This window comes from Streptomyces sp. AM6-12 (genome assembly GCF_044327085.1).
Taxonomy (GTDB): Bacteria; Actinomycetota; Actinomycetes; order Streptomycetales; family Streptomycetaceae; genus Streptomyces.
On the sequence record NZ_JBIQWN010000001.1, the window covers coordinates 224619 to 282289 of the forward strand.

44 protein-coding genes and 2 pseudogenes (2 of these 46 cut by a window edge) are annotated in these 57671 nt (G+C 71.7%); 23 read left to right on the forward strand and 23 right to left on the reverse strand.

What is annotated here, in order from left to right:
- From ACE4Q9_RS01115 to ACE4Q9_RS01135, 5 genes are all read right to left on the reverse strand, one after another.
- A protein-coding gene (locus ACE4Q9_RS01115) for a serine hydrolase (protein WP_397982285.1) crosses the window boundary here: on the reverse strand, window positions 1-769 show its 5' portion. 158 nt of this gene lie to the left of the window's left edge; 769 of the gene's 927 nt are visible here — the first part of the coding sequence; its start codon is at window positions 767-769; the stop codon falls past the left edge of the window.
- Window positions 770-901: 132 nt separating this feature from the next.
- Entirely contained in the window at window positions 902-2731 is a 1830-nt protein-coding gene (locus ACE4Q9_RS01120) for a protein-arginine deiminase family protein (protein WP_397982286.1), read from the reverse strand.
- A 342-nt stretch (window positions 2732-3073) separates the two neighbouring features.
- Window positions 3074-3565: a hypothetical protein gene (locus ACE4Q9_RS01125; RefSeq protein ID WP_397982287.1), complete on the reverse strand. Its 492-nt coding sequence runs from the start codon at window positions 3563-3565 to the stop codon at window positions 3074-3076.
- Between the two features lie 173 nt (window positions 3566-3738).
- The gene (locus tag ACE4Q9_RS01130) at window positions 3739-4014 is read right to left on the reverse strand and encodes a hypothetical protein (protein ID WP_397982288.1); all 276 of its coding nucleotides are present in this window, start codon (window positions 4012-4014) and stop codon (window positions 3739-3741) included.
- Window positions 4015-4407: 393 nt separating this feature from the next.
- The gene (locus tag ACE4Q9_RS01135) at window positions 4408-5331 is read right to left on the reverse strand and encodes an NADP-dependent oxidoreductase (protein WP_397982289.1); all 924 of its coding nucleotides are present in this window, start codon (window positions 5329-5331) and stop codon (window positions 4408-4410) included.
- A 136-nt stretch (window positions 5332-5467) separates the two neighbouring features.
- On the opposite strand from ACE4Q9_RS01135, the gene ACE4Q9_RS01140 reads away from it, so the two are divergent.
- On the forward strand, window positions 5468-6604 hold the full coding sequence (locus tag ACE4Q9_RS01140) for a GlxA family transcriptional regulator (protein ID WP_397982290.1): 1137 nt from the start codon (window positions 5468-5470) through the stop codon (window positions 6602-6604).
- A 361-nt stretch (window positions 6605-6965) separates the two neighbouring features.
- On the opposite strand, the gene ACE4Q9_RS01145 is transcribed toward ACE4Q9_RS01140, so the two are convergent.
- On the reverse strand, window positions 6966-7874 hold the full coding sequence (locus tag ACE4Q9_RS01145; RefSeq protein WP_397982291.1) for a S1 family peptidase: 909 nt from the start codon (window positions 7872-7874) through the stop codon (window positions 6966-6968).
- Between the two features lie 598 nt (window positions 7875-8472).
- On the opposite strand from ACE4Q9_RS01145, the gene ACE4Q9_RS01150 reads away from it, so the two are divergent.
- Window positions 8473-9255: an alpha/beta fold hydrolase gene (locus ACE4Q9_RS01150; protein ID WP_397982292.1), complete on the forward strand. Its 783-nt coding sequence runs from the start codon at window positions 8473-8475 to the stop codon at window positions 9253-9255.
- A 142-nt stretch (window positions 9256-9397) separates the two neighbouring features.
- Here ACE4Q9_RS01150 and ACE4Q9_RS01155 read toward each other — a convergent pair whose 3' ends face one another.
- Window positions 9398-9559 (reverse strand): hypothetical protein, encoded by a 162-nt coding sequence (locus ACE4Q9_RS01155; RefSeq protein WP_397982293.1) that lies wholly within the window; start codon window positions 9557-9559, stop codon window positions 9398-9400.
- Window positions 9560-9719: 160 nt separating this feature from the next.
- On the opposite strand from ACE4Q9_RS01155, the gene ACE4Q9_RS01160 reads away from it, so the two are divergent.
- The 5 genes from ACE4Q9_RS01160 (at window position 9720) to ACE4Q9_RS01180 (ending at window position 15397) form a co-directional block, all read left to right on the forward strand.
- The gene (locus ACE4Q9_RS01160) at window positions 9720-10022 is read left to right on the forward strand and encodes a SpoIIE family protein phosphatase (protein ID WP_397982294.1); all 303 of its coding nucleotides are present in this window, start codon (window positions 9720-9722) and stop codon (window positions 10020-10022) included.
- A 221-nt stretch (window positions 10023-10243) separates the two neighbouring features.
- Complete coding sequence (locus ACE4Q9_RS01165; protein ID WP_397982295.1) at window positions 10244-11215, forward strand: thiopeptide-type bacteriocin biosynthesis protein; 972 nt, start codon at window positions 10244-10246, stop codon at window positions 11213-11215.
- The gene (locus ACE4Q9_RS01170; RefSeq protein ID WP_397982296.1) at window positions 11212-13917 is read left to right on the forward strand and encodes a lantibiotic dehydratase; all 2706 of its coding nucleotides are present in this window, start codon (window positions 11212-11214) and stop codon (window positions 13915-13917) included. Before ACE4Q9_RS01165 ends, ACE4Q9_RS01170 begins: the two co-directional genes overlap by 4 nt.
- Window positions 13878-14033, forward strand: coding sequence for a hypothetical protein (locus ACE4Q9_RS01175; RefSeq protein ID WP_397982297.1), 156 nt, complete (start codon window positions 13878-13880; stop codon window positions 14031-14033). Before ACE4Q9_RS01170 ends, ACE4Q9_RS01175 begins: the two co-directional genes overlap by 40 nt.
- Before the next feature lie 137 nt (window positions 14034-14170).
- Window positions 14171-15397: a lanthionine synthetase LanC family protein gene (locus ACE4Q9_RS01180; RefSeq protein ID WP_397982298.1), complete on the forward strand. Its 1227-nt coding sequence runs from the start codon at window positions 14171-14173 to the stop codon at window positions 15395-15397.
- A gap of 103 nt (window positions 15398-15500) precedes the next feature.
- Here the strand turns inward: ACE4Q9_RS01180 and ACE4Q9_RS01185 are convergent, their stop codons facing one another.
- The 3 genes from ACE4Q9_RS01185 to ACE4Q9_RS01195 form a co-directional block, all read right to left on the reverse strand.
- Window positions 15501-15656 carry a DUF6131 family protein gene (locus ACE4Q9_RS01185; RefSeq protein ID WP_397982299.1) on the reverse strand — a complete coding sequence of 52 codons (156 nt, stop codon included), beginning with the start codon at window positions 15654-15656 and terminating at the stop codon, window positions 15501-15503.
- Between the two features lie 107 nt (window positions 15657-15763).
- Complete coding sequence (locus ACE4Q9_RS01190) at window positions 15764-16276, reverse strand: hypothetical protein (RefSeq protein ID WP_397982300.1); 513 nt, start codon at window positions 16274-16276, stop codon at window positions 15764-15766.
- Between the two features lie 36 nt (window positions 16277-16312).
- Window positions 16313-16870, reverse strand: coding sequence for a hypothetical protein (locus ACE4Q9_RS01195; protein WP_397982301.1), 558 nt, complete (start codon window positions 16868-16870; stop codon window positions 16313-16315).
- 1062 nt (window positions 16871-17932) lie between these two features.
- Here ACE4Q9_RS01195 and ACE4Q9_RS01200 point away from each other — a divergent pair.
- The 5 genes and pseudogenes from ACE4Q9_RS01200 to ACE4Q9_RS01220 all read left to right on the forward strand — a co-directional run.
- Window positions 17933-18196 (forward strand): hypothetical protein, encoded by a 264-nt coding sequence (locus ACE4Q9_RS01200; RefSeq protein WP_397982302.1) that lies wholly within the window; start codon window positions 17933-17935, stop codon window positions 18194-18196.
- A gap of 264 nt (window positions 18197-18460) precedes the next feature.
- Window positions 18461-18913 (forward strand): SRPBCC family protein, encoded by a 453-nt coding sequence (locus ACE4Q9_RS01205; protein WP_397982303.1) that lies wholly within the window; start codon window positions 18461-18463, stop codon window positions 18911-18913.
- A 499-nt stretch (window positions 18914-19412) separates the two neighbouring features.
- Window positions 19413-20213, forward strand: a complete 801-nt coding sequence (locus ACE4Q9_RS01210) for an alpha/beta fold hydrolase (RefSeq protein WP_397982304.1) — start codon at window positions 19413-19415, stop codon at window positions 20211-20213.
- Complete coding sequence (locus ACE4Q9_RS01215) at window positions 20213-21502, forward strand: PP2C family protein-serine/threonine phosphatase (protein WP_397987082.1); 1290 nt, start codon at window positions 20213-20215, stop codon at window positions 21500-21502. Before ACE4Q9_RS01210 ends, ACE4Q9_RS01215 begins: the two co-directional genes overlap by 1 nt.
- Window positions 21499-21813: pseudogene (locus ACE4Q9_RS01220) on the forward strand (STAS domain-containing protein); the annotation flags it as partial. The gene ACE4Q9_RS01215 and the pseudogene ACE4Q9_RS01220, both read left to right, overlap by 4 nt.
- Window positions 21814-21932: 119 nt before the next feature.
- Here ACE4Q9_RS01220 and ACE4Q9_RS01225 read toward each other — a convergent pair.
- Both ACE4Q9_RS01225 and ACE4Q9_RS01230 read right to left on the reverse strand, forming a co-directional pair.
- A complete protein-coding gene (locus ACE4Q9_RS01225; RefSeq protein ID WP_397982305.1) occupies window positions 21933-24125 on the reverse strand; it encodes a hypothetical protein in 2193 nt (730 codons plus the stop codon).
- A 162-nt stretch (window positions 24126-24287) separates the two neighbouring features.
- Window positions 24288-25070 (reverse strand): type 1 glutamine amidotransferase domain-containing protein, encoded by a 783-nt coding sequence (locus ACE4Q9_RS01230; protein ID WP_397982306.1) that lies wholly within the window; start codon window positions 25068-25070, stop codon window positions 24288-24290.
- Window positions 25071-25528: 458 nt separating this feature from the next.
- Between ACE4Q9_RS01230 and ACE4Q9_RS01235 the strand changes: the two genes are divergently transcribed.
- On the forward strand, window positions 25529-26569 hold the full coding sequence (locus ACE4Q9_RS01235; RefSeq protein WP_397982307.1) for an AraC family transcriptional regulator ligand-binding domain-containing protein: 1041 nt from the start codon (window positions 25529-25531) through the stop codon (window positions 26567-26569).
- A gap of 139 nt (window positions 26570-26708) precedes the next feature.
- Here ACE4Q9_RS01235 and ACE4Q9_RS01240 read toward each other — a convergent pair whose 3' ends face one another.
- Window positions 26709-27164 carry a DUF5946 family protein gene (locus ACE4Q9_RS01240; RefSeq protein ID WP_397982308.1) on the reverse strand — a complete coding sequence of 152 codons (456 nt, stop codon included), beginning with the start codon at window positions 27162-27164 and terminating at the stop codon, window positions 26709-26711.
- Between the two features lie 309 nt (window positions 27165-27473).
- Here ACE4Q9_RS01240 and ACE4Q9_RS01245 point away from each other — a divergent pair, with 309 nt between their 5' ends.
- The 3 genes from ACE4Q9_RS01245 to ACE4Q9_RS01255 all read left to right on the forward strand — a co-directional run bounded on the left by ACE4Q9_RS01245 (window position 27474) and on the right by ACE4Q9_RS01255 (window position 34278).
- Entirely contained in the window at window positions 27474-31436 is a 3963-nt protein-coding gene (locus ACE4Q9_RS01245) for a Pls/PosA family non-ribosomal peptide synthetase (protein WP_397982309.1), read from the forward strand.
- Window positions 31433-32851, forward strand: a complete 1419-nt coding sequence (locus tag ACE4Q9_RS01250) for a M1 family metallopeptidase (RefSeq protein ID WP_397982310.1) — start codon at window positions 31433-31435, stop codon at window positions 32849-32851. Before ACE4Q9_RS01245 ends, ACE4Q9_RS01250 begins: the two co-directional genes overlap by 4 nt.
- A gap of 626 nt (window positions 32852-33477) precedes the next feature.
- On the forward strand, window positions 33478-34278 hold the full coding sequence (locus tag ACE4Q9_RS01255) for a hypothetical protein (RefSeq protein WP_397982311.1): 801 nt from the start codon (window positions 33478-33480) through the stop codon (window positions 34276-34278).
- Between the two features lie 80 nt (window positions 34279-34358).
- Here ACE4Q9_RS01255 and ACE4Q9_RS01260 read toward each other — a convergent pair whose 3' ends face one another.
- The 7 genes from ACE4Q9_RS01260 to ACE4Q9_RS01290 form a co-directional block, all read right to left on the reverse strand.
- The gene (locus ACE4Q9_RS01260; RefSeq protein ID WP_397982312.1) at window positions 34359-34670 is read right to left on the reverse strand and encodes a hypothetical protein; all 312 of its coding nucleotides are present in this window, start codon (window positions 34668-34670) and stop codon (window positions 34359-34361) included.
- Between the two features lie 12 nt (window positions 34671-34682).
- Window positions 34683-38231: an ALF repeat-containing protein gene (locus tag ACE4Q9_RS01265; RefSeq protein WP_397982313.1), complete on the reverse strand. Its 3549-nt coding sequence runs from the start codon at window positions 38229-38231 to the stop codon at window positions 34683-34685.
- A 194-nt stretch (window positions 38232-38425) separates the two neighbouring features.
- The gene (locus ACE4Q9_RS01270; RefSeq protein WP_397982314.1) at window positions 38426-39982 is read right to left on the reverse strand and encodes a trypsin-like serine protease; all 1557 of its coding nucleotides are present in this window, start codon (window positions 39980-39982) and stop codon (window positions 38426-38428) included.
- Window positions 39983-40037: 55 nt separating this feature from the next.
- A complete protein-coding gene (locus ACE4Q9_RS01275; protein WP_397982315.1) occupies window positions 40038-40562 on the reverse strand; it encodes a hypothetical protein in 525 nt (174 codons plus the stop codon).
- 259 nt (window positions 40563-40821) lie between these two features.
- Window positions 40822-42849, reverse strand: coding sequence for a HelD family protein (locus ACE4Q9_RS01280; RefSeq protein WP_397982316.1), 2028 nt, complete (start codon window positions 42847-42849; stop codon window positions 40822-40824).
- 129 nt (window positions 42850-42978) lie between these two features.
- Window positions 42979-43941 (reverse strand): hypothetical protein, encoded by a 963-nt coding sequence (locus tag ACE4Q9_RS01285; protein ID WP_397982317.1) that lies wholly within the window; start codon window positions 43939-43941, stop codon window positions 42979-42981.
- Window positions 43942-43972: 31 nt separating this feature from the next.
- Window positions 43973-44608, reverse strand: a complete 636-nt coding sequence (locus tag ACE4Q9_RS01290; protein ID WP_397982318.1) for a TetR/AcrR family transcriptional regulator — start codon at window positions 44606-44608, stop codon at window positions 43973-43975.
- Window positions 44609-44677: 69 nt separating this feature from the next.
- Here ACE4Q9_RS01290 and ACE4Q9_RS01295 point away from each other — a divergent pair, with 69 nt between their 5' ends.
- Window positions 44678-46282, forward strand: a complete 1605-nt coding sequence (locus tag ACE4Q9_RS01295; RefSeq protein ID WP_397982319.1) for an FAD-binding oxidoreductase — start codon at window positions 44678-44680, stop codon at window positions 46280-46282.
- A gap of 622 nt (window positions 46283-46904) precedes the next feature.
- Here ACE4Q9_RS01295 and ACE4Q9_RS01300 read toward each other — a convergent pair.
- Both ACE4Q9_RS01300 and ACE4Q9_RS01305 read right to left on the reverse strand, forming a co-directional pair.
- Window positions 46905-47240, reverse strand: a complete 336-nt coding sequence (locus ACE4Q9_RS01300; RefSeq protein WP_397982320.1) for a hypothetical protein — start codon at window positions 47238-47240, stop codon at window positions 46905-46907.
- A gap of 228 nt (window positions 47241-47468) precedes the next feature.
- The gene (locus ACE4Q9_RS01305; protein WP_397982321.1) at window positions 47469-49004 is read right to left on the reverse strand and encodes an AMP-binding protein; all 1536 of its coding nucleotides are present in this window, start codon (window positions 49002-49004) and stop codon (window positions 47469-47471) included.
- A gap of 596 nt (window positions 49005-49600) precedes the next feature.
- Between ACE4Q9_RS01305 and ACE4Q9_RS01310 the strand changes: the two genes are divergently transcribed.
- From ACE4Q9_RS01310 to ACE4Q9_RS01330, 5 genes and pseudogenes are all read left to right on the forward strand, one after another.
- On the forward strand, window positions 49601-50107 hold the full coding sequence (locus ACE4Q9_RS01310; protein WP_397982322.1) for an SRPBCC family protein: 507 nt from the start codon (window positions 49601-49603) through the stop codon (window positions 50105-50107).
- A gap of 662 nt (window positions 50108-50769) precedes the next feature.
- The gene (locus tag ACE4Q9_RS01315; RefSeq protein ID WP_397982323.1) at window positions 50770-52422 is read left to right on the forward strand and encodes a ricin-type beta-trefoil lectin domain protein; all 1653 of its coding nucleotides are present in this window, start codon (window positions 50770-50772) and stop codon (window positions 52420-52422) included.
- A gap of 332 nt (window positions 52423-52754) precedes the next feature.
- Window positions 52755-53609: pseudogene (locus tag ACE4Q9_RS01320) on the forward strand (IS30 family transposase); the annotation flags it as partial.
- Between the two features lie 313 nt (window positions 53610-53922).
- Window positions 53923-54180, forward strand: a complete 258-nt coding sequence (locus tag ACE4Q9_RS01325; RefSeq protein WP_397982324.1) for a hypothetical protein — start codon at window positions 53923-53925, stop codon at window positions 54178-54180.
- A gap of 218 nt (window positions 54181-54398) precedes the next feature.
- Window positions 54399-55112: a maleylpyruvate isomerase family mycothiol-dependent enzyme gene (locus ACE4Q9_RS01330; RefSeq protein ID WP_397982325.1), complete on the forward strand. Its 714-nt coding sequence runs from the start codon at window positions 54399-54401 to the stop codon at window positions 55110-55112.
- Window positions 55113-55406: 294 nt separating this feature from the next.
- Here ACE4Q9_RS01330 and ACE4Q9_RS01335 read toward each other — a convergent pair whose 3' ends face one another.
- Window positions 55407-56453, reverse strand: coding sequence for a LacI family DNA-binding transcriptional regulator (locus ACE4Q9_RS01335; protein ID WP_397982326.1), 1047 nt, complete (start codon window positions 56451-56453; stop codon window positions 55407-55409).
- Between the two features lie 218 nt (window positions 56454-56671).
- On the opposite strand from ACE4Q9_RS01335, the gene ACE4Q9_RS01340 reads away from it, so the two are divergent.
- Window positions 56672-57671, forward strand: the 5' portion of a protein-coding gene (locus tag ACE4Q9_RS01340; protein ID WP_397982327.1) for an ABC transporter substrate-binding protein. The gene runs 287 nt beyond the window's last position; the window shows 1000 of its 1287 coding nt (coding positions 1-1000); it begins with the start codon at window positions 56672-56674; its stop codon lies off the right edge, out of view.

The following is a 57671-nucleotide window of genomic DNA, read 5'->3' on the forward strand; positions in this document are numbered from 1 at the left end:
CGCCCACGTCGTTGCTGACGCCGCCCGGCACGGTGCCCGACTTGGACGCGACCAGTACGTCCGGCCCGAAGCCGGTGGCGATCTTCCGGGTGAGCCGCTGCTGTCCCAGCATCCGGCGCAGGTTCGAGCACGCTTCGGCGGGGCCGGCCTCGTCCCGCCAGACCGCGCGGACCAGGGCGGCCAGGTCGTCGGCGGTCGCACTGCTGATCCGTCCCGGCCGCATCCCCGGTGACGCCAGCACCCGCTGCCACATGGCCTCGCCCTCCTCCGGCGACGTGGCGTCCCGGATCGCGTCGGCCATCGCGGCCCAACCGGTGAATCCGGCGTCACGGGCCGCGGTGTCGAACTCCTGCTGGATCGTGCCCGGCAGGTGGAAGCCGGTGAAGCCCAGCCCGGTGAGGCGCGCTCTGACCCGTTCCATGCCGAGCCGGCGGATCAGCACGTCGGTCGCGGTGTTGTCGCTGATGGTCAGCATCAACCGGGCAAGATCCCGCAGCGAAATCTCCACCGGGTCCTCGGTGATGCAGAGCCCCTGGCCGCCCAGCGACGCCTCGGCCGGCGAGACGACCACGCGCTCGGTGGGGTCCAGCTTCCCCTCCGCCGCCTGGCAGAAGAACTCCAGGCCGATGGTGATTTTGAATGTGGAGGCCGCCACCGCGAGGTCTCCGCCCGCCACCGACAGCCGTCCTGGCCCGTCGATCTCCAGCACGCTCAGGTTCCCCCGGCAACCGCCGGCCGCGAACACCTCGTCGATCGTCTCTTCAATCATCCGCTCACGGTGGCACCCGGCGACCGCGCCGGACAGAGGTGTTCACCTTGAGCGTGTCCGCCGTCGGCTTCACGGCCCGCCGGACGGCCTCCGTCACCGGGCGGCACGGGTCCGCAGGGCGGCCCACCTCGCTCATCGTGCTGGGGTGTGGCGCTGCGGACTCCACCAGCGCTGGGTGGCGTCGCGGAGTGTGTTGGTGCCGCAGTGCACCTCGCCGCCGAGAAGGTGGTGGGTGGAGAAGTCGTCCAGGTAGCCGACCTGGATTCCGGCCGCCCGATAGGCGGCTGTCACGGCGGTGGTGAAGATGTCCCTGCCGTTGATCACTGGCCCCCACTGCGCGGGCGCCAGGTAGGAGTGGGGGCCGAGCAGGACGCCGTTGACGGGGTCCGGCGTGTAGGCGCCGAGTTTCGGGCCGGACCCGGCAGTGGGGCCGGGGTCGTTCTTGTTCTCTCCATAGCGGGCCACGTCCGGGATCCTGCCGGGCGGGCACGTCAGCGCGGGCAGGCGAACCCTGCCTGGGCCACACAGGACGCCGCTGGTATAGAGGGCCGGAACGCGGACGATCTCGGCGTCGGTGATGCCGGTCGCCCGTCGCAGCAGGCCGATGTCGGCGTCGATGTGCCGGGCGGCCCGCAGGTTGTCGGCTCGGAAGGTCTTGGAGCCGGCGGTGTCCGCGATGGTTTCCTTCGGGGGCCGCACATCCGCGTATCCGGGCCAGGAGAACATCCGTGTCGAGCCGTGGCCGCGGCGTACCGCGGTGTCCAGCACGGCCAGCCCCGCGCGGGGGTCGGCGACGCCGATCTTCCAGCCGCGCCGGGTACGGGCGGGCAGGAACTGTACGAACTCGTCGACGTGCCCGACGTGCAGCCACGAGGTGTCCAGGAGCAGGGGGGACTGCGACCGTTGCGCGAGCAGCATCGTCAGCATCGTGCGTGCCGGGCGTGTGCCGACGGATGCGCCCTGCTGCCCCATGATGATCCGTCCCGCCGGGAAGGACCGCCCGCCGTAGGTGTAGGGAGGGATCGTCTCCAGGTTCCCCAGGGAGTTCAGACTCCAGTCGGACGCGGGATCGACGGCGGTCTCCAGTACGGCCACGTCCCTGCCACGCAACGGATACAGCTCGGCCGCGCCACGACGACGGGGCGGTTCGCCGTAAAGCTGTGCGGAGCGGATCAGTACGCGCATGCTGTGGAGCCGTCCATGCGGGGCCGGCATGCTCACGTAGCCGGGCTCGACGAAGTCCTGCGTCCAGTGGTCCACGGACCACGTGGGGTTCGGGAGCCTGAGCGGCGCGGGCAGTCCCGCGGCTTTCGACGCGGCGGCGAAACCACTGACGAACCGGCGCTGCGCACGGGATTCGGGGTCCCGACCGGCGAACGTCACCACCATGGTCCGCCGGGCCGGTTGCAGGTGATGGTGCGTCAGGAGGGGTGCCGTGCCCATCGTCACCCGGTCCGAGCGCGTCCCGCCGGGGCCCGTCACGGAGAACTCGACGACCGCCTCACCGTTCCACTTCGAAAGGTCGCGCACCACGTCCTTGCCCTCCATGCCCAGCTCCACGCCCCGGCGCAGGTCCGCGGCGGTCAACCGGGTACGGGACGTCGCCACCCGCCAACCATGGGGCCGACGGAGGAAGATCCGGGTGTGTGCCGCGCCCGGCCCGACGACGCGGACCCTCCCCCACGCCGAGGAGGGCAGACGGGGTTCGGGGACCGTGCGCAGCCGTGCCAGGTCCAGGGCGTCCGCGGCGCCGTTCACGACCTCGTCCGCCGCGTCGTTGCAGACGAACGCGGCAGGTGTGTCGGTGCGCGGGCAATGCCGCGAGTCGTCGTCGATGTTCGGCAGGAAGACCGCTCCCCGATCGCGGCTCCACCGGGTCTCCCCCTGCTCGTCACCGGCGCCCGCGGCCGTGCTGACGAAGCCGTCCCGGTCGACATCGGCGCGCAGATCCGGCAGTCCCACGGGGTCCGCTGCGGCTGCGGGTACCGCAGGGCCGACAAGCGCTCCGATGCTGGCGCCGACAAGCGCTACCCGCCTCAAATGTTTCACTCAGCACCTTCAGAGGGTTACGTCCCGGTAAAGACCGATTCCGACGTAACGCACTATAGGAAGGGCGCGGAGGAGTACCTGCCGCCGACACGGAACCGCGGCGCGCGACGGGAGCGTGCGGAGCGGAGCCGGCGCGTCCTGGCGAGCGGGCGTGCGCCGGTCGCACACGGGCCTGACTCCGCGTCAGCCCCACGTGTACCTCCGTGTCGACGCGGCGCCAGGACGCCGTTTCTTCGGCGCGAGAGCGGGCGGACGTTACCTCACGTCGACGCAGTCGCCGGTGGAGTTGCTCGCGCCCCTGGTCGTGTTGCCGCTGTACGACCAGCACCCCGTGCCGTCCTTGGTGGCGGTGACGGTGATCGCCTTGCCCTTGGTGACCGGTTCCGGGGAGGCGTTCGTGCCCTGGATGCGCGAGGCACGCTGGAGTCGGACCGTCGTGGAGAGCGTGTCGGTGTCGTAACCACTGCCCTCTTTGGTGGCGGTGGCCACGGTCTTCCACGTGGTGGCGTCACTGTTGACGAGGGATCGCGGAGCGACGGTCAGCGGCTCGGAGCAGTCGTGGAAGGCGTAGCCGCCCGCGCTGGACGTGCCGACGCTCCACCGGGTCGTGAAAGCCGGCAGATCGCGCTCGCTGGTCTTGCCGTACGTACCCCGATAGGCCTTGACCCACCAGCCGTTCAGCGCACCTTCCTTCTCACCGCGTACGTCATCGGGACCTCGACCTCCGGGGGCAACGGCGGCGTCCATGTTTCGTGCGTCTGATCGATGCCGTCGCAGCACTCTGGATCATCCAGCGGAAGACGGCGGACCGGCCGAATGCGGCCCTTCCCCTTGATCGCCTTGAGTCGCACCGACGTCGCCGCGGCGTGCCGCCGGGTTGCGGGCGCCGGCGGCCGCAACCCGGCGGCAGGATTCCGCGGTTACTCCTCGGAGGCGCGTCGGCACGCCTCAAGGGCGAGCTGTGCGGGAACGTAGTCCCTCCGTAGCTCGAAGTAGCAGGCCCGTACGCCGTCCGGGCTCCCGTCGGCCGCGGCGAGGCAGGCATGCTCGACCACGGCGGGATTCGCGCCGGGGTACTGCTCCAGGACCTGATAGACGCAGCCCTGCGGAGTTGCATGGGCGGCCGGTGCGGCAGCCACGGCGCCGCTGAGCGCAAGAGCGAGGCCCCCGACTGCGGCGGCGAGACGCTTGAGCATTGCTGTTCCCTTCGGACGAGACCGCGAGTTCGTCACTCAGCGCCATTGATCGCATACGTGGTGTACCCGGTGGCGGTCTGAGTGATGCGAACAGCGCAGGTTGCTAAGGGTGAAACGCGGGGCTTACGGGGCGCACTCTCGGTGGCGCGGCGACCTGGCCCACGAAACGGGTGAGCGCCCGAGCAGACGTCCGCGGCGCTCGCAGAAGTGGTGCCGAAGTGCGTTCACGCGCACTGGTCGGCGGCCCCGGCGCCGTCCCCGGCGCAGTCAACTGACCCGGAGACGGCGGCCGAGGCGTCAGCGGCCCGCCCGGTGCCCGCGAGCGGCCCCGGCGGTCGTCGTGATGTGACCGGCCGCCCCTGGCCGGAGCAGAAGGCCGAGCACGGCCGCGGCTCAGGCGACCGTCAGCACGATCTTGCCGGTGGTGCGGCCCTGTTCACCGATCTGGTGCGCCTTCGCCGCCTCTGCCAGCGGCACGACGGTGTCGATCACCGGCCGCAGCGCGCCCCGCTCCACCAGGGCGCTGATCTCGCGCAGGCCCAAGTGGTCGGGTTCGACCAGCATCCACACCACCCGCACCCCGTCCCGGGCTGCGGGAGCGTCGTCCGGGCCGGGCAGGGTGATCAGCCGGCCGCCGGTCCGCAGGACCGTCAGGGAGCGCTCGGCCGTTTCCCCGCCGAGTCCGTCCAGCACCACGTCGATGTCGCTCACGACGTCCTCGAACCGGGCCGCGCGGTAGTCGATCACCGCGTCCGCGCCCAGGCGGCGCACCAGGTCGTGCTTGGCCGCGCTGGCCGTGCCGACGACGTACGCGCCGCGCGCCTTGGCGATCTGTACGGCGAGGTGACCGACCCCACCGGCGGCCGCGTGCACCAGCACCCGCTCGCCCGGGCGCACACCGGCGGTGTCCACGAGCGCCTGCCAGGCGGTGAGCGCGGCGAGCGGCAGGGCCGCCGCCTCCACGTGCGTCAAGGACGCCGGCTTGGGGGCGAGGTGCCGGGCCGGTGCCACCACGTACTCGGCGTAGGCGCCCGCCTGGCGGGGGAACAACGGCATCCCGAAGACCTCGTCACCAGGGCGGAACACGCCCACACCGGGGCCGACGGCCTCGATCGTGCCGGACACGTCCCATCCGACCGCCGGGACCGCGCCCCACTCGATGAGGGCCCCACTGGCACGCGTCTTCCAGTCCACCGGGTTCACCCCGGCCGCGTGCACCCGGACCAGGACCTCGTTCAGCCCCGGTTCCGGGCGCCGCACCTCCCGCTCGACCAGGTTCTCGGCCCCGCCCCACTGCTCCACGACCACCGCACGCATCGTCTTTCCTCGTCCTTCGCTGTTCTTCGTTTCCTATCGGCCCGCGCCAGGGGTCCCGGCGCGACGAAGCCCAGCATCGGTCACCACGCCTCGCCACGGTGTTGGCCGTACGGCCACTATGTGCCAGGATTTGGCCATGGACGGTGCGCAGTGGACGACGGTAAAGAGCGGGACCGACCGCGAGGACGGCATCCCGCGGCGGCACCGGATCGCCGTGCTCGCTCTGCCGGGGGTCCCGCCGTTCGAACTGGGTATCCCCTCACGCGTCTTCGGCAGCGTGCAGGACGCCGGGGGCCGCCCGCTGTACGACGTCACCGTCTGCACCGCCGACGGCGCCCCCGTGCCCAGCGACGCGGGCTTCACCGTCCAGCCCGCGGCCGGCCCGGAGGCCCTGGCCGCGGCGGACACCGTGATCGTCCCGCCCACGCACGCCATGCCCGAACTGGGCCGCGGCGGACCGCTGCCCGCCGAGGTCGCCGCGGCCATCGCGGGTATCCGGCCCGGTACCCGGCTGGTGTCCATCTGCACCGGGTCCTACGTCCTCGCGGCGGCCGGACTGCTCGATGACCGACCGGCCACCACCCACTGGAACCTCGCCCCGGAGTTCCGCCGGGCCTACCCCAAGGTCAAGCTCGACGAGGAAGTCCTCTTCGTCGACGACGGCGACATACTGACCTCCGCGGGCGTGGCCGCCGGCGTCGATCTGTGCCTGCACATGATCCGCCGCGACCACGGGGCCGCCGCCGCGAACCGGGCCGCCCGCATGTGTGTCGTACCGCCCTGGCGGGACGGCGGGCAGGCCCAGTACATCGACCGCCCGGTACCCGAACCCACCGTCGCCAGCACCACCGCGACCCGCGCGTGGGCCCTGGAGCACCTCGGCGAGCCGCTCACCCTCGCCCGGCTCGCCGAGCATGCCCGGATGAGCCTGCGCTCCTTCAGCCGCAGATTCCGCGACGAGGTCGGCATGACTCCGGTGCAGTGGCTCACGGCACAACGTCTGGAGCTCGCCAAACAGTTGCTGGAGACGACCGACCTGTCGATCGACCTGGTCGCGCACCGGGCCGGCTTCGGCACGGCGAACTCGCTGCGCGCGCACATGAGAGCGGCCTTCGGGGTGTCGCCCGCCTCCTACCGCCGTACCTTCAGCGCGAACGAGCCCCCGGCAGTTCGGCACCGGGCCGATGAGCACACCGGGGTCCGGATGCCGACCCGATCGAGCGCCCGCTTCCCAGCGCGGAGCGCCGAGGCGCAGGGCTCGCTCAGCGCCTGACTCCCCCGGCGATCCTTGGCCTCGAAGGCTACGGGCGGCAGCGACTTGACCCGCGCCGAGCCGGTGGTGCCCGCGGCACGGTGACAGCGGCGCTCGTGCTGCCGGAGCGGATGATGCCGACGGCCAGGGCGGGGTGCGGGGGCTCCGGGTCCGCGCCTGATCCGGCCGTCGCGTCGACGGGATCAGGGGCGGCCCACCGCGGCCTGCTGGTGGCCGTGGGCATCGGCGGTCGCTCGGTGCGCACATGGGCCGCCGCACGAGCAGGTGCAGCAGAGCTGCTGGTCTGAGCGGTCCCGGACACGGACGGAACTCGCGCCCCGCACCGTGGTTGCGACGGTTCGGGGTTGCCGGCGGGTCGCGTTCATGGCGCCGGACGGCCGGTGGGAGCGTCTTCCTGCTCGTCCTTGTCCCACGGCGGGTAGCTGGGCCAGGAGTCGAGCAGGGTGGCCGATCCGGTCGAGATGTAGATGCCGGGGCCGCCCTGGGCTCCGCAGCCGGCGCCGCCCTGCACGACACCGATCTGGTAGAAGACCTCGCGACCCGGCACGGTGCGGATCAGGGGGCCGCCGCTGTCCGCCCCACAAGCGTCGACGCCTTCACGGCCGGCGCAGATCTGGGTCTGCGCGTTGATGTGGTCCGAGATCCGGCATTCGTCTCGGGACAGGAGCGGCACGTCGACGCTGTGGAGCCGGTCGGGCTTGTGGTGGAGAACGTCGTCGGTGAGGCCCCAGCCGAGGACGGTTGCCTCCTGGCCGGGGCGGAGCATCGCGTCGGTGCCTCTGGTCGGCAGCCGTACGGGAGTGATGTCGCTGACTTCCTTGTCGAGCTGCACCAGTGCGATGTCGTAGTCGTCGTGGTGCGTGTAGTAGCGCGGGTGGATTTCGACCCGGACATGGTGGCGGAAGTGGCCCTTGCCGGTGTCGGAGAGCTGGGTACGCCCGACGATCAGGTCGAAGTCGCTCTGCTCCCATCCCTCGACGCAGTGCGCGGCGGTCAGTACCCATTCCCGGTGGACGAGGGTCCCGCCGCAGTACTGGTTGCGGTAGTCGCCCTGGCCGGGACGGTGATGTACGAGCGCCGTCATGAACGGGTACGCGTCATCGGCCACCTCACCGCCGCCGATGATCCGCCGGTGGGCGGCCGACGTCCCGGCCGCACTCACCGTCAGCAGACCGGCAGCCAGCGCCGCGGCGAGTCCCAGCCTGGCTCCGCGCCACCTTTGCGCCGGGACACCGGGTCTTTGGGGGAAGCCGATCGCTGAAGACGGCACGGGGGCCTCCTGCCCGCGGCGGGGGCCGGCGGCGCTCGCGGGTTTCCTGCGGCGGCGGCTCGACGGCGCCACCACCGGTCCGCCCGTCGGTGCGGAACCGTCAGTGGGAGTCACCGACCTTTGCGCGGCCTCCCCCACCGCGCATACCACCGCCCAGATCTTCTGTCTCATACCGCCTGTGTCCCTTCGTCATGAGGTCGCGGGTCACATGGATAGCGCCAGATCCCCCCTCCGCACGCCGCCCGGGCCCGGACACTCCCCCGGACGGACGACCCTGTTCACCGAAGAAACGATCAGACCGAGCAGCCAACTGGCCAAGCGTACGAAACCAGCGCACGCACCCCGCTCTCCGTCCCTGCCTCCGGCCATGCCCCGCGGGCATCAGGCGCGGACAGCCCGGTCCGGCCGAGGCACCCCATGCGCCGTGGCAGTAGCCGCCCTTCCTGCCGCGCGCCGACGCGGTGCGAAAATGCATGCGTCCCGGGAGATCCGGCCGAGCGGGTGGGGAGCCGGGACGGCGACGGCGACGCCGGCGAGTGGAGCATGAACAAGGCCCGTCGATTCCCTGGAGGCCGCGGACGTGGCATGGTCCGAACGCATGGTGGTGCGAGACGGTGTCCGGCTGGTCTGCCGGGACTGGGGCGGGTCTGGGCAGCCCATCGTGTTGCTGCACGGCCTGGCCGGTCACGCGGGTGAATGGGACGCCCTGGCAGGGAGGTTGAGTGCCGATTATCGGGTCGTCGCGGTCGACCAGCGTGGGCACGGCGCCAGCGAGCGCCGCCCGCCGGATGTGTCACGCGCCGCCTACGTCGCCGATGTCATCGCCGTTGTCGACCAGCTGGCGCTGCAACGGCCCGTCCTGGTCGGCCAGTCGCTGGGCGGCCACACGGCCATGCTCACCGCCGCCGCGCATCCCGGGCTCGTTCGCGCTCTCGTGCTCGTCGAGGCCGGTGCCGGCGGTCCGAACCCGGACGGTCCCGCGGACATCGGCGGATGGCTCGACTCGTGGCCGACACCGTTTCCGTCCCGCGAAGCGGCAGCCGCGTTCCTCGGTGGCGGACCGGTCGGTGCGGGCTGGGCAGCCGGACTGGAAGAACGCGACAGCGGATGGTGGCCTCGCTTCGACCGGGATGTGATGGTCCGCTCGTTGGCGGAGAACGCCCAGCGTTCCTTCCTGCGCGAGTGGACACAGGTGGCATGCCCCACCATGGTCGTACTGGCCCAGTCCAGCCTCATTCCCGCCCCGCTAGCCGACGACATGCTCAGGCAGCGACCCGCCACCATGGCCATGAGCATCCCCGGCACCGGCCACGACCTGCACCTGGAACAGCCGGAGATCCTGTACGCCACGCTGTCGGGCTTCCTCAGAGACCTCGCCTGAAATCGCCGCTCCAGGCCCAGGCCCAAGGCCAGGTCCAGGTCGACGTCCAGGTCCAGGTCCAGGTCCAGGTCCAGCAGGGTCGCCCGGCGCCCGGTCGGCGGATGAGTCTCCGTGGTGGTGGCGCTGCGGGCGCCGGCCGGTTTCAGGCCGCCGCGTCCTCGGTGGCGGCGATCGTCCGGCGCAGCAGGCGACGCGCGGTCGCCAGGTCGGCGGCACGCCGGTCGAGGACGTTCAGTTGTTCGCGGAGGCTGCTGAGAACGCCGGGGCAGGGGTGCAGCGTTGCCTCGTCGACGGTGCAGGGCAAGACCTGGCGGATGACCCGGGCGGGCAGGCCGGCGGCCAGCAGCGCGCTGGACGCGCCGCACCGTCTCGACCGTCTGGTCGTCGTACTCGCGATTTCCGTTGGCGCGGCGCTCTGAGGCGCGCCCGGCGTCCCTGGACGACCCCGGCAGCTGGAGCGCTTCGTGCTCATCCCCCTCGGCCCGCATTCCGCGCACGGTCCCGGCGCGCAACGCGAAGTGCACGAGACGGCCGTGGAACCCTGCGACCGTGTGCTGCTCTACACGGACGGCGTGGTCGAGGCCCGCAGGGGCGGCGACGAGTTCGGGCTCGACCGGTTCACCGGCTTCGTCATCCGCTCCGCCGCGGCCGGGCAGCGGCCCGTTGGGATCCTGCGGCTGCTCATGCACGACGTTCTCGACCACCACGCTGCCGGGCTGAACGACGCCACCACCATCCCGCTGATCGAATGGCGGTCGCCGAACTGAACGGCGCAGGGCCAGGCGGCGCGGGCTGCGCCCCGGCACCCGGCGACCGGCGCGCGGCGTACGGACAAGGGGGTGGGCGGAGGTGCGCGGCTCGTGGAGGCGGCGCGGGCAGTACTCCCGGCGTACTCCAGTCGATCATATGAAGACTCGCCCTTCATTTTTGAGATGGCGGACGGTGCGGAAATCGGAGGAGTAGGAGGCCAATCCGAGGAGGCGGCACCGTGCTCGACGTCCACCAGCTGCTGGCCGACTGTCTTCGGGACACGCGCGGCACCCCGTTCGGCACGGTGCCGGTCGACGCGGATGAGCCGGGCTACGAGGCGGCGCGGACCACCTTCCTGACGGCCGGTCTGTCCGCGCTCCGCGACGACCTGCCGGAGTCCGGCTGGGTGCAGGTCAACCTCGCACCGGCTCCGGGGACTTGGCCGCAGGCTTACCGGGTCGTCGCCGGCACGGCCCGTGAGCTGATCGCGGTCGGGGCGGTGCGTTCCTTCTTCTTCATGCACAAACCACCGGGACTGCGGGTCCGCTTCGAGGCCCCCGCACCGGCCGACACCGCACTCCTGCGCAAGGAACTGCTGGACCGGTTCCGGAAGTTGGACGGCGGGCTGCGACCGCCGCTGTGCGGGGTCTACGAGCCGGAGACGTATCTGTTCGGCGGCCCGCTGTCCATGCGGTACGTGCACGAGCTGTTCACGGTGGACTCACTCGCCTGGCTCGACCACCATCTCGGCAGCGCGGACGACGGCGCGGACCGACCGGCTGCCGACTGGCGGGTCTCCCTCGTACTGCTGGACAGTCTGCTCCAGGGACTGGCGGTCGTCGGGTGGGAGCATCGCGGGGTCTGGCAGGTGGTGCGCGAGAACGCCGGGCGCAGCCTGCCCGGCCTGGCCGTGGACGGCGATGCCCGCCGGGCCGCCGCCGGTATCGCCGACGTCTGGCGTGCCGGACGCGAGGGCCTGCTCGCGTCCGTGCCGCCGCGACGGCGCGCTGTGGTGGAGGCACACGCCGACGCCGTACGCCGGGTTGCCGAGCGGTGGCGCAGCGGTTACTTCGACTCCGGGGAGGCCGTGATCGGTCCCCGGCGCGCCGCCGCTCACCACGCCGTCTTCCACTGGAACCGGGGCCGGTTGTCTTTGGCCCGGCAGTGCCTGCTGACCCAGGCCCTCGCCGATGAAGGGACACTGCGGTGAGCGGGGTCGCGCGGCTCGGTGGCACGGCGCTGCTGCGCGTGGCCGGCATGCCGCTGGGCGCATGGGCGGCGGCGGGCAATCCGAAGCTGTGTGCCCGCGTGGCCGAGCATGCCGAGCAGGAGGAGCGGTGGGCCGGTCGCGCGCGGGCGCTGGCCGGACAGCTGGGCGTCACCGTCGTACCGCACCCGGATCTGGCAGCCGGTGACCGCCGGGCCGTGCTGGCGCTGCGGCGGCGGCTGCACCGCGGTGCGGCACCCGGCCCGGCGGACTGCCGGCTGCTGGAGGGCCTGCCCGCCGGGGAGTTCCTTGCCGCGGAGGCCCGCCGACTCTCCCATGAGGCCGAGTCGTCCGCCGCCGTTCTGCTCGAACTGGAGCGTGCGGTGGGCAAGGAGCGGGAGCGGGTGGCGGAACTGGGCTGGTCCCTGGTGCGCGAGGCGCCGGTCATGGGCGCGTTCGTGGAGGAGGCGGAACCGGGGCTCGCCGCCGACGTGGCCCGTCGGCTGGCCGCCGGCGGCTCCTGGAGCGAGAAGCCATTGCGCAAGCGCGGGGCGTACCTGTGGCGTGCGCTGGGCCGGGTGGCGGCGAAGACGACCCCGCGCGGGTGGGCTGGGCAGGTGGCCCTGCTGCCGGTCGGCCCGCTGTGCGAGGACATGGGCGGGGATCATGCGCTTCGGCTCCTCGCGGCCGGTGCGGCCCTCGGCCCGGTGGCGGCCGAGACCGTGGAGAACGTCCACCTCCTGCGCACCCGGCTCGCCGGCACCGATCTGCGGGCCGCCGGCCCCGCGACGCCGCTGGCCCTCGCCCCACTGCACTTCCTCCAGTCCCCCAGCCCCGCGGACGGACCCGGTGTGCTGCGCTGCTGGGCGATCGATCCCGGTGAGCACGGCCGGATGCGGGAGGTCGTACTGCGGCGCACCCGCCCCCTGGTGAGCGTGCTCGCACTCCTGGCCGACGGGCCGCGAACGCTCGGGGAGGTCGAGGAGGCCCTGCTCGGCACGGTCGCCGTTCAGACGGCGGCTCCCGGCCGGGACGTACTGCGCGGATTCCTCGCCCACCTGCTCGAACTCGGCGTCCTCCAGGTCTGCGCCGCCCCGCGCCGCAGCACCGGGGCCTGGACCGGCGCCGAGGAGGTCCGAGCCTGTGGCACCCTTCCGCACCCCGTGCCGGACACCCCGGCCGCCACCCCCCGCCCGTGGTTCACGGACTCCTACCGGACCTGCGCCAGCGCGGTCCCCGCGGCCGCCGCCGAACTCGTGCGGCAGGCCCTCGGCACCGCCGCACGGGTGGCCTGGATACAGGACACCGACCGGCCGGCGGCTCCGGACGGACGGCACTCGCTGCCGCCGGTCGACCGGCGTCCGCTGCCGCCGGAACTGGAGGGGCTCGGCGAACAGCCCTGCTCGCTCGGGGAGTTGCTCGTGCGGCACCTGTCCGACGGCTCCGCTCCGCGCCAGCCGGGGCCCCCGCACCGGTACACCGGCTGGCATCCCGCCAGGACGCCCGGCTCCGGGTACGCCCGGCTGCTCGCCCACCTGGCCGGGCACGCCGGCGACGAACAGGTGGACCTGGACGAGGCCCTGCTGGACGCGCTGGGAGCCCCTCCCGCCCGTACGGCGCTGCCGCCCTGGCCCCTGGACTGCCTGTTGCGCCCCCTGCGCGGCCCCGGTCCGCTGGCGGTACTGGAGACCGCCTCGCCCGCGGGTGTGCTCGACGCCCGGTTCGCCACCGCACTGGGCACCCTGCACGGCGGCTACCCGCACGCCGATGGGTACCGCGCCTTCCTCGCGGCCGTGGAGCGGCTGTCGGGGTCCCGGTTCGTGGAGTTGCTGGTGCCACCGCTGGCCGAGCGCGCCGCCAATGCCGTACGCCGCCCGGTCCTCACCAGCTGGTGGAGCGGCGACCCGGACCCGGCGCCGTATCAGGGATCGGGCGGTCCGGCAGCCCGCTATCTGCCGCTGGACCGCATCACCCTGCGGCGGGACGGTTACCAGGTCGTCGCCGAGACCGACGGGCAGCGGGTGCTCCCCATCCACCACGCCACCCGGACCCCGCTGCCCCCCTACGACATCCTGCTGCGCCTGCTGCTGGCGGCCGGCCACCCCTCGGCATCCCGGTTCATCCGCCTGGACGGACTGACGGAAGCCCTCCCCGAGGCGGGCCGGGTGCCCCGGTTGACCGTCGGCGGCACCCTGGTGGTCAGCCCGGCCGGCTGGCGGGTGCCCCGTGACCTGCTGTGGCGGCGCGGGGACGGTGACCTGGCCAAGGTGCGCGCGCTCACCGGCCTGTGCCGCGACGCCGGGCTCCCCCGCTTCGCGTTCGTCAGGGCCGCCGCGGGGGCGAGACCGGCGCCCGTCGACTTCGCCGCGCTGACCGCCGTACCCCTGCTGGAGCGGCTGTGCGCGCACCAGCCCGGAGCGGACCTCCTGGTCGAGGAGATGCTTCCCGGCCCCGACGGCCTGTCGCTCCGTGACCCTTTGCACGGTGGCGCGACCGTCGCCGCCCAGCTGCTGCTGCGGCTTTCCGCCGACCAGGACACCGAAGAACTCGCGGCACGCGCCGCCGCCGCGCTACGCGGCGCCCCCAGCCTCCCCGGCGGCCCGCCCCCAGCGGGCGGGCCGCCGGGGCGGACCCCACCCATCACCGCTCCTGAAGGAGGAGAACCATGCCCGTTTCCACCGAATTCACCGACCTCGACGCCCTGATCGGCGACCTCGACGAGCGCATCACCGAGAGCAACCTGCCGTCGGCTCAGGCCTACAGCATGGAGTGCAGCGGCGTGTGCACCGTCATCGTCTGCGGCACCGTGGTGATCTGCTGACACCCCCTCAGGCGGCCTGGGGGCTCAGCTCAGGCCGCCTGAGACCCGCGGCACCGGATGCCGCCTCACCGGTGCCCCGCCCGTACGTCGGGGCGGTTCGCCGGCCCGTCGCACCGACGTCCCGAAGGAGAGACGCCATGCCGCGGAGCGCCAGGAGCGCCCAGAGCGTCGAATCCCACGAGCACATCGGCACCGCCGTCACCGCTCTCGCGGTCCGCCTCCTCGACGCCTGGGCCGTCCGGCCCGGCGGGAGCACGGCCGAGCCGCCTTCCGATCCGGGCGTCCCCATCCTGGCGGCGTCGGTGCACGGAACCGGAGCACCCGGAGCCGATGAGTCGGCCGCCCGTGCGGTCGCTGTCTGGGCCCGCGCCGCCGGCCGGGGCCCCGGACACCGCGGTCTGTACGACGGGGGCCTCGCCGGGACCCTGGTGGGGCTGCGCCTGGGCGCTCGGGTGCAGCCACGGCTGCACGCGGCTGCCGACCGGCTCCGCGACCACCTGGTGCGCAGCGCCCCGGCGGGTCTCCGGAGCCGTGAGCAGCTCACCTTCCCGGACTACGACCTGATGGTCGGGCCGTCCGGCATCCTGCTCGCCCTGTGCGCCGGGACCCGCCCGGCACCGCGGGAGATCCAGCCGTTCGCCGGGTACCTGGCCGCGCTGTGCGACGCCGACGACCTGCCGCGGCTGCGCACGATGGGTTACGCCGGCCATCCGCACCTGGACTGGCTGGACGGGCGGATCAACACCGGCCTGGGGCACGGCGTCGCCGGAGTCGTCGTCGCGCTGACCGCGGCGGTCCGCAGGCTGGGCCCGGACCCCGGTCTGCAGCGCGCTCTGCGGCACGCGACCGGCTGGCTGATCCGGCAGTCCTTCGTCGACGGCCGGGCCATCCGCACCTGGGACGGCGCGGGGCTCGACGGCCCGCCGCCCGCCGCACCGCGTGCCCGCCAGGCCTGGTGCTACGGCACTCCAGGCGTCTCCTGGGCGCTGTGGAACGCGGCGGACGCCACCGGCGACACGGACACGGCCACCTGGGCTGCGGCGGCCTTCACCACGCTCGCCGAACGGTACGACGAGGGATTCCACCTCTTCGGCGACCGGCCCAGCGACCTGCTGGGCCTGTGCCACGGGGCCGCCGGTGCGCTGGCGGTGGCCGACGCCTTCGACCGCCACGCCGCGCTGCCCGCAGCGGCCGATCTGAAGGCACGCTTGATCACCCACTTGGGGGCCCGCTTGCCCGCGGTGGAGGCTCTCGGCACGGAGTGCATGGGGCTGCTCGGCGGGGCGGCGGGCCCGCTGTGCGCCCTGCTCACCTCCCTCCAAGGCGCCTCACGCGCGTGGCTGCCGTGCCTGGCGCTGCGCTGAACGTCGACAGAGCGGTGTCTGGTGAGTGTGCCGAGCGACTGGCAGGGGCACTGGGCAAGCTTTTCCCCGCTCCCACAGCCGCACCCGAGTGCGCCGGGGCTGCCTACCAGTAGTGGCGTCGGCCGCCGACGGCGTGTCCGATGGAGCCGAGGACGAACAGAATGAGCCCGATGGCGAGAAGGATGATCCCAATCGTCCACAGGATGCCGATGTGCAGGATGAACCCGACGACGAGCAGGATGACACCGAGGGCGATCATCACCGTCTCCTTCCGCTGCGGCCGACGTGGCGGCCCTTGATGGCAGCGCCGAATGTCGCGGCCGTGTCTTTGCCTTGCTTGCGACTTCCCGCGTGGCGGTCGTGTCGTCAGGTGGTGAGCAGGCGGTTGAAGAATGAACGGTAGTGGCGCAGCGCTGTGCGCAAAGCTTCCGTATCCGCTTGCCCTCCGCGGTTCCACTGTTCTTCGAGCTCTTTCTTGTGCTCGTCGAAGGTCGTGGCCAGTGTCTGCATGACGCCGGCGACCAGGCTGTCCGCCGCCTGCACCGCCTCGCGGGGATCATCGACGAACGTGTTCTGGATCTTCTCCCAGCGTTTGCGGAAGTCCTCCTCGTCCTGCGGCTTCAACAGCTGCGGGGTCTCGTCGGCGTCCGCGCTTTGCCCGGCCGCCGCCTCCCCGGCCGTAGGGGCGTCCGTGCGGCCGCTCGCGTCTGCGCCGCCGGTGGCGCCCGCCTCGTCGGCCTCACCGGGGAAGACCGGCGGCGATGACGCAGCGCTCGGCGCTTCGTCCGCCCTCTGGTCGTCCGCCCTCTGGCGTGGTTGGGCGAAGTCCTCGGTGGACAGGCCGGTGCCAGAGCTTTCCGGAGTGTTGTCGGACTGCATGTCGCCTCCGTCTGTAGCGCTATGGGCCCCCGGCTGTCAGGCCGGGGCGTGACGGGTCTGGCCGCCGTCGGAGAGGAGCTCGTCGAACAGGGCGCGGTAATGCACCATGGCGCTGCGCAGCTGCTCGGTGGTGGCTTTGTGCCCCGTGCTGAGCGTGTCGATTTCGTGAGCGGCCCGGTAATGCTCCAGGGTGCGACCGTGTTCCACGGACAGGTCTTTGAGTTGCTGTTCGAAGCCCTCGGTGGGGTAGCCGCGCGCCTGCATCAATGAGGTCACCAGTTGGTCCGCGTCGTGCACCGCGTCTTCCGGCCGGTCCACGAACTCTTGCTGCACGCTGTCCCAGTCCCGGGCGAACCGGTCCCGGGTGGTGTCCGGCAGCGGCTTGATGTCGAGCTCGTCATGACGCTTCGCGCGCTGGCTGAGCTCTCGCTCGGCAGCGAATTGGCTGTCGGCTCCCTCGACCGTCCGCTCGTACTCCGGGCCGAAACGTTCGCGCAGCCTTCGGCGCCGCATGAAAAGAGCCGCAGCTGCCACGATCAAGGCCACCACCACGACAGCGGGAATGATGATCGCAAGAAGGGTTCCTGTAGACATCGGACCGCCTCCCGCCCGGCTACCTGGCTCCCCAAAAACATTTAGGGGCAATTCCCCACTATATACCAGAAATAGCCCCGCACCCTACCATCGCGGCGCCTCGTCGACCGCACATGGGCAGCTGACGCGGACGGCGGGGCACCAGCGCCACCGTGCCGCCCGGCAGCCGAACACGCGATCGTGTCTTCGACTTGGGCAGAAGGCGGGTGCCGCGGACCAGAGCCTGGCGGCGGTCCGGCACCGTCCATGCCGCGGCCGCCCCGATGCGGGGCGCCACCGTCTTGCAGGCGGGGGCGTCACCGGCTCGGCGCCACGACGGCAGTGAGGGCCAGGGGACGTGCACGGTCGTCGGCGGCCAGGTGGACCTTGGCGCCCGGCCCGCCGCCGGAGCATCCGAGCGGGTGACCGGCGTGCTCGCGACGCTCGCTACGCAGTACAGCGCCCAAATGAGCAGCGCAGCGCCTCTTACAGGCTGTCACCGATCGGGCGCCGCACGACGGGTCAACCGGGCGGCTGCGGCGCGACGACCTGTCGTACGCCGAGCGTCGCGTTCCCCCAGGGCGTTTCCCTGGCTGACTGACGCCCAGACGGACGCCCTACGACGCGTCGAGGACGCATCACGCCGGCTCCCCGATAGGCCGGCACTCGCGGGTGCACGAGGTCTGTCTCGTTGTCCAGCCCATCGCCGCGGCGGCTGATCGGGCGGAGCGGATCGTGGCGTCACTGCGCCATGTGCCGTCGCCGACGACCCGCCACAGCACGGCTCCGCCTCCAGGCGGCTCGGCCGGGTTGGCCGCGACTCCGGGTCACGGCGGCCGTCGCGGCGGCCCTTGCAGGCCCGGCGGTTGAGCGCGATACAGCCGTGGCCGTCATGGACGGCCGGCCTCGCCGTGCCCGGGGGCGGCCCGGACCGGGCAAACTGGAGCTGGAGGTGCTCCGCGTGAAGCCCTCGGGCACCAGCGGCCTTCGAGCGCCGCGCCAAATACCTTCATATCGGGTGAATAGCCCGAAAGCGAACTGGTTACTCCACCAGGTGCCCCCCAGACAGAACGGAGACAGTCCATGGTGATCAAGAAGATGCACGACATGGGCATCCGCAGCGAGCACGCCTACATCGCCGGCCTGGCCTCGATCGGCCTGAGCTTCGCCTCTTGGTGCACGAGCCTCAAGGCCGAGAAGGCCGGGGTCGAGCGCGCCGACCGGTGGGGCATCTTCGTCGGCGAATGGGCACCGACGTTCATCGGGCTCGGCCTTGCACTGTCCCATTACGAACAGCAGGAAGGCACCCTCAGCGGCTCGCTGCACGCGGTGAAAAACGCCGTCTGACCAGGGCGCCGCGAACGCGCCCGCCCCCGACGAGGGACGGGCGCCCGGCTGTCAGGGCGGCGGCACGAGCTGGCAGCGTGCCGCGTTCGGTTGGCCGTTCGATCGACGGAGGCTTGGGGCTCACCCGGCCGATCGGCCACGCATCGACTGCTACGCATCAACCGCCGTCTCCTGGCAACCCAGGACAGTGATGATCCCGAGCAAGGCAGGCAGACGGACCCCGTCCGGTTGGTCTGCCGCCCGCTTCCCAGAAGGAGATCGCTGTTGTCACAGGTAGAAGAGTCCATCGAGGTCGACGTCCCGGTCACCACTGCGTACAACCAGTGGACCCAATTCGCTGACTTCCCTCAGTTCATGGACGGCGTCGAACGCATCGAACAGCGCAGCGACACCCTCACCCACTGGGTGACCAACATCGGCGGCGTGCAGCGCGAGTTCGACGCGGAGATCACCGAGCAGCTTCCCGACGAGCGCGTCGCCTGGACCACCGTCGACGGTGAGACCAGGCAGGCCGGCGTCGTCACCTTCCACCGCCTCGACGAGGCCCGCACCAAGGTCATGCTCCAGTTGGACTACGACCCCCAGGGCCTCGCCGAGACGGTGGGTGACAAGCTCGGCTTCGTCAAACGGCAGGCCACAGGTGATCTGAAGCGGTTCAAGCAGTTCATCGAGTCCCGCGGCGGTGTCGCGACCGGCGCCTGGCGCGGCGAGGTCTGATCCCGGACGACCGGCCGGTGTCGATGAGCCCCCGGGCCGGTCGACACCGGCCGGCCGAGTTGCCCGCAGGTGTGAACCCGGCTTCCCGGGCAACTCGGATGCCGACGACTCCGACAGACCGGATGACGGGGGACGAGATGACGGTCCGCGCCCGATGCGCCTTCACCATTGCCGCAGCCGCGCTCGCCGGTGGCTGCATGAGCGCATGCGCTGTCCGGTGGTGGACACGCCGCACAGCGAACCGGCCGCTCGGCTGGTCGCACCAGGCCCTTGAGTCGGCCGGGCCGCAGGAAATCCTTCACTGCTACTGGAACAGCCTGCAGCCCCTTGATCTCACGTCCTAGGACGCCGCTGAGGAAAAGGCCGTCCCGGCAGCGGACTTTGCCGACGCGCCGTCAGTCGTCGCATCGCACGAAGCGGCAGGTGAAAAGCGTCGGACGGAAAGTGGAGGTTCCGGGGTCGTTTCGGAACAACGGGCGGGGCCTGAGAGACTCGCGGTATGGATATCGCTCGCAGGAACAATGTCACCGTCACCGGCAACCCCCAGGGGCGGACGGTGGTGCTGGCGCATGGCTTCGGCTGCGACCAGAACATGTGGCGCCTGACGGTCCCTGCCCTCGCCCGAGACTACCGCGTGGTGCTTTTCGACTACGTCGGTTCGGGCCGCTCGGATCCGAGCGCGTTCTCCGAGGAGCGGTATTCCTCCCTGGGCGGATACGCGCGGGACGTGGTCGAGGTGTGCGAGGCGCTCGACCTGGACGACGTGGTGTTCGTCGGGCACTCGGTCAGCGCCATGGTCGGGGTCCTGGCCGCAGTGGCTTCCGAGCGGATCGGCGCGCTGGTGATGGTCGCTCCTTCTCCCCGTTACATCGATGACGAGGGGTACCGGGGCGGCTTCAGCGCCGAGGACATCGACGAGCTGCTGGCGTCGCTGGAATCGAACTATCTGGGGTGGTCGGCGGCGATGGCTCCGGTGATCATGGGTAACGCGGACCGGCCCGAACTGGGCGAGGAGTTGACGAACAGCTTCTGCGCCACCGACCCCGACATGGCGCGCGTCTTCGCCCGGACCACATTCCTGTCCGACTCACGGGACGACCTGAAGAATGTGCGCGTGCCGACGCTGGTGCTGGAATGCACCCAGGACGTCATCGCCCCACGGGAGGTCGGCGCCTTCGTCCACGAGGCCGTCGCCGGCTCGGTGCTGGTGACTCTGGACGCCACCGGTCACTGCCCGCACCTGTCCGCGCCCGAGGCGACCAACGAGGCGATCACGACCTTCCTGGCGGGCCTGCGATGATGTGCCGCGCCGGCCAGCGACCCGACCCGCGGGACGCTGACGACGCCGATGTCAAGGCCGCGGCGTTCGCCGCGCTCTTGGAAGACAGCGCCGAGGAACTGTACGAATCCGCGCCGTGCGGCTACCTGTCCACTCTGATGGACGGCACCATAGCCAAGATCAACACCACGCTGCTGAACTGGCTCGGCCTCGAACGCGAGGCGGTCGTCGGCCGGATGTTCTTCACCGACCTGCTGACGGTCGGCGGCAAGCTGTACCACGAGACCCACTTCGCGCCGCTGCTGCGGATGCAAGGCGAGATCAGCGGCATCGCCCTGGACCTCAAGCAAGCCGAGGGCGGCCGGATACCCGTGCTGGTCTCCTCGGTGGTCAAGTACGGCACCATGGGCGAGCCGCTACTGATCCGTACCTCCGTCTTCGACGCCCGCGACCGCCGCGCATACGAAGAAGAACTCCTGCGCGGCAAGAGGGCGGCAGAGGAGGCGCGCAAGCAGGCGGAGACCGACCGCGCCCGGCTGCAGGACGCTCTCGCCGTGCTCCAGCAGTCGCTGCTGCCCGACAGTCTTCCGCCTGTCCCCTGCATGGAGACGGCCGCGTACTACCACACCGCCTCGCTCGACCGGCTGGGCGGCGACTTCTACGACGTCTTCCCCATCGACGGCAAGCGCTTCGGGTTCTTCCTCGGCGATGTGTGCGGCAAGGGCCCCCAGGCCGCCGCGGTCACCTCACTGACCCGCTACACCCTGCGCGCAGCCGCCCTGCACGACCCCGACCCCGTCTCCGCGCTGACCACCCTCAACAAGGTGCTCCACGAGCGCTACGCCGGCAGCGGGGACCCGCGCTACTGCACCGCCGTCTTCGGCGTCCTCGAACCCGACCCCGCGACGGGGCAGGTCGCCGTCCGCCTCGCCTCGGGCGGTCACCCTCCCGTCATCGTCGTACGCGCCGACGGCACCGCCGGCTTCCTGCCCACTCCCGGTGGCCTCCTCGTCGGCATCCTGCCCGTGGCCCGCTTCGTCACCGCTACGACCGTCCTCGCACCGGGCGACACCCTCCTGCTCTACACCGACGGCATCACCGAGGCCCGCACCGGCGAGGACCGCACGCACCTGTTCGGGGACGAGGCGCTGCTCGCCTTCGCCGCCGACCATGCCGGCAAGCCTCCGCCTGCCCTGATAACGGCTCTGACCGGTCTGCTGCAGACCCTCGGAGACGGCCTCGACGACGACACCGCCCTGCTCGCCCTTGGCGCGGCGGCCCCCGACCCGCAGACGAGAAGCAGCGGATGAGCCAACTGGAGATCACCGCCTGGGACGCTGCCCCCGGTCCTGTCCTGGAAATCTCCGGCGATCTCGACTACTCCACCGCCGGCGAGCTGCGTGAACTGCTCCCCGGTATCGTCCTGCGTCCCGGCCGGCGCCTCGCCCTGGATCTGAGCGGTATGGAGTTCTGCGACTCCAGTGGCATCACCGCCCTGATCGCCGCCCGCAACCACGCCCTCGACGCGCGGGCGGACATCGCCCTGGCCACTGTGCCGACCCACACGATGCGCATCCTGCACATCGTGGGCCTGGAGCAGGTCTTCACCATCCATCCCGACAGCCAGGCCGCCACCCGCGGCATCGCGGAGGCCGGCCGGGGACGGCCTCGGCGGGCGGGCTGCCGGCCGGGCGCCGGCCGGCCGGCGCATACGGTGGGCCGTTCGCGAGGGAGTCGCTCTCAGCGGGTGGTGAGCAGGAGCCGGCTGGAGCCGTCGGGAAGACCGGCGATGCCGACCTGGTCACCGGCGAAGGACGTCGCGCCCCGGATGCCGCGCACCGGCTGGAACGGCGTCCAGTCGCCGTCGCGGTGGCGGAGGGCGTGGTACACCGTTCCGTCGGCTCCGACGGCCGCCACCTGGCTGTCGCCGTCGGGCATCCCCGTGAGGGAGACCGCGGTGGCCCGCATGGCGCCGCCCTGGGGGCCGGCTGGACGGCCCCAGCCCGTCCAGGTGCCGTCGGCCCGGTGGACGGTGTGCCAGACATCGCCGTCCAGGCCGACCGCGGCGAGTTGGCTGGAGCCGTCGGGCAGTGCGGCGATGGAGAGGGACGACCCGGCGAAGTCCGGCGCTCCGACGCCCGGTACGGTCGACCAGCCGCTCCAACTCCCGTCGGCGGCACGGGTGTCCAGACGCATCGATCCGTCACCGCCGTAGACGATGACCTGGGTGGATCCGTCCGGCATGCCGGCGGCGGCGACCCTGGTGGCCTTCACCTTGCCGTCGTCTCCCCCCGCCATGGCCGCCCAACCCTGCCAACTCCCGTCCGTGTGACGGCTGTTGTGGTAGACGAAGCCGTCCTTGCCGACCGCCACGACCTGGGAGCTGCCGTCCGGCATGCCCGTGATGGCGATGTCCCGGGCCGCGAAGCCGACGTGTTCGTTGTCCGGGGCAGCCAGTGCGTTCCAGCCCTGCCAACGGCCGTCGGCCCCGCGCACGTTGTGCCACACGTTGCCGTCCAGACCGATGCCGAGCACCTGGACGCTGCCGTCGGGCATACCGGCGACGGCCTGCCGGCTGCCGACGTAGCGGAAGGCGTTCCCGGCACCGGAGAGCGCGTCCGGCGCGGTCCAGGTTCCGTCGGCCTGGCGGGTGGTGTCGTAGAAGGTGTGCGAAGTGATCGTCTGCGGGAGGTTCTTGGCGATGATCTCGCGCTGGAGGTCGCCAGGGCCGACACCGTTGCGGTTCTGGTTCACATCGTCGGTCATGACGATGTTCATGTTGTCGGTGACGTTGGTGTTGTTCCAGGAGTCGCGCAGTTTCGCCAGCAACTGCCGGTTCAGCTCGTCCTCCAGGCTCAGCAGGAAGTTCTCGGCCTTCCATGCCGAAGTGAGCTTGAGCGCCGCCAGGATCTGGGTGATGGCGGCGTCGGGGATGGAGTCCGTGGGGTCGATCATGGCCTGCTGGACGAAGAACCTGTCCGCCGCTGGGCCGGGGGCCCGGCCCAGCACCTCGTCACCACGCCGGAGCACCGAGTCGAAGGTCTTCTGCGACAGCCGGGGGTCGAGCGCGGCCTTCAGGATGTCCTGCCACGCGCTGCTGACCCCTACGTAACTCCCCCGGTAGTCCTGCACGTCGGGCTGGTGCCAGGCCCACGGGTAGGCCGTGCTGCCCGTGTCGTCGACGATGACCACGTGCTTGCCCGCCGCCATGTACTGGTCGTAGGTCGACGTGGGCGCCAGTGAGCCGTCCGCGATGGCCGGACGGCCAGGGCCTCCGCCCACCAGGTCTCCCAGTCGGGTGATGGCGGCCCGGCTGTCCTCCTGGCGGGTCGCGGCCGGGCCGGTGGTCGTCACCCGCAGGATGACGATCTCCCTGGGGTGCGTCCTGATCCACTCGGCCAGCTCGCGTGCCTGGCCGGGGACGACCCCGCCCCGGCCGTCCGGGGCGTCGAAGAACTGCCGGCCCAGTGGGCCGCCGTGGTAGCTGTACCACCGGTCCCCCTGCTTGCACAGACGCAGGTCCAGGTACCGTGAGCCGGCCTCCAGCTGGTCCACGAGCGAACCGCTCTGGGTGCGCGACATGCTGGCCGCCAGCGCGGGCCACTTGCGTGCGGTGCCGACCGTGTCACCGGCGTCGCACATGCCGCTGTCCTTGGTGATCCCGGCGGTTCCGGCGTCGTGGCTGCCCGGCATGACGATCTGGTTCAGCGGCCGGTCGCCGACCGTGTCCCCCAGCTGTTCCATCCACGAGTCGAGCGCGACGGCTCCGGGTGCGGGCGCGGCCGGAGCCGTGACCGGCGGGGTGGACGCGCCCGCCGTCCGGGGCTCCGCGACCGCCGGGGCCGTGGCGGAGCCGAGCGTGAGGGCTCCCGCGACGGCGGTCGTGCCGATGACGGCCAGACTTCGCTTCGCCGCCCTGGCGCGTGTGTTCATGTGTCTCTTCCTTCCGCCCGCGCGCTGCGTGGACCCGTCGTCCGCGCAACTCGCCCGCAGGCCATGTCGGTCAGCGTCGGTGCTGGTCTGGAGAGGAGGGGCCCGCCCAGCCGGTACGGGAAGCCCGACCGCTCGGTACCCGGCCGCCACGGGGAGCGGTACTCAGCCGTGCGGGGCGGGCGCGGGGGGCTCGCCGGCGCGGTGGGCTCGGACCAGGGCCACGTAGTCCGCGGCCAGTCGGTGGCAGTCGCCGGGCCAGCGGGCGGACACGTAGTTGCCGTCCCGCACCGTGAAGCCGCGTCCGGGGTTCCGGGCGGTGTCCCGGACCGGCAGCCGGGGTCCGGAGAGGAAGTCCGCCGGGTCGGCGAGGGCGGCGGTCACCTCCTCCTGGACCGTGGTGCGGTACGTCCGGTAGTAACGGCCCAGCCAGATCCGGGTGAGGTTCCAGCCCGTCAGTTCCAGCAGAGAGGTCAGGGCGGTCGTCCGTCGTCCGTACAGCACCGAGCGTCCGGTCGCGGGGTCCACGGCGCGCGCCGCCAGCAGCACTCCGTGGCACACCGCCCCCACCGGCAGCCCCCGCGCGAGGGCCTTGGAGAACAGCTCCTGGGCTGTGCGGTTTTCGAGCAGCGTCCGCATGCCCGGGGCATGGCCGCCGGGCACGAACAGCCCCGTCAGTCCACCGGGTTCGACATCCGCGTACGACATGGGCGCCTGGAACCACGGGTCCTCGGTGAGCCGCCGGTAGGCGGCGAGTTCCGCGGAACGGGTCATCAGCCAGGGCGACAGCCAGGAGAACCCCAGGTCGGTGAGTCTGCGGTCGGCGGGTGCCATGCGGCCGTTCGGCGTCGCGAACCGTACCTCGGCACCGGCCTGTCGCAATGCCGCCCAGGGCACCGCGACCTCGGTCGGGTCGTAGTCGCACGAGGGAAGCAGAAAGAGGATCACGGAGCACTCCTGACGGCGGCGGTGGCGGGGGGCGTGACGACGCAATGGCGAACGGCCTCCGCCCATGGGCCGACGCCGAACGGACGCCCACGCGCGCCGTTCGCGTACCGTCGCGTCCGCAGACAGCGCGCGGGTGTCCGGGCCGCACCGGCCGCGATCCGACCGGCCGGCCCGGCGTCGCGTCGGGCGCACCGGCGTCCCGTCGGATGGACCCGCATCGCCTCGTCCCACCGTTCGTCCGACGCGTGACGGGCCCCGGTGTGCTCGCGCCGACGGCGGTCGTTGGGCCCCCTTGTCCGACCGACGCCACGAACGGCGGCCAGAGCGACGCTACGGGCGGCTCCGGTCCTGTGTCATTCACCCTGGTGGCCGGTTCGTTGGCTTCCGCGACCGGGCTCCGGGAGCGGCCCGGCTGCCGCCGATTGACGGCCGGGCGCCCTCCGCCTTCACTGACAGGCATGTCCGACACCACACCGGCCACCGTCACCGCGAGCTACGCGCTCGCGGTCCTACGGGCCACCGAGGAGGGCACCGACGCGCCGGTGGCCTGGAACTCGCCCACGGACCGCCTGCGGTACCCGGAGATGCGTGCCGTCTGGGACACCGTGCTCGGTGCCCATGGTGCCGACCCGCACACCGGGCTGCTGGTGGGCGACGGCCTCAAGCCGGACAACCTCCACATCCTCGGCCACATCGTCCTCACCAGCGCGAGCCTCGCCGACGCCGCGGACGCGGCCCAGCGTTATCATCCGCTGGTCAGCCAGGCCGGCACCGTCACGCTGCACCGCCACCGTGATGTCAGCCGACTGTGCTACCGGCCCGATGTCGGCCCCGGTGAGATGTACCCCCAGCAGGTCGAGGCCGTCGTCACCGGGATGGTCCGGGCCGCCCGCTGGATCGCCGGGGACGCGTGGGCGCCCTTGGCCGTCTCCTTCAGCCATGCCCGCGCCGGGCTGGTGGAGCGCTACACCCATGTCCTCGGCTGCACCGTCAGCTTCGACGCACCCGTCAACGCCATCACGGTCAGCAACGAGGATCTCGGCCGGCGCAGGCCGCTGCACGACCCGGCACTCAACGCGGTCCACCGTGCTTACGCCGAGCGCCTGCTGCACCGGCTCTCTCCGGCCGCCACGTCCGTGTCCATGCGGGTGGAACAGTGGCTGAGCCGCACGCCGCTCCAGGGTGTGGGGGTCACCGCACCGGCGCGGGAACTCGCTGTGAGCCCACGGGCGTTGCGCCGCGCGTTGCACGCGGAGGGTACGTCGTGGCGGGTTCTGCTCGACCGCGCTCGGCACAGCCGGACACGGCACCTGCTGGAGACCACGGATCTCCCCCTGGACCGGGTCGCCCGGCTGGCCGGTCTCAGCGACGCGTCGGCCCTCGTTCGCGCCTTCAGGCGCTGGGAGGGCGTGCCGCCCGGCGCCTACCGTGACCGGCGGCGGACCGCCACGGACGCGTCCGGCGCCTCACGCGGCGCCGCGGGTGCGGTCGGGCAGTGACACACGCGCCGACTGTGCCACCGAGGGCGACGAACGGGCCTTCGGCGCAGGGGTGTTCGGGAAACGACGCGACGCGCGTCCAGGTCGCACAACTATGGAGGCCGCGGGGCCCGTTCCCCGACGGCCACGGTCTTCCCGGTCACGTGTTCCCGCCCGACGCGTCGACCGCCGCGGCGGCCCAAGCCTTGACGCGTCGCGTGAACTGCGCGGCTGGAAATGTCCCATCGACGGCGACGTCCTGGATCGTGACGGAGAAACAGGATCGGGGCGCGTCCCGGTGCGGCACGGCCGCGTCCCGGACCGCACGTGCGCGATCGCCCTGCACACGATGGGAGTTGCCACGACGAGCATGAGCGACGAGCCGGTTCACTTCGTCGAGGCCGCCCTCCAGGTACGCGCGCAGGAGCGTCCGCGCCATCGCGCCGTGGTCGGCGGGAAGCCGACTGGGGTGCTGGAGCAGGAAGCAGGAGACCGATACAGCGTGCAGCGGCCCCCACGGTGCCTGACGCGAATGGTCCAGCGCGAGCAAGGCGTGGAACAGCTCGTCGCAGGATCGTGGTTCCATCGGGGCATCGCACTCCGGGCAAGGTGTCATGCCGTCTCCTCGCGCTCTGGACGGGCAAGCACTTCACCATAACGGTGCCGGCATCAGTTGCGGATCACGGAAAGAATTCCGCCAGAGAAGTCGAACCGTTCTCACGCCGTGTCCTTGCCGGATTTTCAGGCGGCATATCCCACCCACTCGAATTCCCCCCGATCAGGTCTGCACTTCATCAATTTCACACCATGAGTCGGTCCCGAATAAATTGCGACGGATTGACGAACCGCCGCATGGAAGGAGCGCGTCTGACGGTCTGTACAAACGAACCAACGCCCGTCGGGGCCGAACACCAGAGGCACGACATTGTCTTCGTCCGCACTCGATGCGCCTCATCCTTCCCGCGAACCGGTCGGCCGCAAGGCCCTGTTCCGCTCCGGAGCAGCCGCCTCGCCCCGCACCCTCATCGCCGTCCTCGAGTCCACCGCCGCCAGACACCCCGACGCACCGGCCCTTGACACGGGCACCGAGGTGCTGACCTACCGTGAGCTGTGCGCCGAGGCCGGACGCCGTGCACGCCGGCTCTCCGCGCAGGGCGTCGGCCCTGGAGACCGGGTGGGAGTCCGCGTTCCTTCGGGTACCGCGGAGCTGTACCTGTCGATCCTCGCGGTCCTGTACTGCGGAGCGGCCTACGTGCCGGTCGACGCCGACGATCCCGAGGAGCGTGCCGCCACCGTGTTCCGCGAGGCCGGCGTGTGCCGCGTGCTGGGGCCGTACCCGCAGCCCGCGGAGCTGTCGCCGCCGGCGGGGAGCGCGGCGGAGCGCTCGACACCCGCGCCAGGCGACGACGCGTGGATCATCTTCACGTCCGGTTCGACCGGCGCGCCGAAGGGCGTGGCCGTCACCCATCGTTCCGCGGCCGCCTTCGTCGACGCCGAGGCGGACCTGTTCCTGCGCGGCCGTCCGCTGGGCCCTGGCGACCGCGTCCTCGCGGGGCTGTCCGTCGCCTTCGACGCCTCCTGCGAGGAGATGTGGCTGGCCTGGCGCTCGGGCGCCTGCCTGGTGCCGGCCGAACGCTCCCTGGTGCGGGCCGGCCATGAGCTGGGAGGCTGGCTCGACGAGCGTGACATCACCGTCGTGTCCACCGTCCCGACCCTGCTGGCCATGTGGCCCGAAGAGGCATTGCGCCGGGTACGGCTTCTCATCCTGGGCGGCGAGGCCTGCCCTCCCGGCCTCGTCGACCGGTTCGCGGCTCCCGGGCGGGAGATGTGGAACACCTACGGGCCCACCGAGACGACCGTCGTCGCCTGCGCCGCCCGTCTGGAGCCCGGCCGACCGGTCCGTATCGGGCTGCCGCTGACCGGCTGGGAGCTGGCCGTGGTCGACGAGGCCGGGGAGCCGGTCGCCCACGGGGAGCAGGGCGAACTGGTCATCGCCGGCGCCGGAACCGCGCGCTACCTCGACTCCGCCAAGGACGCGGAGCGATTCCGGCCGTGCCCGGCGCTTTCCTCGCCGCGCGCCTACCGCTCGGGCGATCTGGTGCGCGCCGACCCCGAGGGACTGGTGTTCCTCGGCCGCGTCGACGACCAGGTCAAGCTCGGCGGGCGGCGCATCGAACTCGGCGAGATCGACGCGGCTCTGCTCGCCCTGCCCGGCGTGCGCGGGGCGGCCGCGGCGGTGCGGTCGACACCGGCCGGTACCCAGGTGCTGGTGGGTTACGTCCTGACGGAGCCGGCCCACGCGGGGCAGGCCGCCTTCCAGGCCGACGAGGCCAGGGCCCTGCTGAGCGAGCGGCTGCCCGCCGCGCTGGTGCCGCTGCTGGCCGAGGTGGCCGACCTGCCCACGCGCGCCTCGGGGAAGGTCGACCGCAAGGCCCTGCCCTGGCCGGTACCGCTGGTCGGCGGCGCGGGCGCCGGGGAGACGGCGCACCCGTTGCGCGGGACCGCCGCCCGGCTGGCGGACGTATGGGAGCAGTTGCTCGGTCTGCGGCCGGGGCCCGACAGCGACTTCGTGGAACTCGGCGGCACCAGCCTGACCGCGGCCCGGATGGCGTCGATGCTGCGCGAGGAGTACCCGGGGCTGTCCGTCGCGGACCTCTACCGGCACTCGGTGCTGCACAGCATGGCCGACCACCTCGACTCCCTCGCGAGCCCGACGGAGGCCGTACAGCCCGCCCGGCCGGTACCCCGGCGGACCGCTGTCGTGCAGTTCTTCGTCTCCATGGCCGGTTACTGTCTCACCGGGCTCCGGGCGTTGGTCGGCCTGGCGGTGGCGGACAACGTGTGCGGCTGGATCGCGCCGCACGCGTGGGCTCCGCACACGGCGTGGTGGCTGGTCCTCGTGGGCTGGGTCGTACTGTTCAGCGCGCCGCTGCGCTGCCTGATCGGGGCCGGCCTGGCCCGCGCGCTGGCGGGCTCCGTGACACCGGGCGCCCATCCGCGCGGCGGAGCGGTGCATCTGCGGCTGTGGAGCGCGGAACGGGCGGTGGCGGCGTTCGGCGTGCCCTCCCTGCTGGGCACCCCGTGGGCCGCGTGGTACTCCCGGCTTCTCGGCTGCCGGACCGGGCGGGACGTGCGGTTGCACGCCATGCCCCCGGTGACGGGGCTGGCCGACCTGGGCGACGGATGCAGCATCGAGCCGGAGGCGGACATCGCGGGCTGGTGGCTCGACGGTGACACGCTGCACATCGGCCGGATCTCCGTGGGCGCGCACGCACGGGTGGGCCACCGCAGCACCTTGCTGCCCGACGCGGTCGTGGGACGCGGGGCGGAGCTGACCGCCGGGAGCTGCCTGGACAGCCGTGTCCCGGACGGTCACGTGTGGACCGGCTCCCCGGCCCGGCCGGCCAGGCCCGCCGAACGCATCGCCGGCGCCGGATGGCCCGCGCCGCCGCAGGACCGCCGGCGCCGCTGGCACCTGGCCTACGGGCTCTCCCTCACCGTACTGCCGCTGCTGTCCCTGCTGGCGGCGGCGCCGGCGCTGTTCGCCACCTGGCTGCTGGTCCGCCACGCCCCGACGCTGTCCGGCGCCGCGCTGCGACTGCTCGCCGCCGCACCGCTGTTCGCGGTGACGACCACGGTGTGCGGGATGGCCGTCACGGTTGTCGTCGTGCGGCTGCTGAACCGCTCGATCACGCCCGGTCTGCACCGCGCGGACGGTGGAGTGGCATGGCGGGTGTGGCTGGTGACGCGCATCCTCGACGGCGCCCGCGGAAGCCTGTTCCCCTTGTACGCGAGCCTCGCCACACCGCACTGGCTGCGGCTGCTCGGCGCACGGGTCGGCCGCGGCACCGAGATCTCCACCGTGCTGCCTCTGCCCTCTCTGCTGCGGGTGGACGACGGGGCGTTCCTGGCCGACGACACGCTCGTCGCGCCGTTCGAACTGCGCGCCGGATGGATGCGGCTGGGGCCCGTGCGCATCGGCACGCGGGCGTTCGTCGGCAACTCGGGGATCGTCGGTCCCGGCCACGATGTCCCCGACCACGGCCTCGTAGGTGTCCTGTCCGATGCCCCGGCGCAGGGCAGTCCCGGAATGTCGTGGATCGGGCGGCCGGCGATGCCGTTGCCGCGCGTGGCCGAAGCCGCCGATCCGGGACGGACGTTCGCGCCGCCCCGGCGGCTGGTGGCGGCCCGCGCGGCCGTGGAGCTGTGCCGTCTGCTGCCGGTGATCCTCGGCACGCTGCTGGCGGAGGGTGTGCTGCTCACGGAGCAGGCGGCCCTGGACGTCGGCGGGCTGCCGCTGGTGGCGCTCCTGGGCGCTCCCCTGCTGCTGGCCGCCTCCGGGCTGGCGTGTCTGACCACGACCGGTGCCAAATGGATCCTCGTCGGCCGCTTCCGGCCGTGCGAGCGTCCGCTGTGGTCGCCGTTCGTGTGGCGCAACGAGTTGTTCGACACGTTCGTGGAGGTGCTGGCCGTGCCGTGGGGGATGGGGGCGCACCTGGGAACGCCCGTACTGAACTGGTGGCTGCGCAGCCTCGGCGCGCGCATCGGGCGCGGAGTGTGGTGCGAGACGTACTGGCTGCCGGAGACCGACCTGATCCGCCTGGGCGACGGGGTCAGCGTCAATCGCGGGTGCGTCCTGCAGACCCACCTCTTCCACGACCGGGTCATGCGCATGGACACCGTGCACCTGGCGGCCGGCGCCTCACTGGGACCGCACAGCATCGTCCTGCCCGGCGCCACCGTCGGCACCGGCGCGTCCATCGCCGCTTCCTCGCTCGTGATGCGCGGTGAGACGGTGCCCGACGGCACCCGCTGGGCCGGCAACCCGATCGCCGGTGTCCCCACGCCGGCAACCCCCGTGCCGCTGGCCGGAGGTGAGGCGGCATGACCCGGTGCAGCCGGCGGGCGGTGATCCGCGGGGCGGCCCTGGTGCCGCTGACGGCGACGGCCGAGGACCAGGGGCGGAGGCAGGCCGAACGCTACTTCCCCGCTCATGGGACGTACGACCACCGCACCCTCTCCTACGACCTGAGCCTGGCGTACGAGCCGGCCGCCGGCGTGCTCCGGGGCAGGGCACGGATCCGGGCGGTGGCCAACCGGCCTTTGCGCCAGGTGGAGTTGGACCTGGCACGGCTGACGGTGCACGGTGCCCGCGTCGACGGGGCCGCGGTCCGTCCCGGCCGGCGGCGCGGCAAGCTGGTCCTGCCCGTGCGGCACCCGCTGGCGGTGGGCACGCCGTTCACCATGGAGATCACTTACGGCGGGCGCCCCGGCCCGGTGCGCACGCCGTTCGGGGAGATCGGCTGGGACCTCACCGGTGACGCGCACGGCGGGACGCTGGTGGCCGCGCAGCCGCTCGGCGCCCCGTCATGGTTCCCGTGCAACGACCGCCCGGACGACAAGGCCGAGTACGTCTTCCGGGTGACGGTGCCGCGTGGTCATCAGGCGCTCGCCAACGGCACGCTCGTGGGGCGGCGTTGCACGGGGGCCACCGAGTGCTGGACGTACCACCACGCCGGGCCCATGGCTCCGTATCTCGCCGCGCTGTACACCGGCCGCTTCACCCACGGCACCTGGGAGGCGCGGGACAGCTCGACCGGCCGCCGGATCACCGGCCGCGACGCCTACCCGGCCCGTCTCTCCCGCCGGGCCCGGCACGACCTCGGCCGGCAGCCCGCCATGTTCGAGGCGTTCACCCGCTGGTTCGGTCCGTATCCCTTCGAAACCTATGGCGCGGTCGTCGTGGACGCCGACCTGGACCAGCCGGTGGAGAACCAGACGGCGTCCGTCTTCGGCCGCAACCACATCGACGGCGAGCGCACCTGGGAGACGCTGGTCGCCCACGAACTGGTCCACCAGTGGTACGGCAACAGCGTCAGCCTGCGCGACTGGCGCGACATCTGGCTCAACGAGGGTTTCGCCACCTACGGCGAATGGCTGTGGTCGGAGTCCCTCGGCGAGGACTCCGCGGACACCATCGCCCGCGCGACCTGGCGCACCCTCGCGCAGCGGGGCAAGGGCCTGCGGATCGCCGAGCCCGGCCCCGACCGCATCTTCGACGACCAGGTGTACGACCGGGGCGCGTGCACCCTGCACGCGCTGCGCCTGACGATGGGCGACGTCCGCTTCTTCTCGATGCTGCGCGGCTGGCACGACGCCCACCGCGGCCGGAGCGCCGACACGGCCGCCTTCGTCGCCCACGCGGGCCGGGCCATGCCGAACGTGGTGGAACCCCTGCTGCGCTCCTGGCTCTACGACACCCGCCTGCCGCCCCTGCCGGAGCCGGGAGACGCCCAGAGCTGAGACCGGCCACCTGTCCGCGGGCCCCATGCCGCACGCCGCGCAGGCGGAGACGGACGCGGCGGGAGACGTCGGGTGGCTGCTCAGCCGCCGATGTGAGGATCGGCGAGAAGGTGCGCACGCACGCTACCGAGAAAGGTCCCGGGGTCCTCGACGTTCGGCAAATGCCCCGTGCCTGGCAGAACTCGGAGGGTCGCCGTAGGCATCGAGCGGACGAGGACCTCGACGTCCCCCACCGGAGCGAGCCGGTCCTCGCCCCCGGCGATCACGACGGTCTCGTTGGCCGGGTGCCTGGGCGCGAATGCCTGCGCCACCGGACCGCCCATGGAGAACCCCAGGACGTGTGCGGAATCGAGCCGCTGGTCGGTGAGGACGGCGGCGACGTCGTCGGCGGAGTTCCGTGCCCCTCCGCGACCCAGTGGACCGGCCCCGAGGGGGTCTGCGTGAACGGCATCGGTACTCCTGCCGTGTCCTCGTGGAATGAGCCCGCGAAGCGGAACACCGTGGCGCATGTCATCCGTCGGCGCGAGGGGCGCCCGGCGGCTGTTTTCGCGGCCCAACCGTGGCCGCGCACCGGGCGCGACCCCTAATCTTTCGACAGTCTTGTCACCCGATCGGAAGCGAAGCACATGGCCTCTCCAAGACCCCTCACCTCCGCCACCGCGTGGCTGGTCCGCCTGTTATCCGCGCTCACCCTGGTCGCGGGCGGCGTCCTCTTCTTCTCCGGTACCGCCCAGGCCGCCACCATATGCGGCAACGTCTCGGTGCCGCCGGGCTACGTGATCACCTCGGAGTCGCTCACCGGGAGTTGTACCGGCGGCTACCTGACCGAGACCATCCAGCCCCCGTCCAACGGACTCGCCGTCTGCCTGAACGGCCCGGTCCCGACCGGCTACGCGGTCACCTCGATCTACAGCACCAATAACTGCAGCCAGTACCAGACCGGCCGGATCAACACGGTCACCAACGGCCTGCGGATCTGCGGGAACTCCAATGGATCGCTGCCTAACGGCTACGTGATCACCAGTGAGGGACCCGACAACGCGTGCTCGCAGTGGTACGGCGAGACGGTCAACGTCGCGAGCAACGGCATCGCTGTCTGCGACAACTCGCCCATCCCGGCCAACTACGTGATCACTTCCAGCTACCAGAACGCGGCCTGCGGCATCTACCTCGGTGCCCGGCTGAACACCGCCTCCGACGGCATGACGTTCTGCGGTAACTCGCCGATCCCGGCCAACTACGTGATCACCGCGAACTTCCAGATCAGCAGTTGCGGCCAGTACCTGGGCGGCCGCCTGAACGTGGCCTACAACGGCATCATCGCCTGCGCCGACTCACCCACCCCGCCCGGATACTGGGTCTCCGCCAACGGTATCCAGTCCTCCGCGTGCAACCCTTACATGGCGGAACGCTTGAACAACAGCTGATCCCGGCACCCACCCCGGTCCGGCCCGCCACCGGGTTGGTGGCGGGCCGGACCGGGAGTGTCGACGTGGCGGCGCCTTTCTCAGGGGGCGCCGTCGGCGAAGTACTCGCTCAGGAGGCTGAACAAGCGGTCGCACAGAGCCTCGTCGGCGAGCGGGGCATCGCTCGGGACGCCGGTTTCGGCAGCGTGCAGCTTCTGCACCAGCGCCCACCAGACGAGGTTCGTGCCGTGCCCGAGTTTCTCCGCGAGCCAGGGGCGGAAACCCCGGAGAAGTGCGCCGTCTGTCGCGGCGTCGCCTCCGTTGATGAAGGCCACATAGTTCAGGTACGAGCCGTCGAGCCCGTAAGCACCGGGCCTTCTGCGGACGTCTCCGAGACGGGTGGGGAAGTCCACCGTCCGTCCTTTCTAGTCGAGCGGAGTGAACATCAGGTCGTCGCCGTATTCGAATTTTCCTCGGTATTCGTCCAGCGACTCACCTTCCGGCCCTGTCCAGGCATCGTATACACGGCCGTCCTTGACCACGACGTCGTGGTGACCCCAGAAGGAGTCCTGTTCACGGTACTTGCCGAGAGTCGGGGCTCCGTAGCGGTCCGTGACGCGCATGCGGCTTCCGCCGATGTCCTGCTGAATGGATTCCGCCACTTGTTCGCAACCGCTGCTGCCCCCGATCCCGCAGACGTCGGACGCCTTGCCATTGGGCCAGTATTTGTCGGAGCTGAGCGAACCGCCGCCGCCGTTCGACTCGGCCTCGCGCAGTGCCTGGCCCAGGCCGTTGCTGAACCTGCCGATGCCGTCGGTGATGCCGTAGATCCCCGCGCCCGCTATTCCGGTACCGGCGACGATCGCCGGTGCTCCCTCGAGGCAGCCGATGACGGTCAGGCACAGGCCGCCGCCCGCGACGTCGATCGAGGCGCCCGACCCGACACCGAAGATGCCGGCACCTGTCTCGAACAGACCTGCCCAGACGTCCGAATTACCGAGAATCGCCTGGCCGTAGTCACCGATCGTGTTGGCGGTGTCCTTCAACCAGTCGGGCACCCAGCTGCCGTCGTCCTGCTGGTCGGATTGCTCCTTATGCCATTTGTCCTGGAGCTGCTGCCACTTGGCGATTTCCTGTTGCTGCTTTTTGACTGCCGTCCGGAACGCCTCCGTCGCGGCGCCCGCCGCGGCGTTCGCGTCCTTGCCCGCGGCGAGGGCGGAGGCACGGGCCTGCTGGGCCGCCGTACGGGCCGAGTCGGCGGAGCCGCGCGCGGCGGTGGCCGAGTACTGGGCCCGCGCCGCTGAGGTGACGGCCGCTGCGGCCGCGTTCTCGGCGTCCTGCTGGGCCTTGCGGGCGGTGGCGGCCGAGGCGGCGGCGTCCTTGGCGGAGTGCTCGGCCTGCATGGCGAACCCGTCGGCTTGCGTGGCGTACTTCTTCGCATCCGCGGCCGACTGTGCGGCCTGCTTCGCGTAACCGGCGGCTTCGTCCTTGGCCTTGGCGGCGTCGGCTGCCGCCTTGCCCGCCTCCGCCGCGTTCTTCTGCGCGGTGGCGGCCACGCCCGCGGCCTGTGCGATGAGCTGCTGGACCTGGGATTCGTGGGTGGCGCCGAGCTGGTCCTGACGCTGCGCCTTGTACTGGCCGACGGTGATGAAGAGGTGGAGGAGGTCGGAGGGCCCCTCCAGGGCGATCCGCGCCGCGGCCTTGACCTGTGGGCCGTTGCCGCTGTTCTTGGGGTCGGCGAGCTGGGCGGCGCGGACGCGTTCGTCCTGGGTGCGCGCCTGGTCGTCGTCGGCGGTGATGAACCGGCGCAGCGCGTCCGTGGTGTCGGTGTTCAGCGCGGTGCGGCCGGCCTGCTGTTCGATCGGACCGGCGGCGGCGATGGTCCGGGCGATGTACAGGCGCATGTCCTGCTTCATGGCGTCGTACTGGCCGCTGTCGAGGAACGCGCTCACCGTGGCGCCGTCGCCTTCGAGGGCCTTGGCTGCCGCGGCGCGGACGTCGGCCGATCCGGCGGCTTCCGCGAGGTGTTCGACGTCCTGGCGGTCGTCCTGGACGCTCGCGTCCTGGCGGCCGGTGCGGATGTAGTCGGTCACGTCCGTGTCGGAGCCGGCCAGGGCCACGAGCGCGGCCGACTGGCTCCACGGGCGACCGGTCTTCGCCGTCGCCAGGGCCACCTTGCGCGCTTCGGGGGCGATCTGAGCGGCATCCGCGCCGGGCTGGGACGCCTGGTCGGCGAGCTTGGCCGCCGTGGCCTTGAGGTCCTTGGCCTGCTGCGTGGCCGCCTGCTGGGCCGCGGTTCGCTGGTCCTCCTGTGCCTTGAGGTCCTGGGCCCGGTCGATGGCCTCGTTGGTACGCGCCGTCAGCTGCTCGGTGTCGATGCGGACCGCGAGGTCGTGAACCTTCTGGGCCTTGGCGACCGCGGCGCTGGCGGCGTCGGCGGCCGTCTTGGCCTCCTTGGCGTGCGCGGCGGACTGCTTGGCGGCGGTTGCCGCCTGACCGGCGTGGGCGGCGGCGTCGTCTGCCGCCTTGGCCGCGTTCTCCGCGCGCGTGGCCGCGTCGTTCGCCGCGTCACGCGCCTCACCGGCATCGGTGGCGGCCTCCTGGGCCAGCGATTCGGCGGCGCCGGCGGCACGGCTGGCCTCCCGGGCGTGCCGGTGCGCGCTGGCCGCGGCGTTCGCGGCGTCGGCGGAGTGGGCACCGGCCTCGTCGGCCAGTGTGTTGGCCTGGTCGGCCGCGTTCGCGGCATCGGTGGCGTCACTGCCGGCGCCGCTTGCCGCCTTCGCCGCGTCCGCGGCCTGGGCGGCGGCGGTGTGGGCGGAGTCGGCGGCCTGGGCAGCGGCGTGAGCTCCCGCGGCGGCGTTCCGGGCCTGCTCGGCCGCCTTGCGTGCGGCGCCTGCCTGGCCGGCGTCGACGGCCGCGTTCGCGGCGGCGTTCCGGGCCTGGGCGGCGGCGTTGGCGGCACCGTCAGCGGCAGCGGCGGCGGCTGATGCGGCGTTGGCGGCGACCCGCGCCGCGTTGGTGGCGGCGTTGGCCGCGTCGATCGCCGTCTGCGCGGCGGTCGCGGCCTGCTTGGCGGCGCTCGCGGCGCGGGCGGCGGCGGCAGCCGCGTGCTGGGTGTCCTTGCGCGCGGCCTCGGTCTCGGCCGCGGCCTTCTGCGCCGCCGCCTTCGCCAGCTTCGCCGCGGTCACCGCCCGGGCGGAGGCGTCCTTGGCGGCCTGGGTCTGCTGCCCGGCCAGTTTGCCCGCCTTGGCCGCCTGGTCGGCGAGCTGCGCGATCGTGGCGTGCTCCTGGTCGTGAGCACGGGAGACGTACTGGCCGACCTGGAGGAACTCGTGGATGTCGTCCGGGGTGCCGTTGATGGCGATACGGCCGGCCGCCTGGACGTTCGGTCCGCCGGCCGAGATGATCTGGGCGACCTCGACCCGCTCGTCCTGTTCCCGGTCGTTGTACTGGTCGTTGGCGAGAAACTTCTTGATGTCCTCGGCGGTGCCGTTGAGCGCGGCGCGGCCCGCCTTCTGCACTTCCGGGCCGCCCGCGTCGATGATCTGCGCGACGCGGACCCGCTGGTCCTGCTCCAGCGGTGCCTTCCAGCCGTCCTTCAGGAACACCTTCAGGTCGTCCGGTGTCCCGTCGAGCGCCTTGCGGGCGGCGTCCTGGAGACTCAGACCGCCCACACTGGCGAACTGGGCGACGGCCACCCGCTCGTCCTGGACGGCGATGTCGGGGGCCTGGGAGAGGAAGTTCTTGACGTCGTCGTCACTGCCGACGAGAGCGACCTCGGCGGCGGCCCGCACGCCGGGTCCGCCCGTCTCCCACAGGCGTACCACCTTGGCGCGGTCGGTGTCCGGAAGCGCACCGGAGATACCGGTGTCCGCGGGGGTGGCTGCGTCGGCTCTGGCCGGGGTGGGCGCGGGCCCCAGCAGGCCCAGCACGAGCGCACTGGGCAGCAGGCACAGGCACAGCACGCGGATCACGCGCTGAGCCCCCGCTACCACGCGCCGTGGGCGTCGTAGATGTGTCACTGCGGACTCGATTCGTTCTTTCGGTTGGGGGGTGCACCGCGTGTCCGTGCCGCCGGGGACACGTCGCCGGCTCCTGGGCAGCGCGGTGCCTCGGGGCGGCTCGCGCGGTCCTGCGCGAGCCGCCCCGGAAGGACCGTGCCGGTGTGTCAGCCGGCGGGTGCGAGCTGGATTTCGTCGTGCAGGCCCTTGGCGTCGACGCCGGTGAAGAGGCTGACGTGGCCGTCGTTCCAGCGGACGAGGATGTCGTCGGCGGTAGTGCCGGTGGTGAAGGCGCCGGCGGTGAGCGCGGCCGTGTTGGTCCAGTTCGACTTGGCGGGCCGGACCTTGATCTCGCCGGGCAGGGCCTTGCCGGTCATGCCGGGGTAGACGGTGGTCTCACCGTCGATCCAGCGCACCAGCAGGTCGTCGGTGTCCTTGCCGGTGAAGGAGCCGGTGGCGAGTTTCTCGGCGTAGGGCCAGGTGGTGTTCTTGGCGACGGTCTGGGTCTGCTTCTTCAGCCCGTTGGCCGCCAGGTCGCTGAAGACGGAGACATGACCGTCCTTCCAGGTGACCAGGAGGTCGTCGCGGAGGCCCTTCGCGGTGAAGCGGCCGCCGGTCAGCTGCTGGGCGTCGTCCTTCCAGGCGGCGGTGTTCGGCGGGGCGAGCTGCTTCTCGCCGTGGAAGCCCTTCGCGTCGACGGATGTGTAGAGGGTCATCTCGCCGTCGGTCCAGCGCACCACGACCCCGTCGGTGTGGCCGCCGGTGTTGGTGCTGGCCACGTCGACGGCGTGGGTCCAGATGCTCTTCTCGGGCTGTAGTTGGTGCTCCGCGGCGAAGGGCCGGGCGGGGTCGTTGCCGTAACCGCCCTGGTAGAGGGTGACCTCGCCGTCGTCCCAGACGACGATCAGGTCCATGTGGCGGGTGCCGCCCGCGGAATCACCCGCGTAGTAGCCGGCCGTGATCTGCACCGCGTGCTTCCACGGGGCGGCCGCGAAGACGGGGGCGTAGGCGACCTGCTGGACCCAGGAGGACAGGTCGTCGACGCGGGCGGCCACCGCGCCGGTGCGGGTCTCGGTCGCATCGGTGCCGAGGCAACCGCCTTGCCAGGACAGGCTGCTGACGCCCACGACCGTCCCGGTGGTGCTCAGCACCGGACCGCCGGTGTCGCCCTTGCAGATGGCGGCGCCGTCCGACTTGCCGGCCAGGTCGAGGGTGGTGGCGGCGGTGCTCTGGACGGTGAAAGCGGCCGCGTGGACCTGGCCGGGCACCCACTCGTCATGCGTGCGTCCGAACCCCGCGGCCTGGACCTCGTCCCCGGTGGCGGGCGCGGCGGCCGCCACCCGGACGGGAGTGACACCGGTGACAGGCTTGGCGAGTTGGGCCATGACCACGTCGCGATCCGTGCGCGGTACCAGGCTCACCACCTGCTGGGTGCTGCCGCCGAGGGTGGCGGTCGTCTTCAGCTTCGGCGCGCCGGACGCGAGCGTGCCACCTGGGGCGTCGGTGAAGCAGCTCGCGGCGGTCAGCAGCCACTGCGGGGCCACCAGCGTGGCCGAACAGCCGCGCCGGCCGCCGACGTCGAGCCGGGCGGTGGCGGCCGAGACCGTGTCAGGGGCGACCGGGCCGGACACGGCGGGGGCGGGCGCGGCGGTCAGGGACACGGCCAGCGAAGTGGCGGCGATCAGGCCGCCGGTCCACGCGGCACGCGGACGAAAACCAGACATGCGAAGTTCCTTGCTGTGGTGCGAAAGCGGAGGGAGGGCAGGCGGGTGGACCGGGTCAGCCGGTGACCCGCAGTTCCAGGAGCACGGACGGTGCACCCCCGGCCGCGCCCTCGCCCACGCTCTGGTAGCCGTTCTTGTCCACGGTCACCGTCTTGGCGGGTGCCGAAGGGTCCGCCTGCGGCCTCAGGTCCGCGCTGATCGGGTGGTCGGCCGTTTCCAGAGCGAACACCCGCCCCAGTTCCAGGGTGAGGTACCCCGACTTCGCGTTCGCCGTGAAGCAGTACGCGCCCTGCGGATTGCCGCTCTGCCCCTGCACGGTGAGGACCTTGATCTGCTGGGCGGAGTCGTCGCACGTGGCGAAGGTGATGTGCCCGTCACCCTTGATCAGCTTGATGCCCTGGTCGCGCTGGATCTGATCCGCGTTCGGATAGGCGTAGTCCTCCACCGCGGACGGTGGCGTGGCTCCCGTCGTTCCCCCTGTCGGCTGCGGGTCGGCGGACGCGAGCATCGGTGTGCCCACCAGCGCCAGAACGGCAGCAGCCCCCGCGACGGGAAGCATCCTGCGCATACGAGGAGTCACCCGAATTCCTTTCCAGGCACGGGTGAGGGCATGACGACGGAACCATCTGCAATCCCCCGTGCACAGATGTAAAGCAAAAATAAGTGGTCGAGTGGGACTCTAAAGCAGCGTCAGATACAAGACAACGTGATCACCGCCATAGGTGATTCACGGAACCTTCATAGGCGATGCACAGTCAGGAGGGGGCGCACGGCATCCAGGCCGTGCGTCGGCCGCGACCTGCCCCGGCGCCCGCGGCGACAGCGCGGGCGCGGAGTCGTCAGGCAGGCTGGACGGTGATGGTGCAGAGGCGTTTGGTGGCGCGGGTCAGGGCTACGTACAGGTCCCGCTCCCCGCCGGGGCGGGCCGTGACGATTTCCTCGGGGTTCAGGACGACGACACCGTCGAATTCCAGGCCGCGCGCTTCGGACGCCGGTACGACGCGCGCGTGGTGAGCGATGTCCTGGGCCGTCAGCTCACTCACCCTGGTGTCCGCGCAGATCACTCCCAGAAGCTCGCCCGGATGCGCGGTGCTCTGGGCGCGGAGTTCCCGGACGACGGCGGCGACCGACCCCTCCGGAGATGCGGTCACAGTGCGGGGGCTCTCACCGCTTCGCAGCGACCGTGTCGGCTTCTGGTCCGGGGCGATCCGCGTGAGCAGGTCCCGGACGCTGTCGAGGATCTGCTGCGTGGTGCGGTAACTGACGGTCAGACTGTGCAGTTTGAACCGGGGTCCGATGTGGGGGCTCAGTGCCTCTTTCCAGTCGCGTGCGGTCGCGACCGGGCCCGCCTGGGCGAAGTCACCCACCAGCGTCATCGCCCGTGCCGGGCAGCGGCGGACGATCATCCGCCACTGCATGGCGGTCAGTTCCTGCGCCTCGTCGACGACGACGTGCCCGTACGTCCGCTCCGGGGGGCCGTCGGCCAGGTTCGCCGCCTCGTCCAGCAACGGCGCGTCGGCGTCGGTCCACGGGTCGTCCGGACCGCGCAGCAGAAGGGACCGCTCCTGCGCGGTCAGGCGGGGCAGCTGCGCGGCGAGAGCGCCGGCGTCCGTCAGGAGCGCCTTCACGAGGTCACCGGCTGCCAGCCGCGGCCACAACGCTTCGACCGCTCGGTCGACGCCGGCGTCCTGGAGGAGATCGGCCCGGATGGCGTCCACGTCCAGTTCGTGGACCGGACCCGAATCGGCCGCACCTTCGGCACGGTGCCGAGCGGCTCCCGTGAACCGGTCGAGGTCGATGCCCGTCATCCTTTCGGCGTCGGCGTCGATCTGCTCCAGGAGGTCGCCCATGTCTCGTCGCATCGCGTCGGTGACGGCGTCGACCAAGAGCTCCTTGAACACCTGGCGCGCGGGGTTGTGCCCCGGTACGGCTGCCACGGCGGCGTCGCGTGCCGTGGCGACTTCCTCACCGGACAGGTGAACCAGTTCCCGTCCGACGCGCACGGTGAAGTCACCGGCGGGGGCTTGGTGGGCACGCAGCAGGCCGGCCAAGGCGTCCGCGAGGTCGGAGCTGCCCTTGAGCCGCGCCGTATCGAACGGGTCGGCCGCGTCCGTGGACACTCCGGCCAGTTCCCGGCAGGTCGCCAGGTCGACGTCGTTCTCACCGAGCGAGGGGAGGACTTGGGAGATGTAGTCGAGGAAGCGGGCGTTCGGGCCCACCACCAGGACGCCCTCCTCCGCGGCGCGCGGGAACGCGTACAGGACGTAGGCCGCCCGGTGCAGGGCGACCACCGTCTTGCCGGTGCCGGGGCCGCCCTGTACGACGGTCACTCCGCGGTGGGCGGAGCGGACGATCTCGTCCTGCTCGGCCTGCAACGTCGCGACGGCCGCGTGCATCCTGCCCGTACGACGTGCTGACAGGGCGTCGGTCAAGGGGCCGTCCCCCACGATGTCCTCGTCGGTCGGGGCGGTGCCGTCCAGGAGTTCGTCGCTCACCGAGACGACCGTGCGTTCCTCGAGGCGCAGGTGCCGGCGCCGCCGCAGGTCCATCGGGTGGACCGGTGTCGCCTCGTAGAAGGGCCGCGCCGCGTTCGCGCGCCAGTCCACGAGCAGAGGCAGGTCGTCCTCCTGGGTATGCAGGCCGATCCGCCCGATGCGCAGGGTGGTGCCGTCCGTCCAGTCGATGCGCCCGAAGACCAGCCCCTTTTCGGCGCCCTCCAGCCGGCCGATCTCCTTGGTCAGACGCTCGGCGGCGAGTTCTCGCTCGTATACCTCACCGGCGCTGTCCGCCGGGGCCTTCAGCGCGTTCGCCCGGTGCGCTCGCGCCTCGGAAAGCCGCTCGGTGAGCAACTCGTAGAGGGAGGACACATAATCCTGCTCCATGTCAATGGCACGCGCAGCGGAATCGTTCATTTTCGACAAAGGGGTCTCCTTCGATTCGAGCCACACCATAAGGCCGCGGTTCTCTGAAGATAAGTCTTGACTTGGTTGATGAAGCTATGCCCTCAGGAATGAATCCATGTCCGGCTGACCGCATTCCGCTGTTCCGCATATCGAGTAATTGTGTTCCGGTTGCCGGTCTGTCTTAATGCGCGATCGGTTTCGCGCGGCCCACCGGGTCACCGAGGCCGACGGCGATTGAGCACCCCGATGAGAGTGGCGAGGTCGGCGGGTTCGCGGGGGCAGGCCGTAGCGCACGCGGCCGGCCTTCGCACAGGCGTCGCCCGCGCGGAACGGTGGCTCTGGTATACCGAGGACTTCGCATTGCCAACCGGCAAGCAGAGCGAAGTCCAGTGGTGTGCCGGTGAGGGCGGTGGCCAGGTCCTCGGCGACGGATTCGATCAGCGTCCGTTCCGGGGTGACCCAGCTCTCGAACCGGCCGCCGATCGCGCTCTCCACCGCTCGCGCGGCGTCGGCTCGGTCCATGCCGGTGCAGGTGAGGAACCAGCTCAGGACGATCGAGGCCTGACCGTACCAGCCGCCCTCCGCGCCGGAGCCCAGCATGTGGGTCACGAGCCGGACGCAGGCCCGCTCCAGGTGCCAACTGCGGTCTCCGGGTGAGGCGTCCGGCGGCGGCGCCCGTCCGGCGAAGCGCTGGGCCGTTCGCTCCCGCCACTCCCGCCACTCCAGCAGCGCGGATACGAGGCGTTCCGCGGTCTCGTCGGGGGTCGTCACCGAGGCCGGCCCGCTGACCCAGTTGCCGATGGGTCCGCCGTCGTAGTAGCACCAGCGCCACCCCCAGGCCCAGGTGCCGTATCGCTCCTGAATGACCCCGCCTATCTGACTTTCACACCAACGTTCGCCCTGCCACCAGCCGGCTCTCCCGGAGAGTACGGGTGGCACCCACTCGCGGACCGACGAGCGGAGGCAGGTGTCCTCGTCCTCGTCCCAGTCGAACGGGTGGCGGGCGGGATCGAACTCGCCCCAATTCCGAATGCGCTCGTAGGTGATGGGGGGCACTCGGTTCTCGGGAAGGGGGCGGCGGTCCGGCTTACCTGTCGTCGTCGGCGGCCAGGATGGTGTGGGCGGCTCTCACGATCCGGGCGCAGCGGCCGGTCATGGCGTCGGGTGACTGGTCGGGGTGGTTGATCCACCAGCGGACCAAGGCGGTGCACAGGCCGCGCCAGGCGTATGTGAGGGCGTCGGCGTCGAGCGGGTCGCTGGTTCCGGCGGCGTGCAGAAGGTCCGCGGTGCCGGTGGCGGCGAGTTCGTCGATGGCGTCGCGGTAGTGGGCCGCACGGCGGGCGGCTTCGCTGCCGGGCGGCAGCGAGGGGTCGTACAGGACGAACCATGCCTCGCGCTGTCCGTCGAGCGCGCTGAACAACGCGTTCAGCACGCGCAGGGGCGTGGGCGGTGCGCCGGTGTCGGGTGCGGCCATCGCGGCGCGGATGCCGGCCAGCAGTCCGTCGCCGACCGGGGTGAGGCAGGCGAGGTAGAGGTCCTGCTTGCTGCCGAAGTACTGGTGCAGGAGAGGCTTGGTGACGCCGACGCGGGTGGCGATGGCGGCCACGGTCGTCGCCTCGTAGCCGTGCCGGCCGAACTCCTCGGTGGCGGCGGCGAGGACCTGCCGTTCGCGCGCGGCCCTCGGCACGCCCTTGGTACCGGCCCTGGACGAGAGCGTTGTCATGGGAACTGATCCTACCCTAGGGTAATTTACCAACGGGTAAATTCACTGGACTCCGCCGGGAGCACACTCATGCCTGCCGCCGCGCTCCACCCCCGCGCCTCCCGCCCCCGCTCCTGGTGGGGCTGGGGCTACGCCGACGCCCGCCTCGACGACGCCGAATGTGCCGCGCTGGGGGCCCTGCTGCCGGGAACTCTGGCCCGCCCGCTGCCGATACCCCGGGTCGCCGACCTGACCATCGGCCGCCCCGCCGTGACACCCCCACCCTCCCTGGCGCACCTGGTCACGGCCGAGCCGCGACCGCGTGCCGCCCACGCCATGGGCAAGGCGTACCGCGACGTCATCCGGGCCCTGCGCGGCCGGCCCGGCCGGATCCCCGACCTCGTGGCCCACCCGGCCGGTGACCAGGACGTGGCCGACCTGCTGGACTGGGCCGGCGAGCACGACGTGGCCGTCATCCCCTTCGGCGGCGGTTCCTCGGTGGTCGGCGGCGTGGAGTACCGTGGCGGCACCCACCGCGCGGTACTGTCGCTCGACCTGACCGCGATGGACCGCGTCCTGGAGATCGACACCGCCAGCCGCTCAGCCCGCATCCAGGCCGGAGCCCTCGGGCCCGCGCTGGAAGGCCAGTTGCGGCCTCACGGTCTGACCCTGCGCCACTTCCCGCAGAGCTTCGAGTTCTCCACCCTCGGCGGCTGGCTGGCCACCCGCGCCGGCGGCCACTACGCCACCGTCCACACCCACATCGACGACTTCGCGCAGTCCCTGCGCGTGGTCACACCCGCCGCGGCGGGCACGTCCTGGCGGCTGCCCGCGTCCGGCGCGGGACCGTCGCCCGACCGGCTCTTTCTCGGTTCCGAGGGCGCGCTCGGCGTCATCACCGAGGCGTGGATGCGCTTGCAGGAGCGCCCCCGCCACAGAGCCTCCGCGTCCGTGGCCTTCGCCGACCTCCACCGCGCGCTGGACGCCGTACGGGCCGTCGCCCAGTCCGACCTCGCCCCGGCCAACTGCCGCCTGCTCGACGCGGGCGAGGCGCGGTTGTCCGGCGCCTCCCACGACGGTTCCGCCGTTCTGGTCCTGGGCTTCGAGTCCGCCACCGCCCCCGTCGACGACCGCCTCGCGGTCGCCGTGGACCTGGCCCGCGCCCACGGCGGTCGCGGCGGGGCGTCCCCCGCGGACGGCGACGCCCCGGCCGACGCGGCGGTGGGCGCCTGGCGCTCGGCGTTCCTGCGCATGCCCTACCTGCGCGATGGACTGGCCCGCATGGGGGCCGTCGTGGAGACTTTCGAGACCGCCGCCACCTGGGACACGCTTCCCGCCCTGATCGATGCCGTGCGCACCGAGGTCGGCGCCGCCGCGGAGCAGACCACCGGCCACCCGGCCACGATCAACTGCCGCCTCACCCACGTCTATCCCGATGGCGCCGCTCCCTACTTCACCGTGGCCGTCGCCGGCCGGCCCGGCGACGAGGTCGCGATCTGGGACGAGATCAAGGCCGCCGCGACCGACGTCCTGCACCGCCACCGCGCCACCATCACCCACCACCACGCCGTCGGCCGCGACCACCGCTCCGGCTACGACCGCCAGCGCCCGGAGCCCTTCGCACTGGCGCTGCACGCCGTCAAGAACGCCCTGGACCCCCAGGGCATCCTCAACCCCGGCGTCTTGCTCGACTGACAAGAGGGCATCAATCAGGCGCGGGGGGAAGCTGCCGCGACGGCTTTCCCGACGCCGGTTCTCCGACAGCGAGACCGGGTGGTGATGTCGTCCGCTCCCCCACGGCCGGCGAGCAGGCCCCCGTGACCCGATGACACCGGTCGCCGCCATGACGAAGCGGGGCGCGGCCGGTCTGGTGGCCACGCCCATGGTGGTCACCCCGCGATCGTGCAACGCCTGCTGATCGGGCGTCCTGCGAACCATCACGGCGGTCGCGACCCAGCCGCCGAGGACCACAGCAACCCCGACATAGCAGACCGGCATGCACCCCGCCGGCAGCAGTGCGGGGTCGGGGGTCCGCACCGCGGGACGTCCGCAGGACCCCACACCGTAGCCGATCCCGGCTATGAGTCGGCGCGTGCGAGCGGGTGAGCCGGCGTCGGCCCTTCCACCGTCACCCAGAGCCGTCCAAGAGATACGCCCGAGTACCGCTGTGCATCCCGGCCCCCTGAACCGATGAAAGGAATCGGCCATGCACAGGCGCCAGCACCCGCCCGCCGGCACGCATCCGCCAGGCCTCTGCCCGCGACCACCGCACAGCCGAAGTAGGCCGCACCGATTCCAGGGACGAGCGGATGCCGGGTTATTCCACCGTCCACCCGATGTGGCCGATGCCGGTGGAGTAGATGGCGCAGTGACCGGACGACTCCTCGGTCTGGCCCGGCTGGGCCGTCACCGAGTTGCCCTGGACGTCCGGTGCCCAGCCGCAGACGATGTCGGCGTGGAAGGTGACCGGGGCGTTGGTGTTGTTGGTGCAGTCCACCCCGCCGGTCAACGGATCGTTGTTGTGGATCCAGGTGGTGCAGTCCAGGCCGGAGCGGGCGACCTCATGTGCCGGGGCGGCCGACGCGGGCAGCGCGGTGCCCAGACCGATCAGTGCGGCGGCGACGGCCACGGCGGCGACGGTGCGATTCCTCATCTCTGCTCCCCAAGTCGATCTGGCGGTTCTTCAGGACTCTGCCCAGGAGAAATCGCACATACCAACTCATTCGAGTGACACGACATCGAGCCATGCCCGCAGCATGGCACCGCCCGTCCGGCACAAGGGGTGGCGGTGGGGGTGGTTCGCCGCTCGCGTCGACCACCCCCACCGCGGTCGTCACGGGGACGTTGCGCAGCGGCGGGGACCCTCTCCCGTGCCGCGGGCTTACGCTCGGGCCGTGGCGCGGCGGCGCAGTTCCTTCTTGTCGGGCTTGCCCACGTCGGTGAGGGGCAGATCGGTGGGGAAGGTGATGACGGCCGGCTCGTACATCGGCCCGCGTTCGGCGCGTACGAAGGCACGCAGCTCGTCCGCGTCGGTCGTGGCGCCGGGGGCGAGCAGCACGGCGGCGTGGACGCGTTCCATACGGTCCTCGTCGCGGACGCCGAAGACGGCGCTCTGCCGGACCTGCGGGTGGCTGTTGAGCAGGTCCTCCAGTTCGGTGGTGTACACGTGGCCGCCGACGACCACGATCATGTCCTTCAGCCGGTCGACCACGGTCAAGTAGCCATCCGTGTCCCTGAATCCGATGTCACCGGTGTGCAGCCAGCCGTCCTCAAGGATCTCCGCAGTGAGCTGCGGCTGCTTCCAGTAGCCCTGCATGACCATGTCCGAGCGCACCACGATCTCGCCGTGTTCGCCGTCGGGCAGCGCGTTGCCGTCCTCGTCGCGGATCTCGACCTCTACAGCGTCCAGGATCTTTCCCGCGCTGCGCAGCCGCTGGGGGTGGGCGTGGTCGGCCGGGGAGAGGGTGCTGATCAGGCCCGCCTCGTTCTGACCGTACCCCTGCATCAGCACGGGACCGAGGCGGCGTACGGCGTCGGCCAGTCGTGCCGGAGACGCCTGGCAGCCGCCGTAGAGGACCTGACGCAGCGTGGAGGTGTCGGTGTGCTCCATGCGCGGGTGGTCGAGCAACTGGTAGAGCAGGGGCGGCAGCAGCCACAGGTGGGTGATGCGTTCGCGCTCGATGGTCTCGAGCACCTGCCCCGCCTCGAAGTCGTCGAGCAGGACCACGGCGCCGCCGTGCTCCAGCACGGCGTCCATGAGCAGGCCGGCGGCGTGGGCGATGGTGGTGGCGACGAGCTGGCGGCGCGTCAGGGCGGCGGTCTCGTCGAGCGGGCGCGCGGAGCGCTGTGCCTGCACCTGCCGGTAGGTGGTGCATATGCCCTTCGGGTGGCCGGTGGTGCCACCCGTGTGCCGGATGGCGCATATGTCGTCCGGCTGGGCCTGGCTCGGGAAGGGGTCCGCGGGCTGGGCCGCGGCGAGCGCCAGCAGGTCCTCGCCGGTCTCGGTCGGGCCGAGCACCAGCACCGACTTGACCGATACCGACTCGGTGATGTCGGCGGCCCGGTCGGTCATCCGCGGGTCGACGACCAGTGCCCGGCTCTCCACGTCGCGGACGATCGCGGCCTGGACGTCGGCGGCGAGCTTGCCGTACAGGTGATTGACGCGGGCGCCGATCAGATTGGCCGCATAACGCACGGCCACGGCCTCCGGCAGATTGCCGCTGAGCAGCGTCACCGTCTGGCCGCGCTCGATGCCCTGGGCCTGCAGGGCCCACGCCATCCGGTGCACCAGGGCGCGGAACTCGCCCGCAGTGACCCGCCGGTCACCGTATACCAGTGCCTCGCGGTCGGGGTTCTCCCGCAGGGCATCGAGGATGTGCTCCACATGGCTGCGGAAACGTGGGGCGACATCGGACATGTGTGATCCTCCTGAGCCGGAACGCGGGGGTGGGCGGACCGGCCTGACGGTTGTTCATGTGTGGGGGGACAGGAGACGCGCGCCTCATGGCCTCGGTCGCGTGGGTGTTACTCCACACGGGATGGCGGCACACCCGTACCAAAAGGTTGCCTGGGCCAACCATGTGTTGACTCTAGGGCGTCACGTCGATCAATACGAAATCCGGGAGCCGCTCGGGGCAACTATCGGCCACCGCCTCGGGCGCCGCGTAGACCCTGGTCGGGAGTGGTTTTCGGTCACTTTCCGGGCACGGAGAGGGCCGGTTGAGCGCTCGGCGCCGCGTGTCCACGGCTGCCGGTGTGCCGGTGCGCGGGTACGCCGGTACGCGCGTCGGCGCCGGCGTCGGCTCGCGGTGGCCGGGTCGGCGCCGGGGGCGCGGAGTCGGGCGGGCGGGGACGCGTCCGAATATCGGCGCACGGCCACGGCCCGGGGTCCTCCTGCCTGCGGCCGAGCAGGTTTCGCGTCCAGATGGTCTGGGCCGGTCGGCGGCTCCGGCATGCCACAATCTCTACCGACCAGTAACTCCCAGGGTGTCGACGAGTCGAGGAAACTGCCCCATGGCCCGCGTGTTCACGGTGAGCGACAGCATCCACATCGGCGTACCGCCCGACGTGGCCTACCAAGTCATATGCCGCCCTGGTGACATGGGCCGCTGGAGTCCGGAGAATCTCGGCACCACGGACGGGACGGGGCACGCGCCGGCAGGGCTCGGCACCACGTTCGTCGGGCGGAACAAGCGTGGCCGCTTCCGCTGGGTGACCCGGTGCACGGTCACGGCGGCCGAGCCCGGCCGCCGCTTCGCCTTCCGTGTGCACGCCATCGGCATCGGCCGACCGCGCCTGCGCGGCCCGATCGCCAGCTGGGAGTACCGCTTCGAGCCCGCCGACGGTGGTACGCGGGTCACCGAGACCTGGACGGACGACCGACGCGCCTGGCCCGCCTTCGCGGCCGACGCCTTCGACCGGATCGCCACCGGGGGACACACCTTCGCCGCCTTCCAGGCCCGCAACATCCGCGCGACACTGCGCAACCTCAAGCGGGACCTGGAGAGCGGCGCGAACTGACGCCGGGCCGTGAGGACATGCCGGCCTCGGGCGACCGGTTGTGCCCGACGGGCCCGCGGGGCACGGTCGCCGGCCGCGCCCGCGCCGAGGAGTCGCACACCGCCGCGCGATTCGGCTCATCAGGTCGGCGGCGCCCCGCGTGCCGGCCTCCGTGCCGGGAGCAGCGCGGCCTGCCGCTCGGTCGCCCCACCCCCAGCCGGGCGGTCGATCGCGGCTCGATGTCCGTGAAACGCACCTGTTGTCCGGATCTGAGCCGAGGACTTCAGCACTCAAGCCGCGCTCAGTCTGCTGCACAGCCTTGACGGTATTGGTCTGCGCCAATACCGTCTGCCTCGCACAGAACTGCACATGACTCAACGCCCTCTACATCTCCCGAGTTGACGACCCGTCCGACGGTCGGGGCACACGAGTCCGGCGGTCCGCCGCGCAGGACTGCCGGTCGACGGCACCCCAAGTACCGGCTGTCCGGCGGTTCGTCGTCGTCCAGTTCCGCAAGGGCGCGTGTACTGCCCGCCGTTGATGGAGACCACCAGAGGCGGCCTGGCGAACAGACGCGATCATGTCCTTCTTCGGAGGCCAGACTTATGCGACTACCCCCTACGAGGGCCCGACGGGGCGGATGGCAGAGAGCGCTCTCTCTGCTTCCCGTCGTCGTACTGACGGTGGCGACCAGCGTCCTCACGACGCTCAACGCGCAGGCTGCGGTGCCCCCGGCACCGTCTGGGTTCACACTCACCTGGAGCGACGACTTCAACGGTGCGTCCGGCACCGGCATCGACCAGAGCCTGTGGAAGTACGACACCGGGCCGGGCAGCAGCTTCGGCACCGGCGAGATCGAGACGATGACCAACAGCACCTCGAACGTCTACTACGACGGTCAGGGTCATCTCGTGCTCCAGGCCCAGCACTCGGGTTCCGACCCGCGCAGCGGATGGACCTCCGGGCGCGTGGAGACCCAGTCGGCGGGCTTCGGCGCCCCGGCGGGCGGTGTCGTACGCATCGAGTCCGTCCTCCAGCAGCCGAACGTCACCACCGCCAACGGCGCGGGCTACTGGCCGGCGTTCTGGATGCTCGGCGCGCCGCTGCGCGATGGTGTGACCTGGCCGAAGTCCGGCGAGGTCGACGTCATGGAGGACATCAACGGCCGCAGCTCCGTCTTCAGCACCCTGCACTGCGGTGTGAACCCGGGTGGACCGTGCAACGAGTCGACCGGCATCGGTTCGGGTGAACGTGCCTGTCCGGGCTGCCAGACCGGCTTCCATGACTACGCGGTCGAGATCGACCGCTCGGTGTCGCCGGAGCAGATCAGGTTCTACCTCGACGGGAACAACTTCTACACGATCAACGCCAACCAGGTGGACGCCACGACCTGGTCCGACGCGGTCGACCATCCCTTCTTCATCATCTACGACCTGGCGATCGGCGGCGGCTTCCCGGACGCCTTCGGTGGGGGCCCGAACGCGTCCACGGTCTCCGGCGGCAAGCTGGTCGTCGACTCGGTGGCCGTCTACAACAAGGCGCCCGGCTCCGGAGGCGGTGGCGGCGGTTCGGTGAGCGGGCAGACGATCACCGGGCCCGGCGGCAAGTGCGTGGACGTGGCGGGCGACGACACCGGTGGCGACGGCACCGCGGTCCAGCTCTGGGACTGCCAGTCGGCGGCCAAGGACCAGCACTGGACCTGGAGCGGCCAGACCCTCCAGACCCTCGGCAAGTGCCTGGACATCGCGGGCGGCAACAGCGCGGCCGGTACGAAGCTCCAGCTGGCCAACTGCAACGGCGGCGGTTACCAGAACTGGGTGCGGCAACCCGACGGCTCGCTGCGGAACCCGACCAGCGGCCGGTGCATCGACTCGCCGTCGGGCGCGACCGCGAACGGCACGCGCCTTCAGATCTGGGACTGCAACGGCTCCGGCGCGCAGCAGTTCGCCATCGGTACCCCGATCTACGGGCCGGGCGGCAAGTGCGTGGACGTGGCGGGCGACGACACCGGTGGCGACGGCACCGCGGTCCAGCTCTGGGACTGCCAGCAGGCCACGTCGCTCGACCAGAAGTGGACCTGGAACGGCCAGACCCTGCGGACGCTGGGCAAGTGCCTGGACATCGCGGGCGGTGTGAACGCGGCCGGCACCAAGCTCCAGCTCGCCAACTGCAACGGCGGCGGGTACCAGAACTGGGTCGCCAACGCCGACGGCTCGATCTCCAATCCGACCACCGGCCGGTGCATCGACTCGCCGTCCGGTGCCACCGCGAACGGCACACGCCTTCAGATCTGGGACTGCAACGGCTCCGCCGCCCAGAAGTTCTCGCTGGCATGAACAAGGAAAGCCCGGTCTGAAAGGAGACGGGGCACGCCGAAGGGCCGCACCTCATCCTTGGGTTCTAGGAGTCGTTGCAACACCCCAGTTCAGGGGATGCGATGGACTTCGAGGTCCGTGGGGACCGGACGGCTCAGGGGCCTGTGAAGCTGAGTCGGGAGCGCGCGGAATACTCCCGGCTCGTGCAGCAGGGCTACAGCAACAAGGAAGCCTGCCGGCTGGTCGGTGTCGACGCGCGGACCGGCAGGAAATGGCGTAACGGCCGTAGTGCCGACCGCAGGCAGAAGGCGGCACCACCGATCAACGAGGTGGTGCCGCCTTGCGGTCCGTCCCGGTACCTGCGCGAGGACGACCGGATCCACATCGCCGACCGGCTGCGGGAGAAGGCGACGGTCCGGGCGATCGCCGCTGAGCTGGGCCGCAGTCCGTCCACCATCAGCCGGGAGATCCGCCGCAACCGGCACCCGGTCAACGGGCAGTACCGGCCGCACGCCGCCCAGGCCCGCGCCGATGCCCGCCGGCCCCGCCCCAAGGCAGGAAAGATCGGGCAGAACCCCGAGCTGCGGGACTTCATCCAGCACCGTCTGGGTCTGCGGTGGAGCCCGGAGCAGATCTGCCAGGCTCTTCGGGCACAGTTCCCCCAGCGGCCGGAGATGCACGTGGTCCACGAGACGGTCTACCAGGCCCTCTACGTCCAAGGACGCGGAGAGCTGCGCCGCGAGCTGGCCCGCGCCCTGCGGACCGGTCGCGCCCGGCGCAAGCCGCGCCGTCAGGCCCAGCAGCGCCAGCCGCGGTTCTCCGCCCCGATGGTCATGATCAGCGAACGGCCCGCCGAGGCGGTGGACCGGGCCGTGCCCGGGCACTGGGAGGGCGACCTCATCATCGGCAAGGATGGGAAGTCGGCGATCGGCACCCTGGTCGAACGCGCCACCCGCTACGTCATGCTCCTGCACCTGCCCGGCGACCACAGCTCCGAAAGCGTCCGGGACGCACTGGCCACCTGGCAGCGCGGCTCCAACGAAAACACCAACGGCCTGCTCCGGCAGTACTTCCCCAAAGGCACTGACCTCTCGGTCCACACCCGCGAGCACCTGGACGCCGTGGCCGCCGAACTCAACGGCCGCCCACGCAAAACGCTCGGCTGGGACACCCCAGCCGAGCGCCTGCATAGACTGCTCACGGCCTGATCAAACCGACCACGTGTTGCAACGATCCCTAGAAACTGCCCACCCGGTGCGGCCCTTTTGGTGCCGACGCGGCCCGCGAGGGGACCGGTGAGAGCTGGCAGGCAGGCCCAGCCGAGCATCCTCCGGGTGGGCGCGCCTCTGACGGCAAGCAGCCCTGGCCCCGGCCCGGACACGCCGTACCCCCTTCGCGACGAGGCGACCGTCCTCGTCACGGCCGTCAGTTCATGATTCTGTCCGTAGCCGGGCAAGAACTCCCCTGCCGTACATGGGAATTGGGGTCATAGGACACCTCGGGTGACCGGAGATGGCCGACATGTCCAGGAAGGGAAGCCCGCGGGAGCGCGGTGCCGCGCGGCGGCGCCTTGCGAAGGAACGCGGGTGGACGTACACGGACTGGCATCCCGAGCGGATGCGGCTGTGCGCCGGGCCGCTCGGCGTCGATGCCGGGAAGGCGATGGCCCTGGACGCCGTGAGCGGCACCCTGGACGGTCTCGCCGCGAACGCCGAGACCGGCCGCAAGCCTCGCCGGGCGCGGCGCGGGATGCCGGTCCGGCCGGAGGAGCGGAGGTAGCGGCACGCCCCGCCGACCGTGACCGGTCGTGGATCCGTGCTCCCGGTGGCCGCTGGACAGATTCCGCGAGCTGTGGGAGCTTGTGGGCGCGGATCGGAATTCGCTTTCCATGATACGGAATGCAGAGTCGCGGTGTGTGCCGGGCTGAGGGATGACGGAGACGAACCGCTGGGAGGGAACACGGTGAAGGAGAGCAACGCCTGGAAAGGGGCCGCCCGATGAAGGAGATCGACCCCACTCCCCTGGCCTTCCGTGAGCTCGACCGTGCCGCGGAGCGGCTTCTCGCCGCCGTCGAGACGCTGAGCGACGCGGAGGCCGCCGCCCCGTCCCGGCTGCCCGGCTGGACCCGTGCTCATGTGCTCAGCCACCTCGCCGCTCAGGCCCCGGCCCTGGAACGCCTGTTGTCCTGGGCGCGCACCGGTGTCAGGAACGACCAGTACGCCGGCCGCGAGGCCCGCGACGCCGAGATCGAGGCCGGGGCGCTGCTGCCGGCCGCCGCGCTCGTGGCGCGGGTCCGGGACAGCGCCCGAAGCTGGCAGCGTGCGGCCGAGGCGCTGCCCGAGCCCGCGTGGGACGCCACGATCGTGCCGTTCACCGGCGAGACCTGCACCCCGCGCCGCATCCTCGTCATCCGGCTGCGCGAACTCGTCCTGCACCTGATCGACCTGGACGTCGGTCACGAGGTCGCCGACGTCCCGGCGCCCGCACGCGACATCGTCCTGGACGACGTCGTCGGCTACTACGCCGAGGCCGAGAAGGTGCCCGCCTTCACCCTGAGGGACGCCGAGGGCGGGGAGCTGGCCCGGTTCGACGGTGGCGGCCCCGTGGTCTCCGGCACGCGGGCCGAACTGCTCGCCTGGCTCAGCGGCCGCGACGACGGCGCCCTCCTCGACGCGCCGGGCGGACTGCCGGTGCTGCCGCCCTGGCTCTGACCCAGGCCCCTCTCAGGGCGGTAGCAGCAGCGGTCGCGGTCGACGGGACATGCCCCCTTCAGCAGGCTTCGCGTTCACCATGTTCGCTGAGCCGCCCCGCCGAGTCCGTCGAGTGCGACGACGTCGCGGTGAGGGGTGGGCAGTTGCCACCGGTGTCCGCCCGGAGCCTCGTCGGCAACGCGGTGTCTCCGTAGGCCCCTGCGCCGGAGGCGGGAACAGGTGGGACGCGGCTCGCCCCTTCCCCGCCAGCCTTTGGGTCTCCTTCCCGGCGAGCCCGGCGCGGTGCCGTGGGGGTCACTTGTCGCGGGCCGGGCCCGTGCTCTCCCGTTCGATCAGGCGGGGCACCGGCACCCGGACCGTTCCGGCCGGGCCGCCGTCGAGCAGGGCGGTCAGTTCGCGTGCCGCCGTGCGGCCGAATTCCGTGCTGTCGCGGGACAGGGCCGACAGCCATGGCCTGACCATGCGGCACAGGGCCGAGTCCTCCCACGAGACAACCGATACGTCGGCCGGCACGGAGAAGCCGAGTCCGGCGGCGGTGGCGACGCCCGCGAGGGCCATGACGTCGTTGTCGTAGATCAGGGCGGTGGGCGGAGCGGGCGAGCCGAGGACGCGGCGGGTGACGGCGGCGCCCTCCGCGTCCGAGTAGTCGGTGGTGACCGACGCGACGCCGGTGAGCCCGCGCCGCCGTGCCTCGGCCGCCAGGGTGCGGATCCGCCGTTCGGTGTGGGCGAGGCCGGACAGTCCGGCGATGTGCACGATCCGCCGGTGGCCCAGGGTGTACAGGCCGTCCACCACCGACGCCATCGCGCCCGCGTCGTCGGCCCACACCGTGGACAGTCCGGGGTGCCGCTCGTCCGGCGCGCCGCCGATCACCACGGCGGGCAGCCCGAGTTCGTCGAGCAGGTCCGGGCGCGGGTCGTCGGTGCGCGGGTCCACCATCAGGACGCCGTCCACCCGGTGTTCGGCCCACCATCTGCGGTAGACCGCGCACTCGTCCGGCGCGTCCTCCACCACCTGGAACAGCAGTCCGAGGTGCCGCTCGGCCAGCACTTCCTGGATGCCGGAGACCAGTTGGAGGAAGAAGGAGTCGACGCCGAGGGTGTCCGCGGGCCGGGCCAGTACCAGGCCGACCGTGGCCGCGCCCTCGCCCGACAGCGCGCGGGCCGCCGTACTGGGCCGCCAGCCCAGTTGCTCGGCGACCCGGCGCACCCGCTCGCGGGTGACCTCGGAGACGCCCGGCCTGCCGTTGAGGGCGAAGGAGACGGCGCTCTCCGAGACACCGGCGCGGCGCGCGATGTCCTTCATCGTCGGCCGACGCGCCGGGGACCGCTTGGCCGGCATGGTCGCCTCTTTTCTCGGCAGTGATCGCTAAAGCGCTTGAGTGGGATCAGCCTAAAGCGCTTTAGTGCCCAGTACAAGACCCTCCTCATATCTTCCTGACCTGCACTAATGCGCCATTCAAAGCTTTAGTGCTCCCGAATCCATTGACTTGCCCCGAAGACGGCGTGCATGGTCCCTTCCGACACCAGCCGCAGACGCCGCAAGGGAGCCGTGTCACCGTGCCCATATCCCGCAGAGCACTCGCCGCCGCCGTCACCGCCCTCGTCCTGCCGCTGAGCGCCTGCGGCTCCGGCGCCGGCGGCGGTTCGACGGACGCCTCCGGCAAGATCGAGGGCGACATCACCTTCCAGACCTGGAATCTGCGCGCCAACTTCAAGGACTATTTCGACGGCCTGATCGCCGGTTTCGAGAAGAAGTACCCCGGCACCCACGTCAAGTGGGTCGACCAGCCCGCCGAGGGCTACGCCGACAAGATCAGCGCCGACGCGGCCGGCGGCACCCTGCCGGACGTCGTCAACGTCTCCCCCGACCTGGTCGCGCCGCTCGCCAAGGCGGGCCTGGCCATGGATCTCGACAAGGCCGCCGCGAAGTACCGCGGCGAGTACCTGCCCGGTGCCTGGGCCAGTCACCAGATCCCCGGCATGCCGGGCACGTACGCCTTCCCCTGGTACCTGAACACCGGTCCGCTGTTCTACAACAAGGCCCTGTTCACGAAGGCCGGGCTGGACCCGGAGAAGCCGCCGAAGACGTACGACGAACTCTTCGCCGACGCGCTGCGGATGGCGCGGACATCGGGCGGCAAGGTGGCCACCCTCGCCAACATCCCCACCATCGAGGACTTCGGCCGCTACGGCTCCTCCCTCATGGACAAGCAGGGCACCGGCTTCACCTTCAACGACGCCAAAGGGGTCGAACTCCTCACCAAGTACAAGGAGTTGTACGACGCCAAGGGGCTGGACGCGCAGGCGCTGAACGCCACGCCGGAGTCGGCCGGGAAGGAGTTCCTGACCCAGGCCGTCGCCATGAACCCCGGCAGCGCCCTGGACCTGGACAATTTCAAGAAGCAGGCGCCGAGCCTGTACCGGAACATCGGCATCACCGACCAGATCACCAACACCGGGCACGTCAACATGTACGTGATGGGTCTGATGGTGAACTCCCGGACCCGGCAGGCGCCCGCGGCCGTCGCCTTCGCCCATTACGTCACCGACGCCGAGC

What these genes read in the sequence shown, in the direction of transcription:
- ACE4Q9_RS01125 (WP_397982287.1), bottom strand. Translation starts at nt 3,565, where the DNA reads ATGGACGCCGCCGTTGCCCCCGGAGGTCGAGGTCCCGATGACGTACGC.
- ACE4Q9_RS01130 (WP_397982288.1), bottom strand. Translation starts at nt 4,014, where the DNA reads ATGCTCAAGCGTCTCGCCGCCGCAGTCGGGGGCCTCGCTCTTGCGCTC.
- ACE4Q9_RS01135 (WP_397982289.1), bottom strand. Translation starts at nt 5,331, where the DNA reads ATGCGTGCGGTGGTCGTGGAGCAGTGGGGCGGGGCCGAGAACCTGGTC.
- ACE4Q9_RS01140 (WP_397982290.1), top strand. Translation starts at nt 5,468, where the DNA reads ATGGACGGTGCGCAGTGGACGACGGTAAAGAGCGGGACCGACCGCGAG.
- ACE4Q9_RS01150 (WP_397982292.1), top strand. Translation starts at nt 8,473, where the DNA reads ATGGTGGTGCGAGACGGTGTCCGGCTGGTCTGCCGGGACTGGGGCGGG.
- ACE4Q9_RS01175 (WP_397982297.1), top strand. Translation starts at nt 13,878, where the DNA reads ATGCCCGTTTCCACCGAATTCACCGACCTCGACGCCCTGATCGGCGAC.
- ACE4Q9_RS01180 (WP_397982298.1), top strand. Translation starts at nt 14,171, where the DNA reads ATGCCGCGGAGCGCCAGGAGCGCCCAGAGCGTCGAATCCCACGAGCAC.
- ACE4Q9_RS01185 (WP_397982299.1), bottom strand. Translation starts at nt 15,656, where the DNA reads ATGATCGCCCTCGGTGTCATCCTGCTCGTCGTCGGGTTCATCCTGCAC.
- ACE4Q9_RS01190 (WP_397982300.1), bottom strand. Translation starts at nt 16,276, where the DNA reads ATGCAGTCCGACAACACTCCGGAAAGCTCTGGCACCGGCCTGTCCACC.
- ACE4Q9_RS01195 (WP_397982301.1), bottom strand. Translation starts at nt 16,870, where the DNA reads ATGTCTACAGGAACCCTTCTTGCGATCATCATTCCCGCTGTCGTGGTG.
- ACE4Q9_RS01200 (WP_397982302.1), top strand. Translation starts at nt 17,933, where the DNA reads ATGGTGATCAAGAAGATGCACGACATGGGCATCCGCAGCGAGCACGCC.
- ACE4Q9_RS01210 (WP_397982304.1), top strand. Translation starts at nt 19,413, where the DNA reads ATGGATATCGCTCGCAGGAACAATGTCACCGTCACCGGCAACCCCCAG.
- ACE4Q9_RS01215 (WP_397987082.1), top strand. Translation starts at nt 20,213, where the DNA reads ATGTGCCGCGCCGGCCAGCGACCCGACCCGCGGGACGCTGACGACGCC.
- ACE4Q9_RS01225 (WP_397982305.1), bottom strand. Translation starts at nt 24,125, where the DNA reads ATGAACACACGCGCCAGGGCGGCGAAGCGAAGTCTGGCCGTCATCGGC.
- ACE4Q9_RS01235 (WP_397982307.1), top strand. Translation starts at nt 25,529, where the DNA reads ATGTCCGACACCACACCGGCCACCGTCACCGCGAGCTACGCGCTCGCG.
- ACE4Q9_RS01240 (WP_397982308.1), bottom strand. Translation starts at nt 27,164, where the DNA reads ATGACACCTTGCCCGGAGTGCGATGCCCCGATGGAACCACGATCCTGC.
- ACE4Q9_RS01250 (WP_397982310.1), top strand. Translation starts at nt 31,433, where the DNA reads ATGACCCGGTGCAGCCGGCGGGCGGTGATCCGCGGGGCGGCCCTGGTG.
- ACE4Q9_RS01255 (WP_397982311.1), top strand. Translation starts at nt 33,478, where the DNA reads ATGGCCTCTCCAAGACCCCTCACCTCCGCCACCGCGTGGCTGGTCCGC.
- ACE4Q9_RS01270 (WP_397982314.1), bottom strand. Translation starts at nt 39,982, where the DNA reads ATGTCTGGTTTTCGTCCGCGTGCCGCGTGGACCGGCGGCCTGATCGCC.
- ACE4Q9_RS01290 (WP_397982318.1), bottom strand. Translation starts at nt 44,608, where the DNA reads ATGACAACGCTCTCGTCCAGGGCCGGTACCAAGGGCGTGCCGAGGGCC.
- ACE4Q9_RS01295 (WP_397982319.1), top strand. Translation starts at nt 44,678, where the DNA reads ATGCCTGCCGCCGCGCTCCACCCCCGCGCCTCCCGCCCCCGCTCCTGG.
- ACE4Q9_RS01300 (WP_397982320.1), bottom strand. Translation starts at nt 47,240, where the DNA reads ATGAGGAATCGCACCGTCGCCGCCGTGGCCGTCGCCGCCGCACTGATC.
- ACE4Q9_RS01305 (WP_397982321.1), bottom strand. Translation starts at nt 49,004, where the DNA reads ATGTCCGATGTCGCCCCACGTTTCCGCAGCCATGTGGAGCACATCCTC.
- ACE4Q9_RS01310 (WP_397982322.1), top strand. Translation starts at nt 49,601, where the DNA reads ATGGCCCGCGTGTTCACGGTGAGCGACAGCATCCACATCGGCGTACCG.
- ACE4Q9_RS01325 (WP_397982324.1), top strand. Translation starts at nt 53,923, where the DNA reads ATGTCCAGGAAGGGAAGCCCGCGGGAGCGCGGTGCCGCGCGGCGGCGC.
- ACE4Q9_RS01330 (WP_397982325.1), top strand. Translation starts at nt 54,399, where the DNA reads ATGAAGGAGATCGACCCCACTCCCCTGGCCTTCCGTGAGCTCGACCGT.
- ACE4Q9_RS01335 (WP_397982326.1), bottom strand. Translation starts at nt 56,453, where the DNA reads ATGCCGGCCAAGCGGTCCCCGGCGCGTCGGCCGACGATGAAGGACATC.